Source organism: Streptomyces wedmorensis (genome assembly GCF_000716445.1).
In the GTDB taxonomy this organism is placed as follows: Bacteria; Actinomycetota; Actinomycetes; order Streptomycetales; family Streptomycetaceae; genus Streptomyces; species Streptomyces wedmorensis.
Map to the genome: position 1 here is coordinate 1 of NZ_JNWK01000040.1, position 55,751 is coordinate 55,751.

The 55,751-nt window shown below is 72.7% G+C and carries 56 protein-coding genes (1 of these 56 running past the window's edge); 26 read left to right on the top strand and 30 right to left on the bottom strand.

Translation table 11 applies throughout. The annotated features are described in order from the left end of the window. Positions 1–243 (top strand): DUF559 domain-containing protein (locus OO54_RS27490; protein ID WP_157856526.1); only part of this gene is annotated, 243 nt, incomplete at its 5' end. Between the two features lie 123 nt (positions 244–366). Here the strand turns inward: OO54_RS27490 and OO54_RS27495 are convergent. The 12 genes from OO54_RS27495 to OO54_RS27550 all read right to left on the bottom strand — a co-directional run bounded on the left by OO54_RS27495 (position 367) and on the right by OO54_RS27550 (position 9,929). Beyond that, on the bottom strand, positions 367–984 hold the full coding sequence (locus tag OO54_RS27495) for an OmpA family protein (protein ID WP_033207566.1): 618 nt from the start codon (positions 982–984) through the stop codon (positions 367–369). 9 nt (positions 985–993) lie between these two features. Beyond that, on the bottom strand, positions 994–1,563 hold the full coding sequence (locus OO54_RS27500) for a hypothetical protein (RefSeq protein WP_033207569.1): 570 nt from the start codon (positions 1,561–1,563) through the stop codon (positions 994–996). Between the two features lie 15 nt (positions 1,564–1,578). Beyond that, the gene (locus OO54_RS27505) at positions 1,579–2,202 is read right to left on the bottom strand and encodes a pilus assembly protein TadG-related protein (RefSeq protein WP_051787240.1); all 624 of its coding nucleotides are present in this window, start codon (positions 2,200–2,202) and stop codon (positions 1,579–1,581) included. A gap of 47 nt (positions 2,203–2,249) precedes the next feature. Then, positions 2,250–2,462, bottom strand: coding sequence for a Flp family type IVb pilin (locus OO54_RS27510; RefSeq protein ID WP_200146590.1), 213 nt, complete (start codon positions 2,460–2,462; stop codon positions 2,250–2,252). 221 nt (positions 2,463–2,683) lie between these two features. Continuing rightward, positions 2,684–3,571 (bottom strand): DUF5936 domain-containing protein, encoded by an 888-nt coding sequence (locus tag OO54_RS27515; RefSeq protein WP_033207572.1) that lies wholly within the window; start codon positions 3,569–3,571, stop codon positions 2,684–2,686. 11 nt (positions 3,572–3,582) lie between these two features. Beyond that, complete coding sequence (locus tag OO54_RS27520; RefSeq protein WP_033207575.1) at positions 3,583–4,524, bottom strand: type II secretion system F family protein; 942 nt, start codon at positions 4,522–4,524, stop codon at positions 3,583–3,585. Between the two features lie 76 nt (positions 4,525–4,600). Further along, complete coding sequence (locus tag OO54_RS27525; RefSeq protein WP_033207578.1) at positions 4,601–5,947, bottom strand: TadA family conjugal transfer-associated ATPase; 1,347 nt, start codon at positions 5,945–5,947, stop codon at positions 4,601–4,603. Then, positions 5,944–6,339 (bottom strand): TadE/TadG family type IV pilus assembly protein, encoded by a 396-nt coding sequence (locus OO54_RS27530; protein ID WP_033207581.1) that lies wholly within the window; start codon positions 6,337–6,339, stop codon positions 5,944–5,946. The genes OO54_RS27525 and OO54_RS27530 overlap by 4 nt, the downstream gene beginning before the upstream one ends. Next, positions 6,336–6,716, bottom strand: coding sequence for a TadE/TadG family type IV pilus assembly protein (locus OO54_RS27535; protein ID WP_017239841.1), 381 nt, complete (start codon positions 6,714–6,716; stop codon positions 6,336–6,338). Before OO54_RS27535 ends, OO54_RS27530 begins: the two co-directional genes overlap by 4 nt. A 4-nt stretch (positions 6,717–6,720) precedes the next feature. Then, a complete protein-coding gene (locus OO54_RS27540) occupies positions 6,721–7,986 on the bottom strand; it encodes a CpaE/TadZ family protein (protein ID WP_033207584.1) in 1,266 nt (421 codons plus the stop codon). Positions 7,987–7,993: 7 nt separating this feature from the next. Continuing rightward, on the bottom strand, positions 7,994–8,704 hold the full coding sequence (gene cpaB, locus OO54_RS27545; protein ID WP_017239839.1) for a Flp pilus assembly protein CpaB: 711 nt from the start codon (positions 8,702–8,704) through the stop codon (positions 7,994–7,996). 76 nt (positions 8,705–8,780) lie between these two features. Beyond that, positions 8,781–9,929: a hypothetical protein gene (locus OO54_RS27550; protein ID WP_033207587.1), complete on the bottom strand. Its 1,149-nt coding sequence runs from the start codon at positions 9,927–9,929 to the stop codon at positions 8,781–8,783. A 433-nt stretch (positions 9,930–10,362) separates the two neighbouring features. Here OO54_RS27550 and OO54_RS27555 point away from each other — a divergent pair, with 433 nt between their 5' ends. After that, positions 10,363–12,084, top strand: coding sequence for a chitinase (locus OO54_RS27555; RefSeq protein WP_200146591.1), 1,722 nt, complete (start codon positions 10,363–10,365; stop codon positions 12,082–12,084). A gap of 84 nt (positions 12,085–12,168) precedes the next feature. Here the strand turns inward: OO54_RS27555 and OO54_RS27560 are convergent, their stop codons facing one another. Then, positions 12,169–13,725: a serine/threonine-protein kinase gene (locus OO54_RS27560; RefSeq protein ID WP_425348023.1), complete on the bottom strand. Its 1,557-nt coding sequence runs from the start codon at positions 13,723–13,725 to the stop codon at positions 12,169–12,171. Positions 13,726–13,816: 91 nt separating this feature from the next. Here OO54_RS27560 and OO54_RS27565 point away from each other — a divergent pair, with 91 nt between their 5' ends. Both OO54_RS27565 and OO54_RS27570 read left to right on the top strand, forming a co-directional pair. Then, positions 13,817–15,172: a M14 family metallopeptidase gene (locus tag OO54_RS27565; RefSeq protein WP_033207592.1), complete on the top strand. Its 1,356-nt coding sequence runs from the start codon at positions 13,817–13,819 to the stop codon at positions 15,170–15,172. Between the two features lie 136 nt (positions 15,173–15,308). Next, complete coding sequence (locus tag OO54_RS27570; RefSeq protein WP_033207595.1) at positions 15,309–16,184, top strand: membrane protein; 876 nt, start codon at positions 15,309–15,311, stop codon at positions 16,182–16,184. A 60-nt stretch (positions 16,185–16,244) separates the two neighbouring features. On the opposite strand, the gene OO54_RS27575 is transcribed toward OO54_RS27570, so the two are convergent. The 3 genes from OO54_RS27575 to OO54_RS27585 are packed head-to-tail and all read right to left on the bottom strand — an operon-like array spanning position 16,245 to position 18,501. Then, positions 16,245–16,655 carry a RidA family protein gene (locus OO54_RS27575; protein ID WP_033207598.1) on the bottom strand — a complete coding sequence of 137 codons (411 nt, stop codon included), beginning with the start codon at positions 16,653–16,655 and terminating at the stop codon, positions 16,245–16,247. Further along, positions 16,652–17,425 carry an IclR family transcriptional regulator gene (locus OO54_RS27580; protein WP_017239833.1) on the bottom strand — a complete coding sequence of 258 codons (774 nt, stop codon included), beginning with the start codon at positions 17,423–17,425 and terminating at the stop codon, positions 16,652–16,654. Before OO54_RS27580 ends, OO54_RS27575 begins: the two co-directional genes overlap by 4 nt. Next, a complete protein-coding gene (locus tag OO54_RS27585) occupies positions 17,422–18,501 on the bottom strand; it encodes a sugar kinase (protein WP_033207601.1) in 1,080 nt (359 codons plus the stop codon). Before OO54_RS27585 ends, OO54_RS27580 begins: the two co-directional genes overlap by 4 nt. A 121-nt stretch (positions 18,502–18,622) precedes the next feature. Here OO54_RS27585 and OO54_RS27590 point away from each other — a divergent pair, with 121 nt between their 5' ends. Together OO54_RS27590 and OO54_RS27595 are read left to right on the top strand one after the other, a co-directional pair. Then, on the top strand, positions 18,623–20,029 hold the full coding sequence (locus OO54_RS27590; RefSeq protein WP_234439250.1) for an alanine racemase: 1,407 nt from the start codon (positions 18,623–18,625) through the stop codon (positions 20,027–20,029). Between the two features lie 17 nt (positions 20,030–20,046). After that, positions 20,047–21,645, top strand: coding sequence for an N-acyl-D-amino-acid deacylase family protein (locus tag OO54_RS27595; protein WP_033207604.1), 1,599 nt, complete (start codon positions 20,047–20,049; stop codon positions 21,643–21,645). 115 nt (positions 21,646–21,760) lie between these two features. On the opposite strand, the gene OO54_RS27600 is transcribed toward OO54_RS27595, so the two are convergent. The 4 genes from OO54_RS27600 to OO54_RS27615 are packed head-to-tail and all read right to left on the bottom strand — an operon-like array spanning position 21,761 to position 26,806. Then, positions 21,761–22,186 carry a glutaredoxin domain-containing protein gene (locus OO54_RS27600; protein WP_033207607.1) on the bottom strand — a complete coding sequence of 142 codons (426 nt, stop codon included), beginning with the start codon at positions 22,184–22,186 and terminating at the stop codon, positions 21,761–21,763. An 11-nt stretch (positions 22,187–22,197) separates the two neighbouring features. Continuing rightward, positions 22,198–23,730, bottom strand: coding sequence for a polyprenol phosphomannose-dependent alpha 1,6 mannosyltransferase MptB (gene mptB, locus OO54_RS27605; protein ID WP_051787230.1), 1,533 nt, complete (start codon positions 23,728–23,730; stop codon positions 22,198–22,200). Positions 23,731–23,741: 11 nt separating this feature from the next. Next, positions 23,742–26,342: a bifunctional polysaccharide deacetylase/glycosyltransferase family 2 protein gene (locus tag OO54_RS27610; protein ID WP_324611697.1), complete on the bottom strand. Its 2,601-nt coding sequence runs from the start codon at positions 26,340–26,342 to the stop codon at positions 23,742–23,744. Continuing rightward, entirely contained in the window at positions 26,339–26,806 is a 468-nt protein-coding gene (locus OO54_RS27615) for a hypothetical protein (RefSeq protein WP_033207610.1), read from the bottom strand. Before OO54_RS27615 ends, OO54_RS27610 begins: the two co-directional genes overlap by 4 nt. Positions 26,807–26,950: 144 nt before the next feature. Between OO54_RS27615 and OO54_RS27620 the strand changes: the two genes are divergently transcribed. The 7 genes from OO54_RS27620 to OO54_RS27650 all read left to right on the top strand — a co-directional run bounded on the left by OO54_RS27620 (position 26,951) and on the right by OO54_RS27650 (position 34,397). Then, positions 26,951–28,162, top strand: a complete 1,212-nt coding sequence (locus OO54_RS27620; protein WP_033207613.1) for a pyridoxal phosphate-dependent aminotransferase — start codon at positions 26,951–26,953, stop codon at positions 28,160–28,162. A 78-nt stretch (positions 28,163–28,240) separates the two neighbouring features. Next, on the top strand, positions 28,241–28,633 hold the full coding sequence (locus OO54_RS27625; RefSeq protein WP_033207616.1) for an SCO4983 family protein: 393 nt from the start codon (positions 28,241–28,243) through the stop codon (positions 28,631–28,633). Between the two features lie 157 nt (positions 28,634–28,790). Further along, positions 28,791–29,924 (top strand): hypothetical protein, encoded by a 1,134-nt coding sequence (locus tag OO54_RS27630; RefSeq protein WP_200146732.1) that lies wholly within the window; start codon positions 28,791–28,793, stop codon positions 29,922–29,924. Continuing rightward, positions 29,921–31,132 (top strand): toxic anion resistance protein, encoded by a 1,212-nt coding sequence (locus tag OO54_RS27635; RefSeq protein ID WP_033207619.1) that lies wholly within the window; start codon positions 29,921–29,923, stop codon positions 31,130–31,132. Before OO54_RS27630 ends, OO54_RS27635 begins: the two co-directional genes overlap by 4 nt. Further along, on the top strand, positions 31,129–32,844 hold the full coding sequence (locus OO54_RS27640; RefSeq protein ID WP_106970112.1) for a substrate-binding and vWA domain-containing protein: 1,716 nt from the start codon (positions 31,129–31,131) through the stop codon (positions 32,842–32,844). The genes OO54_RS27635 and OO54_RS27640 overlap by 4 nt, the downstream gene beginning before the upstream one ends. Further along, positions 32,831–33,421, top strand: a complete 591-nt coding sequence (locus tag OO54_RS27645; protein WP_200146731.1) for a hypothetical protein — start codon at positions 32,831–32,833, stop codon at positions 33,419–33,421. Before OO54_RS27640 ends, OO54_RS27645 begins: the two co-directional genes overlap by 14 nt. 34 nt (positions 33,422–33,455) lie before the next feature. Then, positions 33,456–34,397, top strand: coding sequence for a poly-gamma-glutamate hydrolase family protein (locus OO54_RS27650; RefSeq protein ID WP_033207622.1), 942 nt, complete (start codon positions 33,456–33,458; stop codon positions 34,395–34,397). Between the two features lie 133 nt (positions 34,398–34,530). On the opposite strand, the gene OO54_RS27655 is transcribed toward OO54_RS27650, so the two are convergent. Beyond that, positions 34,531–36,354 (bottom strand): phosphoenolpyruvate carboxykinase (GTP), encoded by a 1,824-nt coding sequence (locus OO54_RS27655; RefSeq protein ID WP_033207625.1) that lies wholly within the window; start codon positions 36,352–36,354, stop codon positions 34,531–34,533. A 197-nt stretch (positions 36,355–36,551) separates the two neighbouring features. Here OO54_RS27655 and trhA point away from each other — a divergent pair, with 197 nt between their 5' ends. Together trhA and OO54_RS27665 are read left to right on the top strand one after the other, a co-directional pair. Further along, positions 36,552–37,238 (top strand): PAQR family membrane homeostasis protein TrhA, encoded by a 687-nt coding sequence (gene trhA / locus OO54_RS27660; protein WP_033207627.1) that lies wholly within the window; start codon positions 36,552–36,554, stop codon positions 37,236–37,238. 32 nt (positions 37,239–37,270) lie between these two features. Then, positions 37,271–37,897 (top strand): acyl-CoA-like ligand-binding transcription factor, encoded by a 627-nt coding sequence (locus OO54_RS27665; RefSeq protein WP_033207629.1) that lies wholly within the window; start codon positions 37,271–37,273, stop codon positions 37,895–37,897. Here the strand turns inward: OO54_RS27665 and OO54_RS27670 are convergent. From OO54_RS27670 to OO54_RS27680, 3 genes are read right to left on the bottom strand one after another with little or no spacing between them, the layout of a single operon-like run. After that, positions 37,860–38,885, bottom strand: a complete 1,026-nt coding sequence (locus OO54_RS27670; protein WP_033207631.1) for a glycoside hydrolase family 26 protein — start codon at positions 38,883–38,885, stop codon at positions 37,860–37,862. The two genes, OO54_RS27665 and OO54_RS27670, sit on opposite strands and share 38 nt — an antisense overlap. A gap of 1 nt (position 38,886) precedes the next feature. After that, positions 38,887–39,537 carry a vitamin K epoxide reductase family protein gene (locus OO54_RS27675; protein ID WP_033207633.1) on the bottom strand — a complete coding sequence of 217 codons (651 nt, stop codon included), beginning with the start codon at positions 39,535–39,537 and terminating at the stop codon, positions 38,887–38,889. 19 nt (positions 39,538–39,556) lie between these two features. Next, on the bottom strand, positions 39,557–40,060 hold the full coding sequence (locus OO54_RS27680; protein ID WP_234439504.1) for a DUF5949 family protein: 504 nt from the start codon (positions 40,058–40,060) through the stop codon (positions 39,557–39,559). Positions 40,061–40,210: 150 nt separating this feature from the next. Here OO54_RS27680 and OO54_RS27685 point away from each other — a divergent pair, with 150 nt between their 5' ends. Together OO54_RS27685 and OO54_RS27690 are read left to right on the top strand one after the other, a co-directional pair. Continuing rightward, complete coding sequence (locus OO54_RS27685; protein WP_033207637.1) at positions 40,211–40,612, top strand: tyrosinase family oxidase copper chaperone; 402 nt, start codon at positions 40,211–40,213, stop codon at positions 40,610–40,612. Then, the gene (locus tag OO54_RS27690; RefSeq protein ID WP_033207640.1) at positions 40,596–41,462 is read left to right on the top strand and encodes a tyrosinase family protein; all 867 of its coding nucleotides are present in this window, start codon (positions 40,596–40,598) and stop codon (positions 41,460–41,462) included. Before OO54_RS27685 ends, OO54_RS27690 begins: the two co-directional genes overlap by 17 nt. A 62-nt stretch (positions 41,463–41,524) precedes the next feature. Here OO54_RS27690 and OO54_RS27695 read toward each other — a convergent pair whose 3' ends face one another. The 6 genes from OO54_RS27695 to OO54_RS27720 all read right to left on the bottom strand — a co-directional run bounded on the left by OO54_RS27695 (position 41,525) and on the right by OO54_RS27720 (position 45,460). Further along, complete coding sequence (locus OO54_RS27695; RefSeq protein WP_033207643.1) at positions 41,525–41,797, bottom strand: chaplin; 273 nt, start codon at positions 41,795–41,797, stop codon at positions 41,525–41,527. Between the two features lie 280 nt (positions 41,798–42,077). Further along, positions 42,078–42,590 carry a hypothetical protein gene (locus tag OO54_RS27700; protein WP_033207645.1) on the bottom strand — a complete coding sequence of 171 codons (513 nt, stop codon included), beginning with the start codon at positions 42,588–42,590 and terminating at the stop codon, positions 42,078–42,080. A gap of 167 nt (positions 42,591–42,757) precedes the next feature. Further along, positions 42,758–43,333 carry a hypothetical protein gene (locus OO54_RS42555; protein WP_051787232.1) on the bottom strand — a complete coding sequence of 192 codons (576 nt, stop codon included), beginning with the start codon at positions 43,331–43,333 and terminating at the stop codon, positions 42,758–42,760. 232 nt (positions 43,334–43,565) lie between these two features. Continuing rightward, positions 43,566–43,847, bottom strand: a complete 282-nt coding sequence (locus OO54_RS27710) for a hypothetical protein (protein ID WP_033207647.1) — start codon at positions 43,845–43,847, stop codon at positions 43,566–43,568. A gap of 225 nt (positions 43,848–44,072) precedes the next feature. Further along, positions 44,073–44,945, bottom strand: coding sequence for a hypothetical protein (locus OO54_RS27715; protein WP_063738337.1), 873 nt, complete (start codon positions 44,943–44,945; stop codon positions 44,073–44,075). A gap of 275 nt (positions 44,946–45,220) precedes the next feature. Then, positions 45,221–45,460 (bottom strand): chaplin, encoded by a 240-nt coding sequence (locus OO54_RS27720; protein WP_200146730.1) that lies wholly within the window; start codon positions 45,458–45,460, stop codon positions 45,221–45,223. 406 nt (positions 45,461–45,866) lie between these two features. Here OO54_RS27720 and OO54_RS27725 point away from each other — a divergent pair, with 406 nt between their 5' ends. The 9 genes from OO54_RS27725 to OO54_RS27765 form a co-directional block, all read left to right on the top strand. After that, positions 45,867–46,904, top strand: coding sequence for a DUF3344 domain-containing protein (locus tag OO54_RS27725; RefSeq protein WP_418953274.1), 1,038 nt, complete (start codon positions 45,867–45,869; stop codon positions 46,902–46,904). A 1-nt stretch (position 46,905) separates the two neighbouring features. Then, the gene (locus OO54_RS27730) at positions 46,906–48,042 is read left to right on the top strand and encodes a glycosyltransferase family 4 protein (RefSeq protein ID WP_033207654.1); all 1,137 of its coding nucleotides are present in this window, start codon (positions 46,906–46,908) and stop codon (positions 48,040–48,042) included. Next, entirely contained in the window at positions 48,039–49,490 is a 1,452-nt protein-coding gene (locus OO54_RS27735) for an exopolysaccharide biosynthesis polyprenyl glycosylphosphotransferase (protein ID WP_033207656.1), read from the top strand. The genes OO54_RS27730 and OO54_RS27735 overlap by 4 nt, the downstream gene beginning before the upstream one ends. 2 nt (positions 49,491–49,492) lie before the next feature. Next, positions 49,493–50,821, top strand: a complete 1,329-nt coding sequence (locus tag OO54_RS27740; RefSeq protein WP_051787233.1) for an O-antigen ligase family protein — start codon at positions 49,493–49,495, stop codon at positions 50,819–50,821. A 151-nt stretch (positions 50,822–50,972) separates the two neighbouring features. Then, positions 50,973–52,757: a murein biosynthesis integral membrane protein MurJ gene (murJ, locus tag OO54_RS27745; RefSeq protein ID WP_051787234.1), complete on the top strand. Its 1,785-nt coding sequence runs from the start codon at positions 50,973–50,975 to the stop codon at positions 52,755–52,757. Beyond that, positions 52,654–53,457 carry a polysaccharide deacetylase family protein gene (locus tag OO54_RS27750; RefSeq protein WP_033207805.1) on the top strand — a complete coding sequence of 268 codons (804 nt, stop codon included), beginning with the start codon at positions 52,654–52,656 and terminating at the stop codon, positions 53,455–53,457. Before murJ ends, OO54_RS27750 begins: the two co-directional genes overlap by 104 nt. Continuing rightward, positions 53,454–54,587, top strand: a complete 1,134-nt coding sequence (locus tag OO54_RS27755; protein ID WP_033207659.1) for a glycosyltransferase — start codon at positions 53,454–53,456, stop codon at positions 54,585–54,587. Before OO54_RS27750 ends, OO54_RS27755 begins: the two co-directional genes overlap by 4 nt. A gap of 14 nt (positions 54,588–54,601) precedes the next feature. Then, on the top strand, positions 54,602–55,279 hold the full coding sequence (locus OO54_RS27760; RefSeq protein WP_033207662.1) for a YveK family protein: 678 nt from the start codon (positions 54,602–54,604) through the stop codon (positions 55,277–55,279). Continuing rightward, a protein-coding gene (locus OO54_RS27765; RefSeq protein ID WP_033207665.1) for a GNAT family N-acetyltransferase crosses the window boundary here: on the top strand, positions 55,276–55,751 show its 5' end (the start). It continues 664 nt past the right edge of the window; the window shows 476 of its 1,140 coding nt (coding positions 1–476); it begins with the start codon at positions 55,276–55,278; its stop codon lies beyond the right edge, outside the window. The genes OO54_RS27760 and OO54_RS27765 overlap by 4 nt, the downstream gene beginning before the upstream one ends.

The window sequence follows — 55,751 nt, forward strand, 5'->3', positions numbered from 1 at the left end:
CTCCTCACCCCCGCCGGCCTCCCCCTCCACCCCGACTTCCTCTTCCGCGCCGCCGGCCTCGCCGTCGAAATCGAGGGCTACGCCTTCCACGGCACCCGCCGCTCCCACGAACGCGACATCACCCGCTTCAACGCCCTCCAGACCTGCCCCACCATCCGCCGCGTCCTCCGCTTCACCGCCACCGAGGTCTTCACCCGCCCGGACCACATGACCGCCACGATCCTGGCGGCGCTGGCCCTTTGACGGGGGGCGGGGCGGGCCCGAGGGTGGGGGTGGGCTGTGCGGGGGCGGGCAGCCCGGGCGGTCGGGCGGGGCCCGGCCTTCGGATCGGCGACCCGTCACCGCTGGGCCCGCGACCCGCCGCCCTTACGGGGCCGTGCCCGTGGTCCTCGGGAACGAGACCTCGACACGGCGGTTCTTCTTCCGCCCCTCCTCCGTGCCGTTGTCCGCGATCGGATAGTCCTCGCTGTACCCCCGGATGTCGAACGTCGTCCCCGGATCAAGCGCCCGCGCCAACACCTGCTGCACCGCGACCGCCCGCTCCTTCGAGAGCTTCAACCCGTGCTCGTACGTCCCCAGGTTGTCCGTGAACCCGAACACCCGGACCCGCCCCGACCCCATCTTGTTGATCTCGGCGGCGATCGCCCCGATCCGCGCCGTCGCCGACGCCGACAACTTCGCGCTGTTCTTCGGGAACAGCACCTCCGCCTGCAGCGCGAACGTCACGTCCACGTTCGTGTCCTGCCGCCGCTGCTCCCCGCCCTCCTCCTCCACGATCTGCTTGATGTCCAACACCTTCGCCGGCGCGAGCGTCGCCCCATCCGGCAGCATCAACCCCGGCGCGTTCGCATCGATCACCGGCGGCGCCTCCGCGACACCCGCCGATCCCGGCGGATCATCCGCCCGCGCCGCCGGTACCGCGATCGTCCACACCACCACGGACCCCATGGCCCACGCCACCAGTCGTCGTTTCGTCGTCGTCATGGCGTCGCCTCAGGAGAGTTTGAGGGTGGCGGGTTCGAAGGTGGGCAGCTGGAAACTCACCTCGGTGGTGTTGGCGGGGGGTGCGGGGAATTGCAGGAACACGGGGATTGAGCGGCCGGCGCCGAGATTGGAGAGGCCAGAGGTCGTTAGCGGCCGCCCGTCAGTATCTCGCAGTACGTAGTAGCGCTTCTTACCAACCGAGTCGACCAGCGTGGCCCCGCCTAGGGAATTGCCATGCTTCACCACCTCGGTCTCGTCACCGCTCAGGCGCGAGGGAACGATCGTCGCAGAGCTGGAGGTGTTCTTGAGCTCACCCTTGACAGTGAGGAACCCACCCGCATCCCGCTCGACCAAGTTGATGGCCAACTCAAGCCCCTTCTGCCCCTTGAGGGCAGCCAGCACTTCAGTCGGCGCCTGGGTGGTCTCCTCTTGCTCCGTCGAGGGCTTCTGCGTCGAAGCATTCGTGCCAGCCGGCTTGTCCGCCTTCGGCTTCTCCTCAGCTCCACAACCGACCGCAAGGATGGCAATCGACGCGACCGCGAGGGAGGCCAACCCTCCTCGTACGAACCGAACATTCATGAATGCGAGCTTCCTTTACTCGTCGTCTCCGGCCAGTCGGACAGTGAAGAGATCTGGGGCGCTGGGAAGCATCGGATCGTCGGGCTCCACAACCCAGACGTCACCACCACAAGTGAGCTCAAGGATCGTCTCGTCCTCAGGCGCTGGCTCCTCTCCCGCACCTGGGGCATCGGGATCCGGTTCGAGTTCCTCCAGTGCAGGGTCTTCCGGCATCACGAAGGTGCACTTGGGCTCAATCACCGCTCTCGACACAGCCGTTGCACGCCGCGACTCCGTCCCGGGAACTATGGACCGGCCGACGCTTGCCCGCGTTTGCACCGTGACCTCAAAGCCTTCTTGTCCCGAGGTAAGGCGCACACAAGCACCATCCAAGACGTCTGCACCGTTACTGGCGGCAAAGGAAACTGCCTTCTGGCACGCCGGGAAGTCGTCGAACTCTCTTCCCCGAAGGAATCTGCCCCACCGCTCAGGTTCCCGAATTACGTCGAGCCATCCTTGTCGGAGCTGATCACGAGCGTCCTGTGCGGCAGCAAGTGCCGCAGCATCAGCGGCAGTCTGGGCGTCGCTGCGATTCACTGCCGCTTGCCCGACCACAAAGTAGACGAACGCAAGGAACAGCAAGCCCGCTACTGCACTGATGTATGCGGGGAACGCCTGCCCCGCTTCACCCTGCCCACGTAGCGCGCCTACTCGCCGCCCGTGAGTTCCGTGATCTTCTGGGCGATCGCATCCTTGATCGACTGCCCGATGTCCGTGCCGGTGATCGCCACCACGATCGCCACCACCACGACGATGATCCCCAGATACTCCACCGCCGTCTGTCCGCGGTCGCCCCGCGGCAGACGGGTGGTCAGTCCTACCTTCGCCCTCGTCAGGGCTTTGAGCAGCGCGTCGTTCATCGTGGTCCCCTCCGCGTTGAGACGCATGGGTGTGGGTGGGTGGGTGGGGCGGGAGCAGGGGGCGGGCCTGATGGTGGGTGGGGCCTGTGGCGATCAGGTCCATTCGGTGCACCTCCCTCACACTCGGTTCGCACTGTGGCACATCGGGTTGCGGAGGCGTAGGGGTTTCGGCGGAATATGTCACTGGGCGGGACGGGGGTTCGGGGGCGGGGAGTTGGGGGTCACTTGCCGGTCACGGAGCCGAAGTCGGTGCCGGTGCCGAGGAAGAGGCCGGCGCCGAGGAGGATCATGGTGGCGGGGACCATGAGGGTGGTGATGACCATGGTGGCCTTGGGGACGGCTTTGGCGGCTTTGCGGCGGGCGTTCTGGGCGTCGGTGCGCCGCATGTCGTTGGCGATCTGGATGAGGGTGTCGACGATGGGGGCGCCGAGTTCCTCGCCTTGCTGGAGGGCGGTGACGAACTGGGCGACTTGCTCCGAGTCGTTGCGGCGGCGGAGTTCGTCGAAGGCTTGGCGGCGGCTGACGCCCATGTCCATCTGGCGGAGGGTGATGCGGAGTTCGTCGGCCCAGGGGCCTTCGTACTTCTCGGCGACGCGTTCGAGGGCTTGGCGGAAGCCGAGGCCGGCGGAGACGACGACGGCGAGGACGTCGAGGAAGTCGGGGAGGGTGCGTTCGATCTGGTCCTTGCGGATGCGGACGGCGGACCAGATGCCGACTTCGGTCCAGAAGGCGCCGAAGGCGAAGAGGAGGAGGGCGACGAGGTAGGAGCCCTTGCTGAGCATGAGGAGGCCGCCGAGGGCGCCGAGGAAGCCGTAGACGGCGCGGCGGGCGCCGTACCGGTCGATGGTGAGGCCGCCGGGGTTGCCGGCGAGGTCGATGCGGCGGCGGACGGTGTTGACGCGTTTGGGGCCCATGAGGCGGAGGACGGCGGGCGACCAGCGCATGCCGAGGCGGTCGACGGCGGAGTCGACGGCGCCGGTTCGGGTGGCGCCGACTTCGAGGGCGAGTGCGAGGTCGTCGGGGAGGCGGGCGTCGGCACGGTAGAGCCGGAGGCCGTAGGAGGCGCCGGCGACGGCGAGGCCGGCGAGGAGGGCGAGGAGGAGGTCCACGGCGGCCGTTCCTATACGTCGATCTTGGAGAAGCGGCGGATGACGGCGAAGCCGACGACGTACAGGGCGAAGGCGGCGATGACGGCGGCCTGTCCGGTGCCGGAGCCGGTCATGCGGTCGAGGGCGCCGGGCTGCATGTTGTCGATGAGGAGGAGGGAGCCGACGCCGATGACGGGCACGGCGTAGGCGGTCATGCTCACCTGGGAGAGCTGGGTGCGGACTTCGCGCCGGGTCTCCTTGCGTTCTTCCAGGGTCTCGGTGAGGTTGCGCAGGGAGGAGACGACGGTGCCGCCGGCCCGGTTGGCGAGGACGAGAGTGGTGACGAGGACGACGAGTTCGCGGGAGGGGAGGCGTTCGGCGAGTTCGCCGAGTGCGTCGTCGAGGGAGGTGCCGACGGCCAGCTGTTGGGCGACTTTCTCCAGTTCGTCGCCGGCCGGGGCTTCCAGTTCGTCGGCGGCCAGGCTGAGGGCCATGCGCAGGGCGAGGCCGGCCTGGGTGGCGTTGGCCAGGATGCGCGAGAGTTCGGGGAGTTGGTTGATGAACTTCTCGATGCGCTTCTGACGCTGCCAGTTGAGGAAGCCCATGGCGACCCAGATGCCGAGGAGTCCGCAGATGGGTCCGAAGAACGGGGAGAGCGCGGCCTGTCCGACGATCCAGAGGACGGCGACGGTGGCGGCGAGGGCGACCGTGAACTCGCCCGGGGTGACGTCGAGTCCGGTGGCCGCGATGCGCAGTTCCAGTTTCCGTCCGAGCGTGGTCCTCCGGACCCGCCGGTCGATGCCGCGGAAGCGGCGTCTGCGGCGGCCCGTCGCCTCGGGTTCGTTCGTCTCGTCGAGCCGGGCGACGAGGGCCGCGTGTCGGCGTGCCCCGCTCGCGTACAGCTGGACGCCGGTGATGCCCAGGGCGCAGGCGAGCAGCGTCACGCCCGCGGTCAGCCAGAAGGGGTCGGTCATCGCACTGCCTCCCCGGCGGACGAGTACGCGAGGTTCACTCGCCCCGCCTCCCCCGTGGGCAGGTGCGTGGCGGTCGTCATTCGGCCTCCCGGGTGGCCAGGTGGGCGTCGGTGGCGGCGACGCCGAACGCCTGAGGGATGGGCTGTCCGGCCATGTAGAGGCGTTCGGCGACGCGGCGGGGCAGCGGGTGATAGGTGAAGCGCCCGTACACGCGCCCGTCGGCGGCGAGCGGCTGGGCCTGGAAGCGGCAGATGGTGGCGAGGAGGAAGCGCTCGCGTCCGTGGGAGGCGAGGACGGAGATCTCGGTGATGCGGCGGGTGCCGTCGGGGTGGCGGGTGAGCTGGACGAGGACGTCGACCGCGCTGTTGATCTGGTCGCGGAGTGCTTCGAAGGGCACTTTGACCTCGGACATCGAGGCGAGGGTCTGGAGCCGCATGAGGGCGTCCTCGGCGGAGTTGGCGTGGACGGTGGCGAGGGAGCCGTCGTGGCCGGTGGACATGGCTTGGAGCATGTCGAGGGTCTCGCCGCCTCGGACCTCTCCGACGATGATCCGGTCGGGGCGCATCCGGAGGGAGTTGCGGACGAGGTCGCGGATGGAGACGGCGCCGCGGCCTTCGATGTTCGGGGGGCGGGCTTCGAGGCGGATGACGTGGGACTGCTGGAGCTGGAGTTCGGCCGAGTCCTCGATGGTGATGATGCGTTCGCCGTCGGGGACGAGTCCGGAGAGGGCGTTGAGGAGGGTGGTCTTCCCGGTGCCGGTCGCGCCGGAGACGATCAGGTTGAACTTGGCCTGGACGAGGCCGGAGAGCAGGAGCAGCATCTGCTCGTCGAGCGAGCCGAGGCCGATCATCTCGTGGAGCGTGTACGCGCGGGGGAAGCGGCGGATGGTCAGGGTCGCGCCGGTGAGGGAGAGCGGCGGGATGATGACGTTGACGCGCTCGCCGGAGGGGAGGCGGGCGTCGACCATCGGGTTCGACTCGTCGACGCGCCGGTTGACGGTCGACACGATCCGCTCGATGGTCTGCATCAGCTGGTCGTGGGAGGCGAAGCGGAGCGGGAGGAGTTCGACGCGTCCGCCGCGTTCGATGAAGATCTGGTCGGGGCCGTTGACCATGATCTCGGTGATGGAGGCGTCTTCGAGGAGCGGTTCGAGTACGCCGAGCCCGAGGGCCTCGTCGACGACCCGGCGGATGAGCTGGGCGCGTTCGGCGGTGGAGAGGACCGGGCCCTCGCGGCTGATGATGTGCCCGAGGACGCGTTCCAGGCGGGCGCGCCGCTCGGCGGCGGCGAGCGCGGACATCTCGGTGAGGTCGATCTCCTCCAGGAGCTTGGCCCGGAAGGCGGCGATCAGGTGGCCGTCCTCCCTGGCAGCCGCGCCGCCGCCCTTGTCCTCGGGGGCGTTGATCCGGGAGCGCAGGCTCATGGGAGGTCCTCCTGGGGCGTCTCGGGCATCGGCATGGTGGCGGTCTTCTGCACGCTTCCGAAGCCGTCCCAGAAGGGCACCACGGAGGGGATGTCGACCGTGACGGTGACGACGGCCTCGCCGCCGCCCGAGTCGTAGGAGACGGTGGAGCGTTCCGCGACCCAGCCGCTCACCGCGGCCTCGGCGGCCGCCCCGGGGCTGGTTCCGTCCTCGTCGTCGCTCGCGGCCCGGGCGGCCGCGCGGGCCGCGGTGCCCGCCTGCTGGGCGGCGTAGGCGGCGATGCCGAGCTGGAGGCCCGCGAGGCCGACGAGGAGCAGGATGGGGAGGAAGCCGAGGTATTCGATGGCGGCCTGGCCGCGGTCGCGGGCCCGTGTGGGGAGTCGTCGTGTCATGGGGAGGGGTCCTCCGCTATCGCTCCCGCCTTGCCCCGTACGGTGAAGAGTCCGCCGACGCCGGGGACGAGTACGGGGACCTTGATCTCCACCACGGCGGTGACCATGCCGTCGCCTTCGGAGCAGCTGGGCGTCGCGCCGCTCGCCCAGGCGCCGTCGAGGTGCCGCAGTGCGGCCTCGCCGCAGTCGTCGCCGACGGCGGCGGCCCGGGCCGCCTCGTCCGCCGCGTTCCCCGCCAGCGTGTACGTGTATCCGACCAGGACGACCTGCCACAGCAGGGCGAGGGTGAGCAGGATCAGCGGCACCATGCCGAGGAACTCCACGGCCACCTGGCCGCGGTCATCGCGTCTCCTGTCGTCGTCCCGGTGGGCCCGCATGGCTTCAGCGTCCTCCGGTGCGGCGGCGCAGGCCGAGAGAGCCGCGGTCGCCGGCGCGGGCGAGCTGCTTTCCGGGCTTGCCGGGGGTGTCGGCGGCCGGGGCGCCGACCAGGCCGAGTTCGCCGGCGAGGGCCCAGAGTGCCTGCTTGACGGTGGATTTGGCGTCGAGTTCGTGGAGGCGGCCGGCGTCGACGACGGCGGAGAGTTCCTTGAAGTTGGCGGGGACGGAGATGCCGGAGACGCGGGTGCCGGTGATCTTCTGGACGAGGGGTGGCTGGATCTCGGTGGAGCGGTGGTGGCGGTTGACGAGGGTGACGGTCTCCTCGGCCTTGCGGACCTGGAGGCGTTCCCACATGCGTACGGTCCGCTTGGCGGCGCGGACGGCGACGACGTCCGGGGTGGTGACGAGGAGCGCGGTGTCGGCCATTTCGATCGCGGCGGCGTTGGCGCTGTCGAGGCGGGAGCCGCAGTCGAGGACGACGACGTCGTGGCGGCCGCGGAGGGCGCTGACGACCTGGCGGGCGGCGCGGTCGGTGACTTCTTCGCCGCGTTCGCCCTCGGCGGGGGCGAGGAGGAGGGAGATGCCGGTCTCGTGGACGTAGACGGCGTCCTGGAGGACACGGGGGGAGATGTCGGCGATGGTGGCGAGGTCGGCGACGGAGCGGCGGAACTGGACGTCGAGATAGGAGGCGATGTCGCCGCTCTGGAGGTCCATGTCGACGAGGGCGACGGTGCGGCCGGAGGCGCGGGCGGCGAGGGCGAGCTGGACGGCGGTGACGGTGGTGCCGACGCCGCCCTTGGCGCCGCTGACGGTGACGACGGTGCCGCCGGGGCCTGTGGGGTGGTCGGCTCCGGCGCCGAGGTGACGGCGGACGCCGGTGGACCACTGGGCGGCGGCCTGGACGCGGCTGGCGAGTTCCTCGTAGCCGAGGGGGAGGGTGACGAGGCCGCGGGCGCCGGAGTCCATGGCGGCGGAGAAGAGGACGGGGCTGGCGTCGGCGCTGATGAGGACGGTGCCGACGGCGGGGAAGCGGAGGGCCACCTCGCGGACGAGTTCGAGGGCGGGGACGGGGCCGATCCGCTCGTGGACGAGGACGACCTCGGGGAGTTCGTCGACGGATACGGCGGCGAGGCGGGCGAGGGCGTCGACGAGCTGGGTGGAGTCGGTGACCGGCGGGGCGGGTTCGGCGTCGGGCAGCTGGCTGAGCAGGGTCATGACGGACCGGGCCGCGTCGGGGTCCCCGACGGCCGGCAGGATCCTGGTGGTCATACCGGCCTCACTTGTCCTTTTCGAGCGTGTAGGTGCGGTCGCGCTGGTCGGCGGGGGCGCCGCCGGTGGTGGGCGCGACGAGTGCGAGGCGTACGTGCTCGGCGAACGACTCGGCGTACGCGACGCGCTGGGTGTCGAGGGTGGAGAGGGCGAAGCTGATGGGGACGGCTTCGGCTCCGGTGCGGCCGGTGCTGCCGGACTGGTCGCGGATCGGGGTGAGCTTGCCGACGTCGAGGACGCGGGCGCCGGCGACGATCATGCGGGACTGGGCGGGGTCGCCCTTCTTCTCGCCGGCGAAGGTGGCGTAGATGTTGACGGTGGCGCCGGCGGTGATCTTGCCCGCCACGCCGGTGGCCGCGTCGATCATGATGGCGATCTCCTGCTGCCCCTCCTGGAGCGCCGGACGGTCGACGATCATGTCCTCCTGGAGGAGGGAGCCCTCCCGCAGCTCGGTGACGGCGATCTTGCCCTGGATCTGCCGCAGGTCGGTGACGGCGGTGTCCGGGAGCCAGCGCTTCGGCATCGAGATCTTCTCGAACTGGCTCGCGTTGAGGTTGGCGTAGGGCTTCACGTTCTTCGCAATGCGGTACGCGGTGACCTCGGGCCCCACCTTCGAGTTCACGTCGCTGATGACGGCGAGCACGCCGGCGAAGGCGCCGAGGGCGCACAGGACGGACAGCAGCAGCAGGATGACGCCGCGGCGCTGGCGGGAGTTCATGGCCGTACTACCTCTATCGGAGACGTGGGTCCGGACGGACGGGGCTGGCGGGTGAGGGTGTCCTGCGGCTCGTGGTTCACGGCAGGGCGCGGGTGGGGGGCGTGCCGGGGCCCAGGGCCCTGCCGGGGTGACCGCCCGGGCCGACCACATGGGTGCCGGGCGGCCGGCCTGCCGGACCGACCGCGTGGGTGCCCGGTGCCTGGCCGCCCGGTTCCAGCGCATGGGTGCCCGGCGGCTGACCGCCCGGTCCCACCACGTGGACGCCCTGCGGCTGACCGCCCGGTCCCACCGCGTGGGCGCCCTGCGACTGGCCACCCGGCCCCAGTACGTGGGCGGGCCGGCCGCCGGTGAGCGCCCCGGGGCCGCGGCTGCCGGGGGCGGCCGCGCGGGGGGCCTGGTCCGGTGGGGCGAGCGGTGCGGCGCAGAAGCCGCAGCGGTCGCCGATGAGGTCCATGCCGCACCAGTGGCAGGTCTCGCGCCGGACGGAGGAGACGAGTTGGTAGAGGACGGGGAGGTCGGGGAGGTAGGCGGCGAATTCGACGAGTTTGGGGGTTCCCCACCAGCCGGGTGAGCTGTCGGGCAGGGGGGTTTCGTGGACGGGGCCGCCGATCCGCCACTGGGGGACGAGGGTGGTGGTGGGCCAGTCGGTCTGGAGCTGGCCGCGGGCGAGGACGAGTTCGGTGGTGAACTCGGGTCCGGCGAGCGGGGTTTCCCCGCTGCCGAGGCGCACGATCTGGGGGGTGGGTCCGGCGAGGACGGCGAAGTGGGCGCCGGGCAGCCAGCCCTTGAGGTGGGAGCCGAGGCTGACGGGGACGCGGTCGAGCCGGGAGACGGAGCCGAGGACGGCGCCGGCGTAGATGTAGTGGGCGAGGAGCCGGGCGGCGGAGGCGAGGACGCCGGGGCTGAAGTCGCAGCCGGCCAGCTGGCGGAGCTGGCGGACGAGCACGGCCGCGCCGAGGGGCGGCAGGTCGGTCCTGACCAGGGCGATCCGGTCGCTTTCGAGCAGGCCGCGGACGGCGCGGAGCCGTTGTTCGACGGCGGCGGGCGCGGCGGTGGGGCAGACGACGACGACGTGCCCGTAGCGGGCGAGGAGTTGCTGCATGTCGGCGACGGAGGCGTCGAGCGGGCGCCCTCCGGGCGGGGGGAGGACGGCGGCGTTCGGGGTTCCTGGGTCGGTCGGGGGCAGCACCAGGTCGGCGCCGGTGACCGCGATCGCTGTCGGCACGTCTGGCTCCCCCGTCCCCTCCGGCCTCCGGAGTACCGGGGGCCGCGGATCACTTACCGCGTTCACGGCGTCACCGCAGGGTGCGACCGTCTCTGCAGCCTATCCACGTCCCCCGGGGTGGTGAACACACAATCCGCCAAGCTGCCCCCTTCAATTTGGGGGCGGGTCCGGGCGCCGTCGGCCCTTCCCACCCCGGCGTTTGTCGTCGCGCGGGTGTCCGGACGGGCGGTGCGGCGGCGGTGGCGCGGCGGGTGCCGTGAACACCGGGCTCTGCCAGAGGTCTTGACAACGCGATTGGTCTGGACCAGCTTGTTGCGTCAGCGGTGGCCACCGTCGAACCTCCCGCACAGCCTCGTACCCCCGTACGAGCCGCTGGCGATCCTCCGTACGACGACGTACGGCACCTCCACATCCCCAACTCCCCCACCGGAGGATGCACGTGGACCGCACCACCACCCGCCCGTACGGACGCCGCTGGCTCGGCGGAGCCCTCGCGCTCGCCGTCGGCTCCGGGCTCGTCCTCGTCGGCGGAGCCGGCACCGCGCAGGCGGCGGACGTCAACGTCGCCAAGAACGCCGGATTCGAGAACGGCCTGGTCAACTGGGCCTGTTCCGCCGGAAGCGGCGCCGCCGTCTCCTCCCCGGTCCGCACCGGCACCGGCGCCCTCAAGGCCACCCCGGCCGGCCTCGACAACGCCAAGTGCGTGCAGACCGTGGCCGTCAAGCCCAACTCGACCTACACGCTGAGCGCCTGGGTCCAGGGCGGCTACGCGTACCTCGGTGCGAACAACACCGGGACGGGCAGCGGCTCCGTCTCCACCTGGACGCCCGACAGCCCCTCCTGGAAGCAGCTCACCACCACCTTCACCACCGGCGCGAGCACCACGTCCGTGGAGATCTACACCCACGGCTGGTACGGCACCTCCCCCTACTTCGTGGACGACGTGAGCGTCTACGGCCCCGACGGCGGCGGCGGTCAGGACCCCGACCCGGTCGTCCCGGCCACGCCCGCCGGTCTCGCCGCCGGCACGGCCACCACCTCCTCCGTCGCCCTGAGCTGGGGCGCGGTCTCCGGCGCCACCAGCTACAAGGTCTACCGGGACGGGGCCAACCCGCAGACGGTCACCGGCACGTCGACCACCGTCACCGGACTCACCGCCGACACCGCGTACCAGTTCCAGGTCTCCGCGGCCAACGCGGCGGGCGAGTCCGCGAAGTCCACGGCCGTGACCGCGCGCACCCTCAAGCCCACGGACCCGGGCCCCGGCCCCGCCGTCCCGAAGCACGCCGTCACCGGCTACTGGCAGAACTTCGACAACGGCGCCGCCAAGCAGAAGCTGCGGGACGTCCAGGCGGCGTACGACATCATCGCCGTCTCGTTCGCCGACTCGACCGCCACGCCCGGCCAGATCACCTTCAACCTCGACCCGGCCGTCGGCTACGCCTCGGCCGCCGACTTCAAGGCCGACGTCGCGGCGAAGAAGGCCGCCGGCAAGTCCGTGATCATCTCCGTCGGCGGCGAGAAGGGCAACGTCACGATCAACAGCGACGCGAGCGCGACCGCCTTCGCCGACAGCGCGTACGCCCTGATGCAGGAGTACGGCTTCAACGGCGTCGACATCGACCTCGAGCACGGCATCAACTCCACGTACCTCTCCAAGGCGCTGCGCCAGCTCTCCGCCAAGGCGGGGTCGAGCCTGGTCATCACGATGGCCCCGCAGACCATCGACATGCAGTCCACCGGCACGGAGTACTTCAAGACCGCGCTCGCCGTGAAGGACATCCTCACGGTCGTCAACACCCAGTACTACAACAGCGGTTCGATGCTCGGCTGCGACGGCAAGGTCTACAGCCAGGGCTCGGTGGACTTCCTCACCGCGCTCGCCTGCATCCAGATCCAGGGCGGCCTCGCCCCGTCGCAGGTCGGCCTCGGCGTTCCCGCCTCCACCCGCGGCGCGGGCAGCGGCTACGTCGACCCGCAGATCGTGAAGAACGCGCTCGACTGCCTCACCAAGCTCACCGGCTGCGGCACCTTCAAGCCCGCCCAGGCCTGGCCGACGCTCCGCGGCGCCATGACCTGGTCGACCAACTGGGACGCGACGGCCGGCAACGCCTGGTCGAACGCGGTCGGCCCGCACGTCCACAACCTGCCGTAACGGCAGGGCACCGCACGCGCAGCGCCGCCGCTCCCCCGGCGGCGCTGTCGCCGTTTCCCGACCCGCCACTCCCCCGTACGCGGATCAGCGGGGCGGCAGGTAATGGGCCAGGACCGCGGCGAGCCGGGCGGCCCACTCGTCGACCCGGACGGCACGGCGCCCGTCGAGCTCGCAGGCGTACACGCCGCCGCCCAGGTGCGGGGCCAGGGACACGGCGACCCGCAGCCCCCGGCCGCGCCGGGTCGGCCAGTACTCCACCCCCACGATCTCCGCCCAGGTGAACGCCGCCTCCTCGCCGTACAACTGGAGGTGCACCCCACCGCCGTCCACCACGATCCCGGACGCCCGGTCCGCCGCCACGAAATCGGGCCCGGCCTGCGGCGGCCCGGCCGGCGGAGGCGGCACGGCGAACCCCTGCCCGTGCTGCACGCCCAACACCCCGGGATCCAGCGGCTGCGCGGGCCCGAAACCGGGGGGCGGTACGGGTCCGGGGGTCACGGGTCCGGGGGTCACGGGTCCGGGGGTCACAGCTCCGGACGGTGTCCCCGGCCCGGACGGCGCCAGGGACCCGGGCGGCGGTACGGACCCGGGCGGCGGTCCCCAACCCGGCGCCGGGGCCTGGGCCGGGGCCTGGGCCGGGGCCTGCACCGGCGGCGCCACCTGGACCGGGGGCTGAGCCTGAGCCTGGACCGGCGTCTGACCCTGCCCCGGCGTCTGACCCGACGTCTGACCCGGAACCTGGACCGGCACCGAGTCCTGCCCCGGCACCGGAACCGCCGCCGCCGCGGCCTGCGACGCCGCCTGCGACGCAAGGTCCGTCCCCATCCCCGTCCCCCGGCCGCCGTCTCCGAGCGCGTCCAGGATCTCGTCCGGGGTGGGACGTTCGTACGGGTTCTTGGCGAGGCAGCGGCCGACGAGGTCGCGGAGGGCCTCGGGGACGGTGGCGAGGTCGGGGGCCTCGTGCACGGACCGGTACATGAGGCCCATCGGGGTGCCCTCGCCGAAGGGGCGCCCGCCGGTCGCGGCGACGAGGACGGCGCCGAGCGCGAAGACGTCGGCGGCGCCCGTGACCTCCTCGCCGAGGGCCTGCTCGGGGGCGAGGTAACCGGGGGTGCCGAAGGCGTTGCCGGTGGCGGTGAGCCGGGTGGACTCCAGGGCGCGGGCGATGCCGAAGTCGAGGACGCGGGGTCCGTCGGGGGCCATCACGATGTTGCCGGGCTTGAGGTCGCGGTGGACGAGCCCGCAGGCGTGGATGGCCTCCAGGGCCTCGGCGAGCGCGGCGCCGAGCGAGCGCAGCCGGTCCTCCCCCATCGGGCCCTCGGCGGTGAGGAGTCCGGAGAGGGTGGGGCCGGGGATGTAGGCGGTGGCGAGCCAGGGCGCCTCGGCGTCGGGGTCGGCGTCGACGACCTGGGCGGTGTGGAAGCCGCCGACCTGCCGGGCGGCCGCGACCTCGGCGCGGAAGCGGGCGCGGAAGGAAGGGTCGGAGGCGAGTTCCGGCCGCGCGACTTTGACGGCGACGGCGCGCCCGCCGCGCGATCGCGCCAGATAGACGGTGCCCATGCCGCCTTCGCCTAGCTTGTGTTCGATGACGTATCTACCGATGAGGGTCCCCACGCGGGACAGTATGGCCGAACTCGACACCTTGACCGGTCCATGACATAGCCCCACCATGTGCCCCGGACACCCGCACGAGTTTGTCGCACTCCCCCACACTCCCCACCCAGGAGACAGCATGCGACGTCCCACCCGCGGCAGAAGGTCCGCCACCCTCGCGGCCCTCGTGGCGCTCGCCCTCGCGGCGCCCCTCTCCGCCCTCTCGACGCCCGCCGGGGCCGACCCGGCACCCACCGCCGCCCGCATCGCGTCGGGCGCCGAGGAGGTGATCCGGCAGTACGAGGTCGCCGGACCCGCCACCCCGGCCGCCCGCACCGCCCTCGCCGCCACCGGCGTGTCGATCGACGAGGTCGACGCCCGCTCGGTCGTCGTCAGCGCCAACACCGTGCAGCTGGCGAACCTCAAGGCGCTCGGGTACAAGCCGGTCGCCCTGCCCGGACCGCCGGACCGCGGCACCGCGGGCGCCAAGACGGCCGGCCCGCTCGACTTCCCCTCCGCCGACGCGAAGTACCACAACTACGCGGAGGCGAACGCGGAGATCGACCAGCGCCTCGCCGCCTACCCGTCCATCATGCGCAAGCAGGTGATCGGGAAGTCGTACCAGGGCAGGGACATCGTCGCCATCAAGATCAGCGACAACGTCGCCACCGACGAGAACGAGCCCGAGGTCCTCTTCACCCACCACCAGCACGCCCGTGAGCACCTCACCGTCGAGATGGCGCTCTACCTGCTCCGCGAACTCGGCGCGGGCTACGGCACGGACACCAGGATCACCAACGCCGTCAACGGCCGCGAGATCTGGATCGTCCCGGACCTCAACCCCGACGGCGGCGAGTACGACATCGCCTCCGGCTCCTACCGCAGCTGGCGCAAGAACCGCCAGCCCAACTCCGGCTCCTCCTACATCGGCACCGACACCAACCGGAACTGGAACTACAAGTGGGGCTGCTGCGGCGGCTCCTCCGGCTCCAAGAGCTCCGAGACCTACCGCGGCGCGGCTCCCGAGTCGGCCCCCGAGGTCAAGGTCGTCGCGGACTTCGTCCGCTCCCGCGTCGTCGGCGGCAAGCAGCAGATCACCGCGGCCATCGACTTCCACACCTACAGCGAACTGGTCCTCTGGCCCTTCGGCTGGACCAGCGCCGACACCACGACGGGCATGACCAAGGACGACCGCGACGCCTTCGCCACCGTCGGCGGCAAGATGGCCGCGAGCAACGGCTACACCCCCGAGCAGTCCAGCGACCTCTACATCACCGACGGCTCCATCGACGACTACCTCTGGGGCGCCCACCGCATCTTCGGCTACACCTTCGAGATGTACCCGACCTCCTCCTTCAACGGCGGCTTCTACCCGCCCGACGAGGTCATCGAGCGCGAGACCTCCCGCAACCGCGACGCCGTGCTCCAGCTCCTGGAGAACGCGGACTGCATGTACCGCTCGATCGGCAAGCAGGCCCAGTACTGCACGGCCTGAGCGAATGCACGAACCGGGGTCGGCGGGAGTCCCGCCGACCCCGGCGCCGTCACGTACGCCCCGTGCCCCAAGAGCGCGCAGCGGCAATCCTGTCGAACCCGAATCGGCGTCCGCCCGGGTGTTGTAGCTTCCGGCCATGGCCAAGAGCAAAGTGATGGAGAACCCGGAGTCGCGCTTCTCCGCGGTACTGGCGAGCGCGGCAAGCCTTCCGGGCGTGCGCATCAACAGGGAGGCGTACCTCCGGAAGGCGTTGGCGCGCTACTGCTCCGAGGAGGACATCCGCCGAGCGGTCGAGGAGAGCCCTGCGGCGGCGGGTATCCCGCTCGAGGTTCTGGACCGGGCGGCCGACGACTCCATCGGCTACGAGACCGCCAAGGCCAGTGCCCTCTCCGCGGCTGCCGGGATACCCGGTTTCATCGCCCTTCCGGCCACCGTGCCCGCCGACATGGCCCAGTACTTCGGTCACATGCTGCGTATCGCGCAGAAGCTCGCCTATCTCTACAGCTGGCCCGATCTCTTCTCGGGCGACGGCGACGGCGTCGACGACGCGACCAAGGGCGTCCTCACGCTCTTCTTCGGCGTGATGTTCGGCACCCAGTCGGCGAACGCCGCCGTGGGGCAGGTCGCATCGATGATGTCGAAGGAGATCGCGAAGAAGCTGCCCCAGAAGGCACTCACCCAGGGCGTCGTCTATCCGATCGTGAAGAAGGTCGCGGGCTACCTCGGCGTTCAGATGACGAAGCAGACCTTCGCGAAGACCGTCTCGAAGGCCATCCCCGTCGTCGGCGCCGTCGTTTCCGGCGGGCTCACCTTCGCGACCTACCGCCCCATGGCGAAGAGGCTGAAGAAGCACCTCGCCGGCTTGGAGCTGACGAACCCGACGCACCGGGCTACACGCGCGGACCACGCGGACCACGCGGACGGAGAAGTCGTGGACGCGGAATTCTTGGACGCGGAATTCGTGGACGTTCACGACTCCCCGACGGACCGCACCGAACCCGCTTCGACCTGACATGCGGGCCGTGCCCCGGAGGGCCGGCCCGCTCCGTCGTGCTCGGGCCCGGGGACCGGCTCAGCCGAGGACGGCGAGGGCGTCGATCTCGATCAGGAGGCCGGCGGGGAGGCCGACGTAGACGGTGGTGCGGGCGGCGGCGGGGGCCTTGAGGTCCTGGTCCTCGAAGTACTGGTTGTAGATCGCGTTCATCTCGGCGAAGTGGTCGACGTCGGTGAGGTAGACGCGCATCATCATGACGTCGTCCCAGGTCGCGCCGCCCTCCTCCAGGATCGCCTTGACGTTGGCGAAGGTCTGGAGGGTCTGCTCGCGGAGGGTGGGGCCGGCGACGGCCGGGCCCTGACCCTCGACGGCGGGGAGGAAGCCGACCTGGCCGGCGACCTGGAGGATGTTGCCCTTCCTGACGCCGTGGGAGAACCTGGCCGGCGGCGCGGTGTGGGTGGCGGGGGTGAGCGCGGTCTTCTCGGTCATGCGGTGGGTTCCTCTGTTTCCTTGGTCGGGGCGGTGCCGGAGTACTCGCGGCTGATGGCGTCCGCGGTGCGGCGCACCTGCGGGAGCAGGGAGAGGAGCTCCTCGGCCGTGACGACCACGTTGGGCGCCGAGACCGACATGGCGGCGACGACCCGGCCGTCGGCGCCGCGGATGGGGGCGCCGACGCAGTTGATGGACTCCTCGTGGCCGCCGAGGTCGGTGGCCCACCCCTGTTCGCGTACGGTCGCCAGCTCCTTGAGGAAGGCGGCGGCGTTCGGGGTCGAACGGGGGGTGTACGGGGGGTAGTCGAGCTTGGCGGCGACGGCGCGGCGCTCGGCCTCGGGCAGGTCGGCGAGGAGCAGCTTGGCGACGGCGGCGACGGTGATCGCGACGGGTCTGCCGATCCGCGAGTACATGCGGACCGGGTAGCGGCTCTCGACCTTGTCGATGTAGAGGACCTCGCCCTCCTCGTACACGGCGAGGTGCACGGTGTGGCCGATGCGCTCGTTGAGGGCGGCGAGGTAGGGGTGGGCGATCTCGCGGATGTCGAGGTTCTCGACGGCCTCCTGGGCGAGGGCGAAGAGGCGGGCGCCGAGGCGGTAGCGCTGGTCCTGCTGCCGGTGGACGAGGCCGTGCTCGTGGAGGGTGCGCAGCAGGCGCAGGGCCGTGGACTTGTGGACGCCGAGCCGCTCGGCGACCTGCCCGAGGTCGGCGGGGCCCTGGGCGAGCAGCGGCAGGATGCTGAGGGCCCGGTCGACGGTCTGGCTCATGGCGTGCGTACCTCCTGGTCGTCCCCCGTCCGGTCGGGGCCCTCCTCGTCGTGGCCCGTCCAGCCGGGGCCGAGGTGAAGTGTCCCCCAGGCGCCGGTGTCGAGCGCGGCCAGCCGGTCCGCGTGGGCGCGGCGGGGCGGGCGGGCCAGGTCGCCGGGGGCGGTGAGGGCGGCGGCGGCCATGAGGTGGCCGTGCCGGAGCCGGGTCCGCATGTCGAGGTCGCGGAGGGTGGCGGAGAGGAATCCGGCGGCGAAGGCGTCGCCGGCGCCGACGGCGGAGACGACGTCGACGCGGGGCGGCCGGACGAGGTGACTCACGCCGTCGGCGTCCTCGATGTCCGCGAAGGACTCGGGGCGGCGGTCGGTGACCTCGGCGCCGCCCTTGCCGAGTTTGAGGACCACGGTCTCGGGGCCGTCGATGAGTTCGGTGACGGCCCGGCTGTCCTTCAGGCCCCACAGTGCCTTCGCCTCGTCCGCCCCGACGAACACCAGGTCGGCGCGGCGGGCGAGTTCGAGGAGCACCTCGGGGGCGCTGCCGTCGCGCCAGAGGCCCGGTCGGTGGTTGACGTCGAAGGAGACGAGCGGGCGGCCGGGGCGGGGGGCGGTGAGGTCGCGGACGAGGTCGAGGCAGTCGGCGGAGAGGGCGGCGGTGATACCGGTGAGGTGGAGGACGCGGGCGCCGGCGACGGAGTCGTACGGGACGGTGGCGGGCGACATGGCGGAGGCGGCCGAGCCCGCGCGGTAGTAGACGACCTCGTGGGCGTCGGTTGCCCGGTCCTCGTCGGTGCGGAAGTAGACGCCGGTGGGGCGGTGCGGGTCGCGGGCGACGGCGGTGACGTCGACGCCGTAGGACCCGATGGTCTCGACGAGGTGGTCGCCGAAGCCGTCGCGGCCGACCCGGCCGATCCACCGGGTGCGGTGACCGGCGGCGGCGAGGGCGCAGGCGACGTTGGATTCGGCGCCGCCGATGGCGCGGGTGAACGAGGGGACGTCGGCGAGGCGGCCCGGCCGGGAGGGCAGAAAGGTGACCATGGACTCGCCGAGGCAGACGACCTCCGGGGGCGCGTGTCCACTCACTCTCGGGCTCCCCGGGTCTCCTACGGGTCCATTGACCCGGCCTTGGCCCGGATGTTAGACAGCAACGAGCAAGATGCGCAATGACTGTTGCAGAGTGCGCAACGCCCACGAGGAGGAGCTCATGTCCGACGCGGTGAACGAGTCGCCCGACGCGGTGAACGACTCGCGCGACGCGCTGTACGGGAACCGGACGTCCGACGCGGTGAACGACGCACGCGACGGTGCGAAGGACGCGCGCGGCCGGGCGGGCGCGAAGCCCGACCTGGCGAGCGAACGCGTCGACGACCGCTTCAAGGGCCTGCCCCCGGACGCCGAGGGCCTGACCGTGGGCGAGCTCGCCGCCCAGCGGCGCGACCTCTTCACCGGCGGCTTCACCACCCCGGTCCTCGCCCTCTCCGCGGAGTCGGTCGAGCACAACCTGCGCCTCCTCGAGGTGTACGCGGAGCGCCACGGCCTCGCCTTCGCACCGCACGGCAAGACGTCCATGGCCCCGCAGCTCTTCGACCGGCAGATGGAGCACGGCGCCTGGGGCATCACCGCCGCCGTGCCCCACCAGGCCCGGGTCTACCGCACCCACGGCGTCTCCCGGATCTTCCTCGCCAACGAGCTCGTGGACGCCGTCGCCCTGCGCTGGCTCGCGGCCGAACTCGACGCCGACCCGGACCTCCGCTTCGTCTGCTACGTCGACTCCGTGCGCGGCGTCGAGCTGATGGACGAGGCGCTGCGCGCGGCCGACGCCGGCCGCCCGGTGGACGTCGTCGTCGAGCTGGGCGCCGGCGAGGGGGCCCGTACCGGCGTCCGCACCGAGGCCGAGTGCGCCGCCGTCGCCGACGCGGTCGCCGCGACCGGCACGCTCCGGCTGGTCGGTGTCGCCGGGTACGAGGGCGAGGTGCCCGACGCCACGCCCGAGCGGGTCGACGCCTGGCTGCGCCGACTGACGTCGCTGGCGGTCGAGTTCGACAAGGCGGGCCGGTTCCGCGGGCCGCAGGGAGCCGTCGAGGAGATCATCGTGAGCGCGGGCGGCAGCGCCTGGTTCGACGCGGTCGCCGAGGTCTTCGCCGAGCTGCCCGAACTGTCGGTCCCCACGCTGAAGTTGCTGCGATCGGGGGCGTACGTCTCGCACGACGACGGCCAGTACCGCAACCTGACCCCGTTCAACCGGGTTCCCGAAGAGGGCGCGCTGCAGCCCGCGTTCAGGCTCTGGTCACAGGTCGTGTCCCGCCCCACCGCCGAACAGGCCTTCACCAACGCGGGCAAGCGCGACGCCGCCCACGACCTGCACCTCCCCGAGGCGCAGGTCGTCCGCGACGCCCGTACGGGCGCGATCCGCGCCGCCGAGGGCGTCACCGTCACCAAGCTCTCCGACCAGCACGCCTGGCTCCACACCGAACCCGGCGCGGACGTGGAGGTCGGCGACTGGGTGGGCATGGGCCTCTCGCACCCCTGCACCTCCTTCGACAAGTGGCAGCTGATCCCGCTCGTCGAGGCAGACGGCACGGTCGTCGACTTCATCCGCACCTACTTCTAGGAGCCGGGAGCCCACCCATGGAACTCGTCATCCGCGACGCGGAGGTCGTCGACGGCAGCGGCGGACCGTCCTACCGGGCCGACGTGGCGATCGACCGCGGCCGGATCGCCGCGATCGTCAAGGAGGGCGCGCAGGCCGGCTGCCAGCGCCCCACCGGCCGCCGCGTCCTGGACGCCGAGGGCCTGGCCCTGTCCCCCGGCTTCGTCGACATGCACGCCCACAGCGACCTCGCGCTGCTCCGGGACCCGGACCACAGCGCGAAGGCCGCGCAGGGCGTGACCCTCGAAGTCCTGGGCCAGGACGGCCTGTCGTACGCCCCGGTCGACGACCGCACGCTCGCGGAGGTACGCCGGGCCATCACCGGCTGGAACGGCGACGGGTCCGACGTCGACCTCGACTGGCGCACGGTCGGCGAGTACCTGGACCGCCTCGACGGCGCCCACGGGGGCCGGGGGATCGCGGTCAACGCCGCCTACCTCGTCCCCCAGGGCACGGTCCGGATGTACGCCATGGGATGGGAGGACCGCCCCGCGACGGAGCCCGAGCTGGACCGGATGCGCCGGCTCGTCGCGGAGGGCCTCGAACAGGGCGCGGTCGGCATGTCCTCCGGCCTCACCTACACCCCCGGCATGTACGCGCCGGACGCCGAACTCACCGAACTGTGCCGGGTCGTGGCCCGGTACGGCGGCTACTACTGCCCCCACCACCGCTCGTACGGCGCCGGTGCGCTGCGCGCGTACCAGGAGATGGTCGCCCTCACCCGCGAGGCCGGCTGCCCGCTCCACCTGGCCCACGCCACCATGAACTTCGGCGTCAACCGGGGTCGGGCCTCCGAGCTCCTCGCCCTCCTCGACGAGGCCCTCGACGCGGGCGCCGACATCAGCCTCGACACCTACCCGTACACCCCCGGCTGCACCACCCTCGTCGCCCTCCTCCCCGGCTGGGCGAGCGAAGGCGGCCCGGAGGCGATCCTCGCGCGGCTCCGCGACGACACGGCGGCCGAACGGATCCGGCGCCACCTGGAGGAGACCGGATCGGACGGCTGCCACGGCGTGCCGGTCGAATGGCACACCGTCGAGATCTCGGGCGTCGCCGACCCCGCCCTGACCGAACACGTCGGCCGCCGCGTCGACGACTGGCCCGCCGCCCGCCGCCTCCTGATCGACGACCGGCTCGGTACCACGATCCTCCAGCACGTCGGCCACGAGGAGAACGTCCGCGCGATCATGCGCCACCGGGTCCACACCGGCGGCTCCGACGGCATCCTCCAGGGCCTCAAGCCCCACCCCCGCGCCTACGGCACCTTCCCCCACTACCTCGGCCGGTACGTACGCGAGCTCGGCGTCCTCTCCCTCGAGGAGTGCGTCGCCCACCTCACCTCCCGCCCCGCCGCCCGCCTCCGCCTCCCCGACCGCGGCCTCGTCCGCGAGCACTACATCGCCGACCTCGTCCTCTTCGACCCCGCCACCGTCGCCGCCGGCTCCACCTACGCCTCCCCCCGCACCCTCCCCACCGGCATCCCCCACGTCCTCATCGACGGCCGCTTCGTCATCGACGACGGCCACCGCACCGACGTCCTGGCGGGCCGCACCATCCGAAGAACCCCCACCCCCTGACCCCCGCCGCGGTCCTGCACCCCACCCCGTCGCGGGCCATCGTTCCGCCGGGGCGGAACGGGTGGGCACAACGGACGGCGCCCCCTGCCGGGCCCAGGCTTCCGCGCCTCGGCCCCTACAGCCGCGCCCGCACCCAAGCGGGATCCGGATTCACATGGGCCCGCCCCGCCACGACCACGGTCGGCACGGTCTCGTCCCCGCCGGTGGCCTCCCGCACCGCCGCCGCCCCCTCCGCGTCCCGCCAGATGTTCACCCAGTGCGCCCGCCGCCCCCGGACCCCGAGCCGGAACCTCAACCGCAGGCAGTACGCACACCCAGGCCGCCAGTAGACGACCGGCGCACCGTCGAGCGCCGCCCGCCGCCCCGCCTCCGCCGCCCCGACCGACCTCGGAAAGACCAGGGGCGAAGTCACGAACGCGAGCGACACGAACAGCACGAGGAAGAGAACGGCTTCGCCAGGGCTGCCCGCGACGACCTCACCCGTCGCGATCAGCCCACCGCAGAGAAGCACCGACACCGGAAGCATCCAGACACGCGTCATGCTGCCGGAGGCTAGCGGGACCGGACGCGCTCCGGGTACGGGTCGCCCGCCGACGGGGCGCCGGCAGGCCACCGGTCCCGCCACGCCCACACGAGGCCCCCCGCCAGCACTCCGACCGCCAGCACGAACCCGTACCAGGGCGTGTGCCCGGACGGCGCCGTCTCGTACACGAGCGCCGCGGAGAGCACGGCGAGGAGCTGCCCGGCCCGGCTGTGCCAGGCGACCGCGGCGACGACGACGGTGCCCCACAGGAGGTACCAGGGCTGGACCATCGGCGAGAGCGCGACGAGGGCGACGAGGGAGAGGCCGAGTCCGAGGACGGGGTCGATCCGGCCGCGCCAGGCCCGCCAGGCGAGCGCCGCGATGATCGCGAGGGCGGCGAGCAGGCCCAGGTTCCGCACGGCGCCCTTGACCGGGTCGGCGTCGTCGGCGAGGAGCGTGCCGAGGGCGAGTCCGAGGTCGCTGGTGAGGGAGAGCGGGGTGTGGATGGCTCCGGCGACGCTCTGGGTCCCGAGCCAGCCGAACCCGGTCCCGGCCGCGAGGGTCGCCCCGGCGGCCACGGCGCCCGCGACGAGCCCGGGCAGCAGCAGCCCCTTCAGCACGCCGCGTACGCCTCCGTCCCGGCGCGCGATCATCACCCCGACGAACAGCAGGGCGAGGGCCGCCGGCGACTTGACCATCATCGCGAGGCCGATCAGGACGCAGCCGGCCACCCACCGCCCCCGTGCGGCGAGCAGCACCCCGCCCAGCATGAGGCCGATCATCAGGCCGTCGTTGTGCATGCCGCCGACGACGTGGACGAGCAGCAGCGGGTTGAGCGCGGCCAGCCACAGCGCCCCGCCCGCACCACCGGACACGCCGGAACCGCCGTCCCGACCGCCGGAACCGCCGTCGCGACCAGCGGAACCGCCGTCCCGACCGCCGGGTCCGTCGGCGCCCCCGGCGGGTCCGCGGACGGCCCGGAGTCCGCGTACGGCCCAGACGATCAGGGCGAGCGCGCCGAGGGCGACGAGCCGCATCCCGAGGACGGCGGGCACGATCGCCCCGCCGGTCAGCTTGACCACGGCTTCGGCAAGGAGGAGGAAGACGGGCCCGTACGGCGCGGGGGTGTCGGTCCAGTTCCCGCCGACGCTGGCCGCCGCGTCCGCGCCGAGGTCGCCCGGGGCGAGGACGGAGGGCCCGGCGCCGTAGACGTCGTGCCCTTCGAGGACCATCCCGCCCTGGGCGATGTAGCTGTACACGTCCGCGCTGTGCACCGGCGGGGCGAGGAGCAGCGGCGCGGTCCAGCAGGCGAGGGTGGCGAGCACCCCGTCCCGCGTGCCGCGGGCGAGCAGGACGCCGTACCGCCACCAGGCGGCGACGAGCAGGGTCAGGCCGAGGTACGCGAGGAGGGCGCCGGCGACGGTGAGCGCGGAGCCGCGCGCCTCCCACAGGGGACCGCCGCCGAGGACCGGAAGGGTGCCGGCCGCGTACCCGCCCACGGCGATCGCGAGCGACCCACCCGCACCCAGCCACCGGCATCCGGAGGCACTGAAGACCCACATGACGTGCCAACCTACCCGGCCGTGGAGCGTCCCACGGCGGCCGTGCGGTCGAGGGTCTCGGTCGCGGTGCCCGTGCGCTGCATCCGGTGCCAGCGGAGCCGGCTTCCGAGGAGCGCGGTGACCACGGACTGGACGACGACCAGGTACATCAGCTGGCGGTAGACGACGATCTGGAGGGGCAGGGTCCAGATCGGCTCGAAGCGCTCGCGGTCCAGGCGGAGCGCGTACACGGCCGTGCCGACCTGTACGGCCGTGAAGCCGAGCCATACGCCCAGGGCCTGGCCGGGGTCCTGGAAGAGCAGTCCGTAGACGGCGAAGACGTCGACCAGCGGGGCGAGCAGTGGCAGCACGGTCTGGAAGAGCAGGAGGTAGAGGAGGCCGCGGCGGCCGAGCTTGCCGGACTGGCCGCCCTCGACGACGGCCCTGCGGTGCTTCCACATCGCCTGGAGGGTGCCGTAGCACCAGCGGTAGCGCTGCTTCCACAGCTGCCGGACCGTGGCGGGGGCCTCGGTCCAGGCGATGGCGGACTCCTCGTAGACGACGCGCCAGCCGGCCCGGCACAGCGCCATCGTGAGGTCGGTGTCCTCGGCGAGGGTGTCCTCGCTGACCCCGCCGACGCCGGCCAGCGCGTCCCTGCGGAAGGCGCCGATGGCACCCGGGACGGTGGGCATGCACTCCAGGACGTCGTACATGCGCCGGTCGAGGTTGAAGCCGATCACGTACTCCAGGTGCTGCCACCGGCCGAGGACGCCCTGCCGGTTGCCGACCTTGGTGTTGCCGCTGACCGCGCCGACGCGGGGGTCGGCGAGCGGCTGGACCAGGCGACGGACGGCGTCCGGCTCGAAGACGGTGTCGCCGTCGATCATCACGATGATGTCGTGGTGGGCCCAGGCGAGGCCGGTGTTGAGTGCGGCGGCCTTGCCGGCGTTGGGCTGGCGCACCACCATCACCCGCGGGTCGTGGATGGACTCGGCGATCTCGAAGGTGCGGTCGGTGGAGCCGTCGTCGATGACGACGACCTGGATCGCCTCGTAGGTGGAGGCGAGCAGGGACCGAACGGTCGCCTCGATCCCGGCCTCCTCGTTGTAGGCGGGGACGAGGATCGACACCGGCTCGGTCACGGGGGGCAGCCGGGGTGCTCCGCGGCGGCGCTTGGACCGGGTGCGGCGGACGTGGACGCGGGCGACCGCGAGGAGCAGGACGAGCCGGACGGCGGTGATGACGCCGGCCACGACGAGCAGCCAGGTCATGGCGTCGGCGAAGGCGCGGGAGCCGTTCTGCGCCTGGACGAACGCAGCGCCCTTCCATTCGGCGAGCGTCGACACGTGGTACGTGGTGCCGGTGAGGCCGAGGGCCTGGCCGACGGAGGTGTGGCGGGTGCTGCCGGGGTGCGCGAGGAGCTTCTCGGTCTCGTCGACGGCCTGCGGGGAGCCGGTCAGCTGGAGGACGGACTTCCCGTCGGCGGCCACGAGGACGTAGCCGGCCTGCCCGAGCCGGCGGCCGGCCTCCCACTGGTCCTCGCAGAACGCGGTGAGCGCGGTGGTGTGGGGCAGCCGCAGCAGTCGGGTGCCGAGGCCGGTGCTCGCGCCGAGCGCGTTCTGGGTGAAGGAGAGCTCCAGGTCGGCGCGGGTGTCGGAGACCTGGGCGAGGTCGACGTCGGTGTAGGTGTGCGAGCCGAGTTCGTGCCCGTCGGCGACGATGCGGCGCACGAGGTCGGGGTGCGCCGCGGCCTCGGAGCCGGTCAGGAAGAACGTCGCCTTCGCGTGCCGGGCGGCCAGCACGTCGAGCAGGCGGGGCGTCCACTCCGGGCTCGGCCCGCCGTCGTAGGTCAGCGCCACCGTGCCGTCGGGCGGGGCCGCACTGCGCACGATCCCGTTCCGGTCCACCTGGACGACGGGGCCCTCGCCCCGGGTCTCGGGCGCCGTCGAGCAGTGCTCCCGCGGCGCGCCGGTCGCGGCTATCTCGTGCCGGCCGTAACCGGCGAAGACGAGCGCGGTGGCGGCGACCAGCAGGATCAGGCACAGCATCGCCCAGTGCGCCCGGGGATCCCGACGCAGCGCGTGCCGAGTCCGGGGCGCACCGGTCGGGGTGGACGGGGTGGGTGCGGCGGGGGCGGGCGCGACGGGGGCGGGCGCGACGGGGACGTCCTGCGGTGCCTGTCCGCCGGTCACCGGTCGCGGGGTGTACGGGGCGTACGGGGTGTCGTGCGGGGGGTACGGCTCCGGGGCCGCGAACGGGTCGCTCTGCTCGTACGCGTGCGGGTACGAGTACGGCTGCGGGTGGGCCGCGCCGGGCCGGGCCGGACCCTCGTGCTGGTAGTCGTCGCCGTACCCGGACCCGTATCCCTGCCCGCCGTCCTGAGGTCCCGGATGCGCCGGGTTCCCGTATCCGTGGCCGCCGTGTCCGGCCCCGTGGTGCAGGTGGTCGTCGTGCCCGTGGCCGCCGTGTCCGTAGCCGTCGGTTCGGTAGCCGTCGTGCCCGTGGCCGCCGTGTCCGTAGCCGTCGGTTCGGTAGCCGTCGTGCCCGTGGTCGCCGTGTCCGTAGCCGTCGGTTCGGTGGCCGTCGTGCCCGTGGTCGCCGTGTCCGTAGCCGTCGGGTCCGCCGCCGGTCACTTGGGTCGCTTCGTGGCCCCGGGCGCCTCGTCGGCCTTGCCGGGGCCGTCGCCGGTGTCGGAGCCGCCCGTGCCGCCGCCGGGGGCGGCCGTCGGGGCGGGGGGCGCCGTGGTCCCGGCGGTGCCGCCCGTGGGCGTCGGGGACGGGGTCGTGGCGGCCGAGGGCGTCGCCGTGGCGGAGGCGTCGGAGGTCCGGGGGGCGGCGCTCGGGGTGGCCGTGCGCTGCGGGGCGCCGTCGGAGTCGCCGGACTGGGTGGCGTCCGGCTGGATGAGGGCGGGGGCGTCCCGCTGCTCGTCGTCCGCCCAGGGCAGCGGTCCTCCCGCGGGTCCGGCGCCGAAGGATCCGGCGACGACGACGGCGAGGAAGCCGAGGCACGCGACGCCCACCCCGGCCGCCGCCCACCGCACCGTGCGGCCGCGTCGCCCCGAGGCGTCGACGAAGACGCTGTTGTCCTGGTGGCTCATGTGCGCGCATTGTAGGGAGCACGACACCACAGTGCGAGTCCACACACATTTCGGACAAGCTTCGGGTCTCGTGGCGACACGTCGGACGTCCGACGTGTCCCAAAACACGAGGCGTTCCGGCCGCCCCCGCCGTAGGCTCTCGTCATGCAGGTGATCCAGTCCACGAAGCTCGCCAACGTCTGTTACGAAATCCGGGGTCCGGTGCTCGAAGAGGCGATGCGGCTTGAGGCCGCGGGTCATCGCATCCTCAAGCTCAACACGGGCAACCCGGCCGCCTTCGGCTTCGAGTGTCCGCCCGCCATCCTCGAGGACGTGCTCCGCAACCTCTCCGAGGCGCACGGCTACGGCGACGCGAAGGGGCTGCTCTCGGCCCGCCGGGCGGTGATGAGCCACTACGAGACCAAGGGCATCCCGCTCTCCGTCGAGGACATCTACCTGGGCAACGGCGTCTCCGAGCTGATCCAGATGGCGATGCAGGCGCTGCTCGACGACGGCGACGAGGTCCTCGTCCCGGCCCCGGACTATCCGCTGTGGACGGCGTCGGTGTCGCTGGCGGGCGGTACGGCCGTGCACTACCGCTGCGACGAGCAGGCGGACTGGATGCCGGACCTGGCGGACATCGAGCGGAAGATCACCGACCGCACCAAGGCGATCGTGATCATCAACCCGAACAACCCCACGGGCGCCGTCTACGACGACGAGATGCTGCGCGGCCTGACGGAGATCGCCCGGCGGCACGACCTGGTCGTCTGCTCGGACGAGATCTACGACAAGATCCTCTACGACGGCACGACGCACACCCCGACCGCCGCGATCGCCCCCGACCTCCTCTGCCTCACGTTCAACGGGATGAGCAAGAACTACCGGGTGGCGGGCTTCCGCTCCGGCTGGCTCGCGGTCTGCGGCCCGAAGCACCACGCGTCCTCGTACATCGAGGGGCTCACGATCCTCGCCAACATGCGCCTCTGCGCGAACATGCCGGCGCAGCACGCGGTGGCCGCCGCGCTCCAGGGCCGGCAGTCGATCGAGGACCTGGTGCTGCCGGGCGGGCGGCTCCTGGAGCAGCGGGACACGGCGTACGAGCTGCTGACGCAGATCCCGGGCGTGACGTGCGTGAAGCCGAAGGGCGCGCTGTACCTCTTCCCGCGTCTGGACCCGAACGTCTACAAGATCAAGGACGACCGGCAGATGGTCCTGGACCTGCTCCGGGCCGAGAAGATCATGGTGGTGCACGGGACGGGCTTCAACTGGCACGAGCCCGACCACTTCCGGATCGTCACGCTGCCGGCGGCGGCCGACCTGGCGGACGCGGTGACGCGGATCGGGCGGTTCCTGGACGGTTACAGCCAGCCGTAGCGACCACAACCCGGACAGCACTCAACTTTAGACCGAATCTAAGCTAGGATGGCTCCAGAGCAATCAGGAGGCCATCCCATGTACGAACCGATCCGCACCAAGTCGGTCCACCGGATGGCCGACGATGACCGACACGCGTACCCGCACCGCTCCCGCGAGGAAGAGCTGGACATCCAGCTCGCCGGACACCTCGCCGCCCTGCTCGCCGTCACCGACGAGCTCGGCGACACGGAGGCAGGCGAGCTCATCGCCCGGCAGGTGGCGCGGCTACGCGGCGCACCGCCCGCGCGGCACGCGGGCCTGAGCGGCTCGTCCGCGCAGGACCTGCACCGCAGGGCACACGCCCTCGCGGGGCGCGCACTGGTCGTCGCCGCCTCCCGGGCCGACACGGCCGCCGCGATCCTCGCCGCCGGGCGCATGGACGCGCACACCGCGGCGCTGACCGGGGAGACCCTGGTCGGCGCCCCCTGACGGCCCCGGTCCGCGCGGCACGAACCGCGCGGACCGGGCGCCACCCAACCGACGGGCCACTCGCCGCCACCGGAACCCCCGGGATACGGCACCCCCCGCTCCGGTTCGGTACCGGGATCGGCACTTCACCTGCCGTACACCCGACTCCCCCTGGAATGTGGGTTTCCGCGAGCACGCTGCCCGCGTGAGACGCATCCTGGGAATCGTCCTGGCCGTCCTGCTCCTGGGCGGCGTGGCCGCCGTCCTCGTGGCGGGCGGCGACAAGGACAAGGGCACGGCAACGAAGACCGTGCGAGGAGTCATCGGGTCGGAGAAGGCGGAGTTCTTCGCCGACCCTCAGGTGGTGAAGGCCCTGGCCGACAAGGGCTTCACCGTGGGCATCGAGACCTCCGGGTCCTGGGACATGGAGGAACTGCCCCTCGACGGTTACGACTTCGCCTTCCCGTCCTCCAAGGGGCCGGCCGACGAGCTCCGCGCGAAGGCGCAGAAGGCGAAGGGCAAGGCGACGACGGCCCCGCTGCGGCCCTTCTACTCGCCGCTGGTCGTCGTCGCGCACAGCGCCGCCGCCCGGGTCCTCGCCGACAACGGCCTGGCGACCCTCGGCCCGCGCGGGACGAGCGGCTCCCTGAAGATGGACGCCTACCTGGCCGCGGCCCGCGCCGACCGGACCTGGCAGCAGCTCAAGGGCTCCTCCGGACACGCCGAGCTGAGCGGCACCCTCTTCATCACCTCCACCGACCCGGTCGCCTCCAACTCCGGCGCCCTCTACCTCGCCGCCGCGAGCTACGTCGCCGACGGCGGACGGGTCGCGGGCGACAAGGCCGCCGTCACCCGCACCGCGCCCCTGCTGCAGAAGCTGGTCCGGGTGCAGGGCGCCCAGCAGTCCGGATCGGACGCCCCCTTCCGGGACTTCATCAGCGGCGTCGGCAACCCGCTCGTCCTCGTGTACGAGTCCCAGGTCGCCGCCCAACTGCTCGCCGGCCACCCCATGGGCGACCTCGTCGTCCTGTACCCGGACACCACGGTGAACAGCGACCACACGCTCGTACCGCTCACCGAGAACGGCCGGGCGCTCGGTGAACTCCTCTCGACCGACCCCGAGTTGCGCAAGCTCGCGGTCCGCCACGGCTTCCGGCCGCAGGGCGCGGCGAGCGAGTTCACCACCGCCACGAACAGCCACACCGCCTACCTCAACCAGACATTGAGCGGAGTCCGCCAGGCGCCCGTGCCCACCAGCGCGGTGCTGCACGAGATGGCGCTGCGGGCCCGCGACCAGGGGGACACCGCATGACCACGCCCGACGATCCGAGAAGAACGATGGCCCTGACCCCGCCCGAGCAGGACGCCCCGCTCGTCCTCACTCCGCCCGAGCCCGTCCCGGTCGTCCGCGCCGAGCAGGCCTCCGGCCTCGTACCGCTCGACGACTCCGTCCGCGCGGAGATGTCCCGCCGGGCCGTCGAGTACGTCGGCTCGCTGTCCGGACTCGACCCGCGCTCCCCCGAGTTCGCGGGCCGCATCGGCGAGATCGCGGCGCTCGGCGCGGGCGAGATGCGCTCCGCCGCCCAGCAGTCGAACCGGATGCTCGACCGCACGGTCCGCTCGCTCGGCCAGGGCGGCGGGGACGCGCAGGCCCGGGTGGGCGGCTCGCTCGTCGAACTGCGGCGCACGGTCGAGGACCTGGACCCCCGGGACACCCCCGGCAAGGGCGCCCGCCGCCTCCTCGCCAAGCTGCCCGGCGGCAACAGGTTCCGCGACCACGTCGCCAAGTACGCCTCCTCGCAGGCCACCCTGAACCGGATCGTCGGCTCGCTGCGGAGCGGCCAGGACGAACTGCGGCGCGACAACGCCGCGTTGCAGACCGAGCGGGGCCGGCTGTGGGAGACCATGGGCAAGCTCCAGGAGTACGCGGTGCTCACCGAGGCCCTCGACGGGGCCGTCGAGGAGCGCATCGCGCTCACCCCGGACCCGGCCCAGGCGGACGCGCTCCGCGCCGACGTCCTGTTCCCCGTCCGGCAGAAGCACCAGGACCTGCTCACCCAACTCGCCGTCTGCGCCCAGGGGTACCTGGCGATGGACGTGGTCCGCCGCAACAACGACGAGCTGATCAAGGGCGTGGACCGGGCGGCGACGACGACCCTTTCGGCCCTGCGGATCGCGGTGATGCTCGCCTCCGCGCTGGAGAACCAGCGGAAGGTCACCGAGCAGGTGAACGTGCTGCGCTCGACGACCGAGGACCTGATCCGGGGCAACGCCGAGATGCTGGCGACCCAGGCCGGCGAGATCCAGCGGATCGCGGCCGACCCCGCGGTGGGCGCGGAGACGCTCCGCACCGCGTTCCAGCAGATCTACCGGACGCTCGACGCCATCGACACGTACAAGGTCCAGGCCACCGAGTCCATGGCGGCGACCGTCGAGTCCCTGACCGGCGAGCTCCAGGAGGCGAGCGCCCACTTGGCCCGCAGCCGCCGCACCGGCTCCCTCGAAGGCGGCCTCGGATGAACCGCGCCGCCACCCGGCCCGCCGACCCGCGCACCGCCCCTCGCACCACTCCCGGGGCGGCCCGTCGCGTCACCGCGCGGATGCGCCGCACCGCCGCCGGCACCGTCGCCCGCCTCGCGGGCGGCCGGGGCCGCTCCGGCGCCTCGCGCGCCGCCCGCGGCGCGACCGCCGCCCTCGCCCTCGCGCTCCTCGCCGGCGCCTGCTCAGGCGTCGACGGGACCGACCGCCCCGACGAGCACGGCATGGAGTTCGTCCCCGGCACCCTCCGGGTCCTCGCCTCGTCCGAACTGGCCGACATGGAGCCCGTCCTGGACACGGCCCGCCGGGAGACCGGCGTCACCGTCCGCCTCACCTACACGGGCACGCTCGACGCCGTCGAGCGGATCGCCTCCGGCGAGGCCGACAAGGGGTACGACGCGATCTGGCTGTCCTCCAACGACTACCTGCGGCTGCGCCCCGACACCGCGAAGAAGATCACCGGCGAGACGCCGATCATGACGTCCCCGGTGGCCCTCGGCGTGCGGCCCGCGACCGTCGCCCGGCTCGGCTGGGACCCGGCGAAGGTGACCTGGTCACAGCTGCACCGGGCGGTCGCCGACGGCAGGCTGACGTACGGCATGACCGACCCGAAGCGCTCCAACTCCGGTTTCTCCGCGCTCGTCTCGGTCTCCTCCGGCCTCTCCGGAGCGCAGTCCGCGCTCACCCAGGCGGACGTCCACCGGGCCACTCCGAAACTCAAGGAGTTCTTCACCGGCCAGAAGCTGACCTCGGGTTCCTCCGGCTGGCTGGCCACCGCCTACGGCCGCCGCTCCGACGTCGACGCGCTCGTCAACTACGAGTCGGTGCTCCTGTCCTCGTTCCCGTCCGAGCGGCTGACCGTGATCCGTCCGACCGACGGGGTCGTCACCGCGGACTACCCGTTCACGCTCCTCGCCTCGGCCCGCCCCGAGGCGAAGGACGCGGCACGGCGCCTCACGAACTACCTCCGCACCCCGGCCGCGCAGGACCGGATCACCAAGTCGACCCTGCGCCGCCCGGTGGTCGCCGGGGTCCGGCCGGCGGCGGCACTCGCCCAGGACCAGCGGCGCGAGCTGCCGTTCCCCGGCAGCCGGGCCGTCGCCGACGGCCTGCTCGACGCCTACGACAACACCCTCCGCAGGCCCTCCCGCACGGTGTACGTGCTCGACACCTCGGGCTCCATGAGCGGCGACCGGCTCGACCGCCTGAAGTCCGCGCTCGCCGAGCTGACCGGCGACTTCCGGGACCGGGAGGAGGTCACCCTGATGCCCTTCGGATCCGCCGTGAAGCAGAACGAGGTCCGTACGCACACGGTCGACCCGGACTCGCCGAAGGCCGCGCTCGACGCCATCAGGTCCGACGCCCGAGGCCTCACGGCCTCCGGCGGCACCGCGATCTACTCCAGCCTCCAGGAGGCCTACCGCTTCCTCGGCAGGGCCCCGGGCGACACGTTCACCTCCGTCGTCCTGATGACCGACGGCGAGAACACCGACGGCGACCCCGCCTCCGCCTTCGACGCCTTCTACCGCTCCCTCCCGGCCGAGCAGCGGCGCACCCCGGTCTTCCCGATCCTCTTCGGCGACTCCGACCGCGGCGAGCTCGACCACATCGCGAACCTGACCGGCGGACAGCTCTTCGACGCCACCAAGGGCTCGCTGGACGGCGCCTTCGAGGAGATCCGTGGCTACCAGTAACCGCCTCCTGCGGTACGCCGAGTCCCGCAAGAACCTCACGGGCTGCGCCTGCGGCCTCGCCGGCCTCGCCCTCGCCCTCACGGGCGCGGCGGGCCCGCTGTGGCCGGTCGTGGTCGCCGCCCTCTACGCCGCGGGCGCGCTGATCGCCCCGCCCGAGCGCCCCGACACCCCGCGGTTCCCGGGTCCGGGCGAGCAACTCGACGCCCTGCGGGCCGACTTCGCGGCCCTCCGCGCGTACCTCACCGAGGCGGAGTTGCCGGCGTCCGTCCGTGAGCGGGTGACCGCGCTCGACACCCTGGTAGAGGCCCTGCTCGAACCGGGCTGGGTGAGCGATCCGGAGCATCTGCACGTGCTCGCCCGCGCGGTGCGGCAGGACATCCCGGAGGCCGTCGACACCTTCGTGCGGACCCGGTGGTGGTCGCGGTTCACCCCGGGTGCCGAGCCGCCGGAGGCCCACCTCGAACGCCAGGTGGCGGCGCTCCACGAGGAGGCGGCGGCGATCGCCGCCGCCCTGCGCGAGGCGGAGGCGGTCCGCCAGGAGAGCCACACCCGCTATGTGGAGGAACGAGGTGGGTAGTGTCCGCAGTTGGGGTGCGAACTATGTTTCGATCATGACATTCTCGAAGCACGACGCGTCCCGCCGCACGGTCCTCACCGCCCTGGCTGCGGCCGCGACGGTGGGCGCCCCGCTCCTCGGCCAGCTCGCCGCCGCCTCCCCGGCTCTCGCCACGGGGGAGAACGACGTGTACGACGACAACATCGACCTGTACACGAGCACCGACAACCCCGTCACGGAGGGCGTCGACTACGGCCGCCGCTACCGGCGCCACGACCAGTCGGACGGCTATCTGTCCAAGTGGGGCAAGTACACGGCGAGAACGGCGGTCATGGCCATCCACGGCGGCCAGATCGAACGGGGCACCTCCGAGCTCTGCCTGGCGATCGCGGGATACGACCCCTCGGACGTGACGGACCCGCTCAAGCCGCCGCTGCTTCCCACGGTCCACGACTACTGGATGTTCGAGGGGATGCGCTCGGAGAACAACCGCCAGCTGCACGTCACCTCGGTGAACTGCAACGACCACGTCGCGAACGTGCTCGCCACGACTCACTTCAACGTGCTGAGCCTGCACGGCTGCCAGTACGACCAGCTGAAGATCCCCGCCACCATGATCTGGCCCCAGCAGGTCGACCCGAAGCTGGTCGTCGTGGGCGGCCTCAACGACGTCTTCCGGGCGGCGCTGGTGTACGAGCTGAACACCGCCGGGTTCCCGGCGATCGATGCCCTGTCGGACAAGTGGAAGTTCCTGATGCAGGACTACGCCGGGGCGATCGACACGAACATCTGCAACAGGACGCTCCTCGGCAAGGGCGCCCAGCTGGAGATCACCGAGGACATGCGGGTGTCCCTCTTCGGCACCGACGAGGCGAACTACAAGACGAGGAGCGGCCGCATCGCGAACTGGAACAACGCCCGCTTCCTCGGCTTCCGTGACGCCTGCCGCCGGGCGATCGCCACCGTCGAGTCCGGGAGCGACCAGCGGATCCTGTGACGTCCGGCCCCGGACATGCGCCGGCCCCCGGAGCCTGAGGGGGCTCCGGGGGCCGGTTGCGTCGTGGTGGGCCGTCGTGACCCCACTGGTCAGGGCGGTGTTTCGGGGCAACCCACCACGAGTTTCAGGGGGACTAGCCGAGGCGCTCCACGAGCGCGTTGTACTGGTCCCACAGCTCCTTCGGCGTGTGGTCGCCGAAGGTGTTCAGGTGGTCGGGGACGAGGGCGGCCTCTTCGCGCCACACGTCACGGTCGACCTTGAGGAGGAACTCGAGGTCCTCGGCCGGCAGGTCCAGGCCCTCGGTGTCCAGGGACTCCGGGGTCGGCAGGATGCCGATCGGGGTCTCGACGCCCTCGGCCCGGCCGTCGAGGCGCTCGACGATCCACTTCAGGACACGGCTGTTCTCGCCGAATCCGGGCCACACGAACTTGCCCGCGTCGTTCTTGCGGAACCAGTTCACGTAGTAGATCTTCGGCAGCTTCGCGGCGTCCGCGTCGGCGCCGACCTTGACCCAGTGGGCCATGTAGTCGCCCATGTTGTAGCCGCAGAACGGCAGCATGGCGAAGGGGTCGCGGCGCAGCTCGCCGACCTTGCCCTCGGCGGCGGCGGTCTTCTCGGAGGCGACGTTCGCGCCGAGGAAGACGCCGTGGTTCCAGTCGAAGGACTCGGTGACCAGCGGGACGGCGGAGGCGCGGCGGCCGCCGAAGAGGATCGCGGAGATCGGGACGCCGTTGGTGTCCTCCCACTCCGGGGCGATCGTCGGGCACTGCGCGGCCGGCACGGTGAAGCGGGCGTTGGGGTGGGCGGCCGGGGTCTCGGACTCCGGCGTCCAGTCGTTGCCCTTCCAGTCGACGAGGTGCTTGGGCTGCTCCTCGGTCATGCCCTCCCACCACACGTCGCCGTCGTCGGTGAGCGCGACGTTGGTGAAGACCGAGTTGCCCCAGAGGGTCTTCATGGCGTTGGCGTTGGTGTGCTCGCCGGTGCCGGGCGCGACGCCGAAGAAGCCGGCCTCGGGGTTGATCGCGTAGAGGCGGCCATCCTCGCCGAAGCGCATCCAGGCGATGTCGTCGCCGATGGTCTCGACGGTCCAGCCGGAGATCGTGGGCTCCAGCATGGCCAGGTTGGTCTTGCCGCAGGCGGACGGGAACGCGGCGGCGACGTACTTGGCCTCGCCCTGCGGCGGGGTCAGCTTGAGGATCAGCATGTGCTCGGCGAGCCAGCCCTCGTCGCGCGCCATGACGGAGGCGATGCGGAGCGCGTAGCACTTCTTGCCGAGCAGGGCGTTGCCGCCGTAGCCGGAGCCGTACGACCAGATCTCGCGGGTCTCGGGGAAGTGCGAGATGTACTTGGTGGAGTTGCAGGGCCACGGCACGTCCTCCTGGCCCTCCTCCAGGGGGGCGCCGAGGGTGTGGACGGCCTTCACGAAGAAGCCGTCGGTGCCGAGCTCGTCGAGGACGGCCTGGCCCATGCGGGTCATGGTGCGCATGGAGACGGCGACGTACGCGGAGTCGGTGATCTCGACGCCGATGGCGGAGAGCGGGGAGCCGACCGGGCCCATGCAGAAGGGCACGACGTACATGGTGCGACCGCGCATGGAGCCGCGGAAGATGCCCTCGGAGCCCGCGAAGAGCTCCTTCATCTCGGCCGGGGCCTTCCAGTGGTTGGTCGGGCCCGCGTCCTCCTCCTTCTCGGAGCAGATGAAGGTCCGGTCCTCGACGCGCGCGACGTCCGTCGGGTCGGAGGCGGCGTAGTACGAGTTCGGGCGCTTGACCGGGTCGAGCTTCGTGAAGGTCCCCTTGGCGACGAGCTCCTCGCAGAGGCGCTCGTACTCGGCCTCGGACCCGTCGCACCAGACGATGTTGTCGGGCTGGGTGATCTCGGCGATCTCGTTCACCCAGGAGACGAGCTCCTGGTGCTGGGTGGGGACGGTGGTGGGAGCCGCGTTGTCGCGCGCCACGATTGCTCCTTGTTGAGGGGTTTTTTAGATGTATGCCCCGTGGGGGCCGCGACCCGGATGCTTCGTAGCTGCTCATCCGGTGCCGACCGCACTCATTTGATCATCCGATGGATCCGCCCATATGTCCAGGGGGGTGCACACGTGAGCATCGCCACTCGCATTCGCGACCTACGGGGGCGTAGGTACGATTCCGTTCCATGACTGCAGCCACGCCGGAAGTGACCACGATCGAGCGACCGCAGTCGCTCCCGACGAAGCCCCGACTCAGAGGCTGGCTGCACGCGGGCATGTTCCCCGCCGTGATCGTCGCGGGCCTCGCCCTCGTCGCCCTGTCCGACTCGCCGCGCGCCCGCATCGCCTGCGGGGTCTACGTCCTCACCGCATGCCTGCTCTTCGGCGTCAGCGCGCTCTACCACCGCGGCGAATGGGGTCCGCGGGGGGAGGCCGTGCTCCGGCGCCTCGACCACGCCAACATCTTCCTGATCATCGCGGGCACCTACACCCCGCTCACCCTGCTGCTGCTCCCCGACTCCACGGCGAAGCCGCTCATGTGGGCGGTCTGGGTGGCCGCCGCGGCCGGCATCGCCTTCCGCGTCTTCTGGGTCGGCGCCCCCCGCTGGCTGTACACGCCCTGCTACATCGCGATGGGCTGGGCCGCGGTCTTCTTCCTGCCGGACTTCATGCGCGCGGGCGGCATCGCCGTCCTCGTCCTCGTCATCGTCGGCGGTCTGCTCTACAGCGCGGGCGGCGTCATCTACGGCATGAAGCGCCCGAACCCCTCCCCGCGCTGGTTCGGCTTCCACGAGGTCTTCCACTCGCTGACCCTCGCGGCCTTCATCGTGCACTACGTCGGCATCTCCCTGGTCGCCTACCAGCACTCCTGACCGGGCCACCCGGGCCCACCTGACCTGGGACAATGACAGCCATGGCGGCCGAACCCACCCCTCCCCCGAGCCTGCGCGAGCGCAAGAAGGCGAAGACCCGCGCCGCGATCCGGAAGGCCACCTACAGGATCGCCGCCGACGAGGGGTGGGACGCCGCCACCCTCGAACGGATCGCCGAGGCCGCCGAGGTCTCCCCGTCCACCGTCGTGCGCTACTTCCCGGTCCGCGAGGACATCGTCCTCACCGACGAGAACGACGCCCTCATGGAGGCCGCGCTCCGCGCCCGCCCCGCCGGTGAGGAACCCCTCGAATCGCTCCGCGCCGTCGTCCTCGAAGCCGTCCGCGCCGCCTTCGCCGAGGAGCCCGAGGCCGCTCGGCTGCGCGCCCGGCTGATGGTGGAGATCCCCTCCGTACGCGCCCGGCTCACCGAGACCACCGCCGCCACCGGCCGCCGCCTCGCCCGCGCGGTCGCCGAGCGGACCGGCCGGGCCGCCGACGACCTGGAGGTGCGGATCTTCACGGCGGCGGCGCTCGGCGCCCTCCGCGAGGCCGCCGTCTACTGGGCCGAGCGCGACCCCGCCGACGACCTGCCCGCACTCCTGAACCGCACCGTCGACACCCTCAGGAGCGGTCTGACGACGCCCCCAGGGCGCCCCTGACGATCCGCGCCGACTCCGGATTGTCCGCGCACCCCCACACTCCGTGCGGGCAGTAGTCGGTGACCGTCTGGTAGACCGGCCGGTGCGCCGCGAACCAGTCCAGCATCCCCCGGACGTACACCGGGTTGTCCCCGTTCCGGAAAAGCCCCCACTCCGGGTACGAGACCGGCTTCCCGTGCGCCGCCGCGAACCGCACGTGGTGCTCCAGCCCGTACTCCTCGGTCACCTGCTCCTCGAAGGAGACCCCGGCCGGCTGGTCGTAGGCGTCCATGCCGATGATGTCGACGACGTCGTCCCCGGGGTAGCAGCTCGGCCACGCCACGGCGTCGAGGCCGCGGCTCGGGGTGAAGTCGAACCGGAAGCGCTGCCCCGGCACCTCCCGCAGCACCCCCACCACCCGCCGCCAGTACGCCTTCCAGGCCGTCGGGTCAGGACCGCAGCGGTGGCTGTACGTGGTCCCGTTCATCTCCCAGCCCAGGACCAGGACCGCGTCCCCGAGGCCGTGCTCCACGAGCCGCTCCCCCAGCACCCGGAAGTGCCCGTCGAAGGCGCCCGCCGCGCCCTTGCGCAGCCCCGCCCGCACCTCGGCGTCCGGCAGCCCCTCCTCGTTGCGGTCGAGCAGCGGCACGTTCAGCACGAACAGGCGTCCGGGCCGCTCCGCCTTCCAGCGCGCCCACGGCCCGAACAGCGCGGGGTGCCCCTCGATGTTGGACCAGCGGTCGCCCGGCAGGTACGTGTGCCCCACGCTCAGCGCGTCGCCGCCGAGCCAGGCCTGCACCTGGGCGATCCGCCTCACCCCGGCCTCGTCCGAGCCGGTGAAGAACCCCGACGGCACGCCCGGCAGAGGCTCGGGTTCCGGTTCGTGCACGGACCGGCCGCCGGTGTGCCGCCCGCCGGGCGCGATCGGCTCTGGCGCGAGCAGGAGCACGAGAACGGCCGCGAGCAGCACGGTCAGTGCGGCCCGCGGCCAGGTGAGGTGGGGGGTCACGTCAGCTCGTCCAGAAGTCCCACCACCGGGTCAGGATCAGCATCCCGATGATCCCGATGTGCAGGACGGGCAGGGCGAAGGCGAACTCGTCGAAGAAGGTCCGCAGCCCGGCCGGGGCGGGCAGGACGCCGTTGCGGACGTTCTGCGCGGTGACGTACCAGAACATGACGATGGTGGCGACCCACGCCAGGCAGCACCACAGGCAGAGCGCGTTGATCTCGTACAGCGACTGGTACATCAGCCAGCCGCAGAAGCCCACGCCGAACAGCATCCCGGCGTTGAGGCCGAGCCACAGCCAGCCCCGGTAGCGGGCGCCCGCGAGCAGCCCGGCACCGACGGCGACGACGACGGCGTACGTGACGAGCCCGAGCATCGGGTTGGGGAAGCCGAAGACCCCCGCCTGCTCGCTCTTCATGACGCTGCCGCAGGAGACGACCGGGTTCAGGCTGCACCCGGGCTGGAAGCCGGGGTCCTCGAGGAGCTTGAACTTGTCGATCGTGATCACCCATCCGGAGAGCACGCCCGCCGCCCCGGTGATCATCAGCATCCAGGCGAAGGCCCGGCTCGCGCCGTGCGTCGCGCCCGCGGTCTCCCGCGGGGCCTCCTCCTGCCGCTGTCCCGGCACCCCGCCCCGTACGTTCACCGTCGCCATGGCGCGACCCCCTTCCCGCTCAGCCCTGCAGTCGGCGGACCGGCATCAGGACGTGGGCGCTGTCCGCGAGCATCTCCTCGTCGGAGACGAAGGAGCGCAGCCGCGCCTCGTCGACCGGCTGCCCCGGAACCGCCTCGGGCCAGGGACGCACCGAGCAGATGAGGTAGACCTGCCCGCGCTCGCGGGCGGCCTCCTGCCACTCGTCCGGCACCGGGCACTGCACCTTCAGGAAGGGCAGGTTGAGGACGGCCGAGCCGCCCTCGACGAGCAGCGTGGCGTGGATCCCGGCGTCCTTCTCCAGATCGAAGAGCCGGTCGCCGACGGAGAGGCCCATCGACTCCAGGGCCGCCCGCATCGCCTGCTGACCGGCCTCCGGCCCGTCCCGGCCGTCGCCGAGCGAGTACGCCATGAGGAACGGCGTACCGGCCGAGTCGGCGGAGGGCTCGCTGGACCACGGGATCACCGTGAGAGTTCCCAGCGGAGAGGCGCTGCGCGCCGAGGAAACGACGTTGGATGTGGTCATGAATCCGGATGCTAATGCTCCAACCACCCTTTCCCCGCGCCGTTTTCACTCGAACGGCCGACATTCACGCCGCTGGCATTTCCGCCGCAACGAACGCGGGTTTTCATCGTTGTGCCCTGAGGGCATTAGCCGACCACCAGGAGATCACTCATGATCGTCCCGCGCCGCGTCGCACTGCGGTCCCTCTTCGCTCTGGCCGTCACCGCTTTCACGGGCGGTGCCCTCGGCCGCATCGCGACCCGCACGCCGTCGGGCGCCCCGCGCGACCCGCACGCCTTCGACGAGATGTACGGGGGCCGCCACCTGCTCGGCTTCACCGGCCCGGACGGCGCCCCGGTCGCCCTCGTCGACGGCCGGCCACTGCACCTGATGCGCTGCGCCGACGGCGGTTACGTCACCCCGATCGACCACTACGAGTCCTGCCCGACGCCACTGGCGGCCACCCGCGCGGCCGTGGACGAGCTGGGCACGGCCCGGCTCTCCCGGTTCGCCGGCGCCCACGGCGTCCCCACCGACCCGACGGGAGGGAGCCCGCGTGGTGTACACGCGTAAGAACCAGCGCGACCTGACCGGCGCCGAGCGCCGGAAGTTCGTCGCCGCCGTACTGGAGCTCAAGCGCACGGGCGCGTACGACGAGTTCGTCCGGACCCACATCGACTACTACTCGGCGGACGGGGAGGGCCGGCTGCGGATCGCCCACATGACGCCGAGCTTCCTGCCCTGGCACCGCAAGTTCCTGCTGGAGTTCGAGCGGGCCCTGCGCCGCGTCGACCCGACGGTCTCGGTGCCGTACTGGGACTGGACCCGGGACGACAGCCCGGCGTCCTCGATCTGGGGCGAGGACTTCATGGGCGGCAACGGCCGCCGCGCCGACCTCCAGGTGATGACCGGCCCCTTCGCCCACTCCGGCGGGCGGTGGAACATCACGTACGCCATGACCGACACCCGGTTCCTGACCAGGGACTTCGGCCGCCCCCGCGACCCGATCGCGCTCCCGACGCGGGCCCAGCTGGACGAGGTGATGCGGGAGCGGGTGTACGACGTGACGCCCTGGAACTCGACGAGCGCCTCCGGCTTCCGCAACCGCCTGGAGGGCTGGGCGCCGGGCCGCGGCAACGAGCGGTTCCGGATCCACAACCGGGTGCACCGCTGGGTCGGCGGGCTGATGCTCGGCGGCGGCTCCGTGAACGACCCGGTGTTCTGGCTGCACCACTCCTTCGTCGACCTGGTCTGGTCGCGCTGGCAGCAGCGCAACCCCGGCGCCGCCTACCTGCCGGCTGAGCCGCTTCCGCTGGGCGACGCGCAGTACCGCAAGGTCGCCGCCCGTCACCAGCCGATGGCGCCCTGGGGCGTGACCCCGGCGGAGATGTTCGACCACAGCCGCGTCTACCGCTACGCGTAGCGGCCGCACGCACGTGTCCCCCCGGCCCGCCGGGCCGGGGGGACACGAGTGGAGCGAGGGGGTCAGCCGCCGTAGCCGCCGTCGCTGTGGCCGCCGTCGGCGTTGATGCAGGTGTTGCCGAACGCCGGGTTCAGCAGGCCGATCACGTTGACGGTGTTGCCGCACAGGTTGACCGGGACGTGGACCGGGACCTGGACGACGTTGCCGGAGGCGACACCGGGCGAGTGGGCGGCGACGGCCTCGGCGCCCGAGTCGGCGACGGCCAGGCCGGCTCCGCTGAGGGCAACGGCACCCGTGCCGGCGAGAACTGCGGCAGCCTTCGCGATGCGAGACATCAAGAACTCCTTGGACGTGGAAAGCGACCGCAGGAATCACGGCCGTCATTCCCGTTCAACGCCCATATCCGTTCCAGGTCACGGCCATTGGGCCGAACGGGAGGATGGGAAATCGAAAGAATGGCCCGCGGGCCGAAATGCCGTCCGCCGCCGGATACGACGGGACGGCCTCGGTCCGCGGGCCGCGGCCATGCGACAAGCCTCTCCTTGCAACGAGCGAGGGCCCTTGGGGTGGCGGGGAAGAATCGTGTCTTCACCCGCCCGGGGGGCGGCGTCGGCGTCAGTGCCCGTCCGACGCCAGACCCAGCTGGGGGTCGAGGGCTCCGCTGAGCACCGGGGCGAGGAGACCGACCTGGGGCTTCGTCAGGTCCGGGAGACCGTTGAGACCGTTGCCGCGCGGGGCCTCCAGCGGGTTGCCGACGACGGCGCCGGGGGTGGCGGCCTTCATCTCCGAGTGCGGGCTGCTGAGCAGCGCCCGGCCGGGCTCGCTGCCCCTGAGGAGCTCGGGCAGCGGCGCGTCGACGACGGTGTTCGGCAGGGTGCCGGTGAGCGGCACGCTGGGCAGCGTGAGGTCCGGCAGCGCACCGAGGCCCTTCTGGAAACCGGTGGGCGCCCCCGGCATCGGTACGGGAACGCCGGTCGCCACGGTCGGCGCGTCCATCGGCAGGACCGGCTCCAGGCCCTGGAGCGGGACGATCACCGGTGCCTCGACGGCGGCGGCGGGAGAGGCCAGGGCGGCGGAGGCGAGTGCGGTCATGAGGAGTCCCATGCCCGCGTGAGAACGCAGAGTCATGTGAGGTGAACGAGCCCCTTGGCCGGAACGTGGCGGGACTAACCCATGTGCAGCAACGCGCGGGCCCTCACCGGTGAAGGCGAGGACCCGCGTTGACGCGTACCGGCCCCTCGGGTCGATGGCGTCGGGTGACCCGTCGGGTCAGTGACGTCGGGTGACCCGTCGGGTCAGTGACGTCGGGTGACCCGTCCGCCGCGGAGGTAGACGACGCTGCCGCCGATGATCAGCGCCGCGCTGATCGCGGCCGCGCCCATGAGCGCGGCGTCGCTGCCGGTGTCGGGGAGCTCGGGAGGTCCGGTGGGCGGCGTCGTCGGCTTCGTCGGCGGAGCGGTGGGCGGCTGCGTCGTCGGCGGGTGCGTCGTCGGCGGGTGCGTCGGCGGCTGCGTCGTCGGCGGGTGCGTCGTCGGCGGCTGCGTCGTCGGCGGATGGGTCGGCGGCTGCGTCGTCGGCGGGTGCGTCGGCGGCTGCGTCGTCGGCGGGTGGGTGGGCTCGTCGCCGTAGCCGTCGGGGTCCTCCGCGTGGGCACAGAGGTCACCGACGGCCTCCGCGACGAAGCCGCCGAGTTCCATGCTCTCGCCGCAGACCTCAGGCGGCAGGGGGGCTTGGGCATGACCGGCGGCGGGGCCCGACCCGTCGCCCGTGCCGGCGTGGGAGCCCGCGGCAAGGGCGAATCCGCCGCTCAGCGACAGGATGCCGGTCGCTGCCGCCGCGGTGAGTACTTTCCTGCTGATGATGGACCGCATACCGCTCTTCCTCTGGAGAAAGGGAGAGACCGGCGAGGATCCCCCCTCGCTCCGACCGGCCTGCTCCACGCCGACGTTCGCGTGGGATGGCCAGACGGTATGGGTCGGCGCAGGGTGCACCGCGGGGGCCACACGGCAGCTGATCAGAAAATCATTCGATCAGCCGACCGTGGGGCAAGGCGGCCCGGAAGCCGCCACAAGTGCCCTGACGGAAAGTGGGACTGATGTGACGTCAGCCGCCCAGCGGGAGGCCGCCGGGGACCGGGAGGCCGCCGAGCAGCGGGGCGCCCTTGGTGGTCTCGTTCAGCTGGTTGGCCGCGTCGGTGACGCTCTTGACCGGGGAGCCCTCGGTGGTGCTGCTCAGCACGTCCGTCTTCAGCCCATTGGCGGCGATCGCTTCGAGTCCACCGTTCAGGCTGGTGGGGGTCAGCGCCTCCGTGGCCATGGCGGGCGCGGCGGCCCCCAGAGCCATCAGCGAACCGGCGACTACCGCGGCGACCTTGGTGGGCTTCATGGGATGAATCCTTCCTCTGTACTTTCAAGTCACTTGCTGCGCAAGGTTCTTGGCCGAATCCTGCACATCGTTCTGCTTCTGTAACGAGGAGTGCGCTCCCCGGAAACTCCGGGAGGAAGGATTTCTCGACACTGCACCCGATCGATGCGGACCGGTGCTATTTGCCGATCGCACACGCCTGTGCCGGTCCGGCGGACGCCGGACCGGCACAGGACGCGGGGATGACTACCGGACCGGCAGCGGGGGCTTGACCGGCAGGTCGGGCACCGCCACCGGGGGCTTCACCGGCGGGTCGACCGGCAGCTGTGGCGGGTCGACGGGCAGCTCCGGCGGGTCCACCGGCAGCTCCGGCACCCCGCCCGGGAGCGCCGGCAGGGCGGGCAGTCCGGCCAGGTCCGGCGCGGGCAGTCCGCTGCCGAGCACGGTGGCGACGGCCAGGTTGACCAGCGACGTCAGGGTCGCGGTGACCTGCGGGACGACACCGGCGGCGTCACCGGAGGTGACGGCGGCGAGCAGTCCCGCGACCGCCTTCTCGACCGTGGCGAGGGCGTCGTCCACCACGTCCGTCGGGGCGGCCTTCGCCGTCGCGGCCTTCGCGCCGGCGGCGACGGGCAGCGTCACGGGCGGCTTCACCGGCAGGCCCACCGGAGTCTCCACCGCGGGCGGTGTCACCGGAAGTTCGGGTGCGGGCGGCGTGGCGGGGAGCTCGGGCGGAGCGGCCGGGAGCTCCGGCGGGGTGACGGGGACGTCGGGGGCGGGCGTGTCCGGCAGCGGGGCCGGGGCGGCGCCCTTGGCCTGCTCGACGGCGGCCGCGATCTTGGTCTTGAGCGCCTCGGCGTCGGCCGCGGGGAGCTGGCCGGAATCGGCCTTGAGCGCGGCGGCGACGAGTTCGGTCACGGGGGTCGTCACGGACCCGAGTTCTCCGAGCGCCTCGGCCTGGGTCAGCAGGGCGGCGGCTTCGGGGAGGGGTGCGCGGGCGGCCCGGTCGGCCGCGGTGGACGGATGGTGCTCGCCGGCGGCGGCGGGTCCCGCCGCGCCGAGGGTGAGGACGGCGGATATCGCCAGGGCGGTGAGGCGGGGTGTAGCGAGGGGACGCATATGTGTTCCTTTTCCTTATGCGTCGGACAACTGCTCTCTCACGGTGCCTGCGGGTATAGCGCTCCGCAACCGCAGAACTACCGAGCGCCACGCCTCCGTTCGAGTGAATCCACTCCCGCGGCCTGTCCCCTGAGGGGCGTACGCCGTTGCACCGAACGGCGCACGAGGGTGCGGCCGAACGAGTACCGAACCAGTGCCGGCAAGGAAAAGCCGGTGCGCCCACCCCCGTCGGGGTGGGCGCACCGGCTTCGGAAGGACCGATCAGGCGTGCGAGATCACCGGTTGATGCAGGCGTTGCCGAAGGCCGGGTTCAGCGCGCCGACGACGCTGATGGTGTTGCCGCACAGGTTGATCGGGATGTTGATCGGGACCTGGATGGCGTTGCCGGAGGCGACACCCGGGGACTTCACGGCCGCGGCCTCGGCGCCGGCGTCGGCTGCTGCAGCACCGGCGGCACCGGCGACGGTGGCGGCGGCACCCACGGTCAGGACAACGGCCTTGGCGATACGGGACATGGGGAGGTGCTCCTCGATCGAATTCATCCAACTCGGACTGCGCGGACTGTTCGGCCCGGCTCCCTCAACAACGCCCCGGGATTTCATCGGTTGCTCTCCCGAACGGGTGACGTTCAACCGATCTTTGGGCCATAAGAGGGCCATTCGAGGGACTGGGCGTGGAATGGCGCAACACGCTCAACGAGGAACCGGCCTCATGGATACGGGAGTTAGCGTTTCCGGGCATCTAATGCTTACTATCGCCCCGCATCGGGGTTATAACGTTCCCGAACGTTGCTTCCGGGCCCGCCGCGCGTTCACCCATTTCGTGCGGACGACACCTTCCTCCCGCCCGGCCATCTCGGGTCTTCCCTCTCTTCTCTCATCAAAGCGGAGAACCTGTATGCGGAATTCTGCGATTCCCGCCGTGCGTCGCAGCGCGCTGTGCGCCCTGTCGTGTGCGGCGCTGACCGCCGCGCTGCCGGTCGCCTCCGCCACCGCTCCCCAGCCACCCCGGGAGGCGGCCCGCGTCCCCTTCGCCGCGCGGTACGAGGCGGTGCAGCACGGCGGGGTCGTGCGCGCCGCGAACTCCTCGGCGAGGGGCGCGAAGGGCACCGAGTCGGTGAACGACGGCGCGACGATCGCGTACGTCGACGTGGACAGCGACCCCAACACGTACAACTCCAGCCGCGCCGAGCTCCGGGTGCCCGCGGGCGCGCGGGTCAGCTGGGCCCGTCTCTACTGGGGCGGCAACCTCCGGGTGGGCGAGCAGAAGCCGCCCGAGGACAACGGCCGCGTGCTGATCGCCGAGCCGGGCGGCTCGTACAAGGCCCTCCTCGCCGACTCCCTGATCGGGCACCGCGCGGCGGACGGTGCCGACGCCTTCCAGGCGTCCGCCGACGTCACCGAGCTGGTCCGCTCGGCGCAGCCGGGCCAGTGGACGGTCGCCCAGGTCAACGTGGCCAAGGGGCTTTCCGCGGTGGGCGGCTGGGGTGGCTGGACGCTCGTCGCCGCGTACGAGAAGGCATCGGAACCGCTGCGCCGGATCGGTGTCTGGGACGGTTTCGAAACGGTCGGTCCGCGCAGCGGAGGGCTCCGCGTCCCGGTCGATGGAAACCGTTTCCCCAAGGGGACCGGAGGGCAGCTCGGAGTCATCGCCTATGACGGCGACCGAGGCACTTCGGGGGATTACCTGGCGGTGGATACGAGCCGCGCGAAGAGCACCCGGCTCTCCGATTCCGCCAATTCCGCGGAAGACGTCATGAACTCCAGCATCACCGAATTCGGCGCCGGTCGTACGGTCCGCTTCCCCGATGGTACGAACACCCTGGGGTACGACTCCGACGTCTTCGATCTGCAGGGTGCACTGCGCGAGGGGGGCGACCGTGTCGAGGTCCGGTTCGGCAGCGAGAAGGACACCGTCTGGCTCGGTGCGCTCTTCCTCCAGGCGGACGTCCGGCGCTGACGTGCTGTCACCACTTGATACGGACCCCGCGTCCGTCACCGTCCTGCACGCGGTCCAGCCGGGTGACGGCGGGGTCGCCCGGGTCGTCGTCGACCTGGTCCGCGCCCAGCGCGCCGCCGGTCTGCGGGTCGCGGTCGCCTGTCCGCCCGGCACCGCCCTCTCCGCCGCCGTCCGCGCCGAGGGCGCCGAGGCCCACGACTGGCGGGCCGGCCGGGACCCCGGTCCCGAACTGGTCCGCGAGACAAGGGAACTGGCCCGGCTGATCCGCGCGGTCCGGCCCGGGATCGTCCACGCGCACAGTGCCAAGGCCGGGCTGTGCTCCCGACTCGCGCTGCGGGGAAGGGTTCCGACGGTGTATCAGCCGCACGCCTGGTCGTTCGAGGCGGTCGAGGGGACCACGGCCGCGCTCGCCCGCCGCTGGGAGCGGTTCGGCGCCCGCTGGGCGGACCGGATCGTCTGCGTGAGCGAGGCCGAGCGGCGTACCGGCGAGGCCGCCGGGGTCGTGGCGGACTGGTCGGTCGTCCACAACGGGGTGGACGTGGCCAGGTTCGCGACCGACGGCCCGCCCGGCAACCCGTCCCCCACCGTCGTCTGCGTGGGCCGGCTCTGCCGCCAGAAGGGGCAGGACGTGCTGCTCGCCGCCTGGCCCGCCGTCCTCGCGGAGACGCCCACGGCCCGGCTCGTGCTGGTCGGCGACGGCCCGGACGCCGAACGGCTGCGCGCCGCCGCCGGTCCCTCGGTGCGGTTCACCGGGGCCGTCGACGACACCGCCCCCTGGTACCGGGCGGCGGACGTGGTCGTCCTGCCGTCCCGCTGGGAGGGGATGGCGCTCGCCCCCCTGGAGGCGATGGCGAGCGGCCGGCCGGTCGTCGTCAGCGACGTGGACGGCGCCCGGGAGAGCCTCCCGCCCGCCCACGCACCCGAGTGCCTGGTCCCTCCCGATGACCCGGCCTCGCTCGCCGCCGCTCTCGGCCGCCTCCTCGGCCGGCCGGAGCTGCGGCACCGCCTGGGCCGCGAGGCCCACGAGCACGTACTCAGCAGATTCGACGTCCGGCGCACCGGCGCGGCCATCGCGGACGTCTACCGCGAACTGGCCGGAGTGCGGGGGGCCGAGCACAGAGAGCCGATTGCGCAGTGACCACGGAAAGCACCAGCGTTCCCTCCTCGCCGGGCCCCTGGCCCACGGCGGGCCAGGCCTTCGGCCTCGCCTCCCTCGCGCCGCGCCGCGGCACCACCGACCGGCTCGCGCTGCCGCGCCACCGCCGGGTCCGGCCGCGTTCCGGCGTGGCGCCGCTCGTGGCCGTCGACGGTCTGGCCTTCCTGGCCGCGGCCTCCCTCCTCGGCGCGGCGCACCACGACGTCCGGCTGCTGCTGCCGGTCGCGGTGCTCGTCCTGGTCCTCGACGGCCGCGCGGGGCTCTACCGGCCGCCCGCGTACGCCCGGGCCCTGGACGAACTGCCCGCGCTCGCCTCCCGGGCCGGGGTCGTCTGGTGTCTGGCGGCCGCCGGTTCCGCCGCGTACTCCCCGGCGCTCGCGATCGGGCCGTTGCGGCTCTGCGCCGCGTACGGCACGCACGTCGCCGTCGTGTGCCTGGTCCGCGCCGTGGTGCTGGCTCGGCGGCGCCGGATCGCGCGCGCCCATCCGCGGTCGGCGCTCGTCATCGGGGGGACGGGGGCCGCGCGCCGGTTCGCCGCGTCGGTCGCCCAGCACCCCGAGTACGGGGTGCGGCCGGTCGGGATCGTCGGCGTACCGGAGCAGGGCGGCGCTCCCCGGACGGCCGGTGAGGCCGGGCTTCCGGTGCTCACCACGACCGAGGAGATCCATCGGGCCGTCATCCAGAACACCGTGCGCGACGCGGTGTTCCTGGACGACGACCCCGGTCTGATGACGCTGTTCCAGCACTACGGCTGCACCACCTGGCGGGTCGGCGGCCGGCACCAGGACGGGCCGATGGCCGAGCACCTGTGGGGGCACGCCTGGCACAAGGTCGCCGGTCCGGCCGAGCGGCGCGGACTGACCGCCAAGCGGGCCCTCGACATCGCGCTGGCCGCCCCGGCGCTCGCGCTCGCCCTGCCGGTGCTGCTGCTGTGCGCGCTCGCCGTACGCCTCTCGGACGGTCCCGGCGTGCTCTTCCGGCAGGAGCGGGTGGGCCAGCACGGCCGCCACTTCACCCTCCTGAAGTTCCGTACGCTGCGGCCGTCCGACGACAACGAGTCGGCGACCCGCTGGAACGTGGCGGGCGACCGGCGGATGAGCGCGGCCGGCGGATTCCTGCGCAAGAGCTCGCTCGACGAGCTGCCTCAGCTGTGGAACGTGCTGCGCGGCGACATGAGCCTGGTCGGGCCCCGGCCCGAACGTCCCTACTTCGTCGCCCAGTTCAGCAAGATCCACGCCGGGTACGCGGCGCGCCACCGGATGCCGGTCGGACTGACCGGTCTGGCGCAGGTGCACGGTCTGCGCGGCGACACCTCGATCGAGGACCGCTGCCGCTTCGACAACCACTACATCGACCACTGGTCGCTCTGGCAGGACGTCTGCATCCTGCTGCGCACCGCGGCCGGGCTCGTCCGGCCCACGGGGAGCTGAGGATGGCGACGGCCGTGACGACGGCGCCGGCGGCCCCCGTGGCGGAGGAGACCGCGGACGTACGGGAGTGGGTCCAGCGGGCCGGCGCGCTGTCCCCGGTGCTCGCCGTGATCGCGCTGCTGCTCGTCCCGGGCGGCGGCGGGGCGCAGGGCGGCACCGGCGGCACGGGGACGGTCGCGGACGCCGCCTCCGGGCTCCTCGTCGTGATCTGCCTCGTCCGGGTGCTGCGCGGCGGCGCCCGGCCGTTGACCCGGACCGCGGCCGTGGTCCTCGGCCTGCCGGTGCTCGGGATCTGCCTGGCGGCGATCACCTCGAACGATCCGGCGGCGAGCCTGCCGGGCGTGGCCCGCTACGTGCAGATCTTCGTGCTCGTGCCGGCGGCCGTGCTCCTGACGATCCGCGACCGGCGGGACTTCGCCGTGGTCGCCTGGGGCCTGGTCTCCTTCGCGCTGCTCCAGGGCGCGGTGGGGGTCGTGCAGTACCTGACGCGGACGGGTGCCTCGTACCAGGGCGAGGACATCAGGGCCGTCGGCACGTTCGGGGCGACCGACGTGATGGGCATGGCGACGGTCGTGGCGTACGGGATGGTGGTCGCCGCGGGGATCGCGCTCGGCAGCGCGCCGGGCCGGACGCGGACGGCGGCGCTGGTCTGCGCGTGCCTGCTCTTCGTGCCGCTGGTCCTGTCGTTCAGCCGCGGCGCGTGGATCGCGACCGTGCTCGCCTGCGGGATCCAGCTGCTGCTGTCGGGGCCGCGGCGGGCGGCCCGGGTGGCGCTCGCCGCGGGCGCGCTCGGCGTGGTCCTCGTCGGCGGTCTGGGGATCGGCTCGGCGATGGTGAAGGAGCGGGTCACCAGCATCACGCAGGTGGCGGCCGCGCCCGACCAGTCGGTGACCGACCGGTACACGATGTGGGCGGCGGCCGGGCGGATGTGGCGGTCGGAGCCGGTCACGGGCGTCGGGCTGAAGGGCTTCCCCGCGTACCGCGACTCGAACGCCTCCCTCGCGCTCTCCTCCGGCAGCGACACGGCCGGCGCGGGCGCCGCCTTCGCGCGCCAGCCGCTGCTCTCCCCGCACAACATGTACCTCCTGGTGCTGAGCGAGCAGGGCCTGGTGGGGCTCCTCGCGCTGGCCGGCAGCTGGGTGGCGCTGCTGGTGGGGGCGCTGCGCCGGTGGCGCCTCGGCGCGGACTGCGCGCTGGTCGCGGCCGGTCTGCTCGCCTGGCAGCTCATCGACTTCTTCTACGCGGACATCGGCGGCCCCTCGACCGTCCTGATGTCGGTCGTGCTGGGTCTGGCGGCCTGGTGGGCGCTGGCGGAGGTGAGGCGTGCGTGACCCGTGGGCGGGTGAACCGGAACCCACGGACACGCCGTGGCACGACGGACCGCGCCCCGCGCCCCGGCCTCCCTGCGGCGCACCGCTCACCGACCCCTGGCCCACCGCGCCTCCGGGGCCCACGGACTCCCCGTGGGCCCCGGGGGCCGCGTTGCTGCCGGGGCCGGCGGGCGCGGTGACCGAGGCCGTACGCGGTCTCCCCCAGGCCGCGCCGGCCCGCCCCACCGGGCGGCGGGCGCATGCCCGGGGACGTGCGCCGCGCTCGAAGGGCGACCGGACGCAGGGGCGGGGGTTCCTGGCGAAGGCCGCGGCCGTGACCGCCGCGCTCACCGCGCTGGGGGCGCTCCTGGGGCTCGTACGGGACCAGATCCTGGCGGGGTACTTCGGGGCGGGCACGGAGACCGACGCGTTCCTGGTGGCGTGGACGGTGCCCGAGTTCGCGTCGACGCTGCTGATCGAGGACGCGATGGCACTGATCCTGGTGCCGGCCTTCTCCCGTGCGCTGGCGAGGCGTTCGGGGAGCCTGTTCGGCGACCCGGTGCGGGCCCTCGTGCGCGGCACGCTCCCCCGGCTCGCCCTGACCGTGGGGGGCGCGGCCGCGCTCCTCGTCGCCGCCGCGCCCCTGCTCGTGTCCGCGCTCGCGCCGGGGCTGCCCGATCCGGGGCTCGCGGTCGACTGCACACGGCTCACCGGGACGTGCGTGCTGTCGTTCGCGCTCGTGGGGTACTGCTCGGCGGCGCTCCGCGCGCACGGCTGCTTCGTGCCGCCGGCCACCATCTACGTGGCGTACAACATCGGCATCATCGGCACGATCCTGCTGTTCCGCGAGCCGTGGGGGGTGCGTTCGGCCGCCGCCGGGGTCGCGGTGGGCGGCGTCCTGATGGTCCTCGTGCAGGCACCGTCGCTGCTGCGCGAACTGCGGACCCGGCCGGTGCCGACGCGGGAGCCCCAGACGCTCGCGCCCGGTGACGCGGGCGAGGGCCGGATCGTGCTCCTCGGGCTGATCGCGCCGGTCGTCGCGTTCTCGCTGTGCCGCCAGTCGCAGACCCTGATCGAGCGTTTCCTCGCGTCCCCGCTGCCCGCCGGCGCCATCTCGCACCTGAACTACGCGCAGAAGGTCGCCCAGATGCCGATGATCCTCTCGCTGATGCTGTGCACGGTCAGCTTCCCGGTGGTCGCCCGCGCGCTGGCGGCGGGCGATACCGAGGCGGCCCGCCGCCGGGTCGAGCGGGATCTGCTGCTCGCGGCCGTCGTGGTGCTCGTCGGCGCCTCGACCGTGATCGCCGCCGCCCCCAGGATCGTCGAACTCCTCTTCGAGCGGGGCGAGTTCAGCGCCGCCGACACCACCGCCACCGCCGCCGTCATGCGGGTCTACGCCCTGGGGCTGCTCGGCCAGACGATGGTCGGCGCCCTCGTCCGCTGCTACTTCTCCGCCGCCCGCCCCCTCTGGTACCCGGCCGCCGCCATGGCCGCGGGCCTCGCCACCACCGCCGCCGCGGGCGTCCCCGGCGCCCACTACTGGGGCGCGGTCGGCATCGCCGCCGCGAACGCCCTCGGGATCACCGTCACCGCCGTCCTGCTGCTCCGCGGCGCCCACCGGCAGGCCGTCCCGGTCCGGGTAGACCGGCTCGGCGAGGGCCTCCTCCGGCTCGCCGCCGCGGGCGCGTGGGCCACCGGCGTCGGCTGGCTCTGCCAGCTCGCGATCGGCCCCGCCGCCCTCGCCGTCGCCGTCGCCTGCCTGGCCGTCTGCGGCGTCTTCCTGCTCTTCATCGCCTGCGCCGTCAAAGCGCCCGAGATTCCACCCCTGCCCCGCTCCGCCCGGAGGACCCCCCATGCCCGCCGCCACCGCGCTGCGCCGTCTGCTGCCGAAGCCGCCCCTGTGGGTGAAACCGCCCCTGTGGGTGGCGATGTACCACTCGATCACGGACGCCGGTGACGACCCGTACCGGCTGACCGTCTCCCCCGTGCGCTTCGCCCGGCAGCTGCACTGGCTGGGCGACCGCGGACTGCGCGGGGTGTCGGTGCGGGAGCTGCTCGACGCCACCGCCGCGGGGCGCGCCAAGGGCCTCGTCGGCCTCACCTTCGACGACGGCTACGCGGACTTCCTCGACTCGGCGCTTCCGCTGCTGCGCCGGCACGGCTTCACGGCGACGGTCTACGTCCTGCCGGGGCGGCTCGGCGGCGAGAACGCCTGGGACACCGACGGGCCGCGCAAGCGCCTCCTGACCGAGGACGAGATCCTGCGGATCGCCGGGGCCGGCATGGAGATCGGTTCGCACGGCCTGACGCACGTGTCGCTCACCGAGGCCGACGACACGGTGCTCGCCGCCGAGACCCGGCGCAGCCGCGAGCTCCTGGAGGAGATGACCGGCACTCCGGTGGACGGCTTCTGCTACCCGTACGGGCAGGTCGACCCGCGCGCGATCCACGCCGTACGGAAGGCCGGATACCGCTACGCCTGTGCGATCGACCCGGGTCCGCACACCAGCTCGTACGCCCTGCCCCGCGTCCACATCGGCGAGGACGACACCTCCTGGCGGCTCACCGCCAAACGCGCCCTGCACCCGCTGCGCCGCCGCCACCCCGCCGATCTGGTCGCCGGCCGGCAGGCCCTGACCGCGGTCGGTGCGTCGTGAAAGTCCTGCACGTCATCACCGGACTCGGCATCGGCGGCGCCGAACAGCAGCTGCGGCTGCTGCTCCGTCACCTCCCGGTCAGCAGCGGGGTGGTCACCCTCACCAACCCGGGCGCGGTCGCCGCGGGCATCGAGGCCGACGGCACCCCCGTCACCCACCTGGGCATGGCCGGGAACCGCGACCTCGGCGCGCTGCCCCGGCTCGCCCGCATCGTCCGCCAGGGCCGCTACGACCTCGTGCACACGCACCTCTACCGGGCGTGCGTGTACGGCAGGACGGCGGCCCGGCTGGCCGGGGTCCGCCGGGTGATCGCCACCGAGCACTCGCTCGGCGAGACCCAGATCGAGGGGCGGCCGCTGTCCGCCGGCACCCGGGCCCTGTACCTCGCGTCCGAGCGGCTCGGCACCTCCACGGTCGCCGTCTCGCCCAGCGTGGCCCGCCGGCTCGCCGACTGGGGGGTGCCCCCGGCCCGCATCCGGGTCGTGCCCAACGGCATCGAGACGGACCGCTTCGCCTTCGACGCGGCCGCCCGCCGCCGCGCCCGGGGCGCCCTCGGCATCCCCGACGACGCCTACGTGGTGGGCGGGGTGGGGCGGCTCGCGCCCGGGAAGCGGTTCGACCGGCTGGTCCGGGCGGTGGCGTCGGTGCCGGAGGCCCGGCTGCTCCTCGTCGGCGAGGGCGGACACCGCGAGGAGCTGCTGCGGGTGGCCCGGGAGTGCGGGGCGGCCGGCCGGGTGCTGCTCGCCGGGGCCTGCGAGGACCCGCCGACGGCCGCATCGGCCGGCCCGTCCCTGCCGGAACTGCTCGCCGCGATGGACGTCTTCGTGTCCACCTCCCCCGACGAGGCCTTCGGCCTCGCCGTCGTCGAGGCGCTCGCCGCCGGCCTGCCCGTGCTGTACGTGGCCTGCCCGGCGATCGACGACCTGCCGCCGGACGCGGCACCGGGCGCCCGCCGGATCGGCGAGTCCGTGCCCGAGCTGGTCTCCGCGCTGCGCGGGATCCGCGACGCCCGGCTCGTCCGGCTGCCCGCACCGGCGGCCGCCCGCCACTACGACATCGCGCACAGCGCACGGCAGTTGATGTCCCTCTACGACCAGTCCTTCCACGGCACCCCGTCCCCCGCGAAGTGAGAGAGCCCACGCCCATGAAGACCACCCCACCCCGCGCCCTACTCCCCGCCGGCCTGCGCGCCCCCGGCCGCTGGGCCGTGCTGCCCGCCGCCGTCCTCGCCGGGGCCGCCCTCGGCGGCGGTTACGGGGCCCTGAAGACCCCGCAGTACGCGGCGACCAGTTACGTCATCGTCGTACCGGCCGAGAAGTCGGACCCGGCGGCGGCGCTCGGCTTCGCCCAGGCGTACGGGCGGGTCGCCACCGACATCGCGGTGACCGGCGACGCACAGGTGTGGGCGGGGGTCACCGCCGACACCCTGCGCAAGAGCGTGCAGGCGGCGACGTCCCCCGACGCCCCGATGATCTCGATCACGGCCCGCGCCGAACGGCCCTCGAAGGCCGTGTCCATGGCCGACGGCGTGGCCCGCGCGCTCGTCCTGAACAGCACGCACGTCGCGGGCAGCACCGGTGTGAAGGTCGTCCAGTTCTCCCGCGCCACCAAGCCCCTCGCCCCGGTCTCGCCCTCCGCGCCGCTCTCCGCCCTCGTCGGCGGCTGTGCCGGCGGACTCCTCGGCGGCCTGGTCCTGCTGGTCCGCCCGAAGCGCGGTACGGCCCGCGGCGAGGCCCGGCACTCCCGGCAGGCCGCGGCCCCCGCCTCCTCCGCCGCGGTGCCCGCCCCGGCGGTCGCCACGCACCAGCCGGAGGCGGTGTGACCCCGAGAACCCTGCGGATCGAGATCTGCCGTGACGAGGAGGGCTTCGGGCGCCTCGCGGCCGAGTGGACGGCGCTGTACGGACGCTGCTCCGCCGCGACCCCCTTCCAGTCCCACTCCTGGCTGCACTCCTGGTGGCTCTCGTACGGCCGGCCCGGTGCGCTGCGGGTGGTGCTCGTACGACGACAGGACGGCGAACTCGTCGCCGCCGCGCCCCTGATGCGCGCCCGCGGACCGCTGCCCGTGCTCACCCAGCTCGGGGGCACCATCACCGACTTCACGGACGTGCTCCTCGACGACGACTGCCCCGAGGCCGTGCCCGCCCTGGCCCGGGGGCTGTCCCGGGCCGCCCGCGGCGCGGTCGTCGACCTCCGGGAGGTACGGCCCGGGGCGGCCAGCGAGCGCGTCTTCGCCCACTGGCGCGGCCCGCGGCGGCGGCTGCCCGACTCGCTGTGCCTGGAGCTGCCCGCCGT

What these genes read in the sequence shown, in the direction of transcription:
- OO54_RS27750 (WP_033207805.1), top strand. Translation starts at nt 52,654, where the DNA reads ATGCCCGCCGCCACCGCGCTGCGCCGTCTGCTGCCGAAGCCGCCCCTG.
- trhA (WP_033207627.1), top strand. Translation starts at nt 36,552, where the DNA reads ATGACTGCAGCCACGCCGGAAGTGACCACGATCGAGCGACCGCAGTCG.
- OO54_RS27615 (WP_033207610.1), bottom strand. Translation starts at nt 26,806, where the DNA reads ATGAGCCACCAGGACAACAGCGTCTTCGTCGACGCCTCGGGGCGACGC.
- OO54_RS27575 (WP_033207598.1), bottom strand. Translation starts at nt 16,655, where the DNA reads ATGACCGAGAAGACCGCGCTCACCCCCGCCACCCACACCGCGCCGCCG.
- OO54_RS27620 (WP_033207613.1), top strand. Translation starts at nt 26,951, where the DNA reads ATGCAGGTGATCCAGTCCACGAAGCTCGCCAACGTCTGTTACGAAATC.
- OO54_RS27665 (WP_033207629.1), top strand. Translation starts at nt 37,271, where the DNA reads ATGACAGCCATGGCGGCCGAACCCACCCCTCCCCCGAGCCTGCGCGAG.
- mptB (WP_051787230.1), bottom strand. Translation starts at nt 23,730, where the DNA reads ATGTGGGTCTTCAGTGCCTCCGGATGCCGGTGGCTGGGTGCGGGTGGG.
- OO54_RS27520 (WP_033207575.1), bottom strand. Translation starts at nt 4,524, where the DNA reads ATGACCGACCCCTTCTGGCTGACCGCGGGCGTGACGCTGCTCGCCTGC.
- cpaB (WP_017239839.1), bottom strand. Translation starts at nt 8,704, where the DNA reads ATGAACTCCCGCCAGCGCCGCGGCGTCATCCTGCTGCTGCTGTCCGTC.
- OO54_RS27555 (WP_200146591.1), top strand. Translation starts at nt 10,363, where the DNA reads ATGCACGTGGACCGCACCACCACCCGCCCGTACGGACGCCGCTGGCTC.
- OO54_RS27695 (WP_033207643.1), bottom strand. Translation starts at nt 41,797, where the DNA reads ATGTCTCGCATCGCGAAGGCTGCCGCAGTTCTCGCCGGCACGGGTGCC.
- OO54_RS27650 (WP_033207622.1), top strand. Translation starts at nt 33,456, where the DNA reads ATGACATTCTCGAAGCACGACGCGTCCCGCCGCACGGTCCTCACCGCC.
- OO54_RS27495 (WP_033207566.1), bottom strand. Translation starts at nt 984, where the DNA reads ATGACGACGACGAAACGACGACTGGTGGCGTGGGCCATGGGGTCCGTG.
- OO54_RS27680 (WP_234439504.1), bottom strand. Translation starts at nt 40,060, where the DNA reads ATGACCACATCCAACGTCGTTTCCTCGGCGCGCAGCGCCTCTCCGCTG.
- OO54_RS27540 (WP_033207584.1), bottom strand. Translation starts at nt 7,986, where the DNA reads ATGACCACCAGGATCCTGCCGGCCGTCGGGGACCCCGACGCGGCCCGG.
- OO54_RS27510 (WP_200146590.1), bottom strand. Translation starts at nt 2,462, where the DNA reads ATGAACGACGCGCTGCTCAAAGCCCTGACGAGGGCGAAGGTAGGACTG.
- OO54_RS27625 (WP_033207616.1), top strand. Translation starts at nt 28,241, where the DNA reads ATGTACGAACCGATCCGCACCAAGTCGGTCCACCGGATGGCCGACGAT.
- OO54_RS27600 (WP_033207607.1), bottom strand. Translation starts at nt 22,186, where the DNA reads ATGACGCGTGTCTGGATGCTTCCGGTGTCGGTGCTTCTCTGCGGTGGG.
- OO54_RS27715 (WP_063738337.1), bottom strand. Translation starts at nt 44,945, where the DNA reads ATGCGTCCCCTCGCTACACCCCGCCTCACCGCCCTGGCGATATCCGCC.
- OO54_RS27710 (WP_033207647.1), bottom strand. Translation starts at nt 43,847, where the DNA reads ATGAAGCCCACCAAGGTCGCCGCGGTAGTCGCCGGTTCGCTGATGGCT.
- OO54_RS42555 (WP_051787232.1), bottom strand. Translation starts at nt 43,333, where the DNA reads ATGCGGTCCATCATCAGCAGGAAAGTACTCACCGCGGCGGCAGCGACC.
- OO54_RS27525 (WP_033207578.1), bottom strand. Translation starts at nt 5,947, where the DNA reads ATGAGCCTGCGCTCCCGGATCAACGCCCCCGAGGACAAGGGCGGCGGC.
- OO54_RS27535 (WP_017239841.1), bottom strand. Translation starts at nt 6,716, where the DNA reads ATGCGGGCCCACCGGGACGACGACAGGAGACGCGATGACCGCGGCCAG.
- OO54_RS27565 (WP_033207592.1), top strand. Translation starts at nt 13,817, where the DNA reads ATGCGACGTCCCACCCGCGGCAGAAGGTCCGCCACCCTCGCGGCCCTC.
- OO54_RS27675 (WP_033207633.1), bottom strand. Translation starts at nt 39,537, where the DNA reads ATGGCGACGGTGAACGTACGGGGCGGGGTGCCGGGACAGCGGCAGGAG.
- OO54_RS27570 (WP_033207595.1), top strand. Translation starts at nt 15,309, where the DNA reads ATGGCCAAGAGCAAAGTGATGGAGAACCCGGAGTCGCGCTTCTCCGCG.
- OO54_RS27595 (WP_033207604.1), top strand. Translation starts at nt 20,047, where the DNA reads ATGGAACTCGTCATCCGCGACGCGGAGGTCGTCGACGGCAGCGGCGGA.
- OO54_RS27590 (WP_234439250.1), top strand. Translation starts at nt 18,623, where the DNA reads ATGTCCGACGCGGTGAACGAGTCGCCCGACGCGGTGAACGACTCGCGC.
- OO54_RS27640 (WP_106970112.1), top strand. Translation starts at nt 31,129, where the DNA reads ATGAACCGCGCCGCCACCCGGCCCGCCGACCCGCGCACCGCCCCTCGC.
- OO54_RS27635 (WP_033207619.1), top strand. Translation starts at nt 29,921, where the DNA reads ATGACCACGCCCGACGATCCGAGAAGAACGATGGCCCTGACCCCGCCC.
- OO54_RS27740 (WP_051787233.1), top strand. Translation starts at nt 49,493, where the DNA reads ATGGCGACGGCCGTGACGACGGCGCCGGCGGCCCCCGTGGCGGAGGAG.
- OO54_RS27700 (WP_033207645.1), bottom strand. Translation starts at nt 42,590, where the DNA reads ATGACTCTGCGTTCTCACGCGGGCATGGGACTCCTCATGACCGCACTC.
- OO54_RS27530 (WP_033207581.1), bottom strand. Translation starts at nt 6,339, where the DNA reads ATGACACGACGACTCCCCACACGGGCCCGCGACCGCGGCCAGGCCGCC.
- OO54_RS27580 (WP_017239833.1), bottom strand. Translation starts at nt 17,425, where the DNA reads ATGAGCCAGACCGTCGACCGGGCCCTCAGCATCCTGCCGCTGCTCGCC.
- OO54_RS27720 (WP_200146730.1), bottom strand. Translation starts at nt 45,460, where the DNA reads ATGTCCCGTATCGCCAAGGCCGTTGTCCTGACCGTGGGTGCCGCCGCC.
- OO54_RS27500 (WP_033207569.1), bottom strand. Translation starts at nt 1,563, where the DNA reads ATGAATGTTCGGTTCGTACGAGGAGGGTTGGCCTCCCTCGCGGTCGCG.
- OO54_RS27760 (WP_033207662.1), top strand. Translation starts at nt 54,602, where the DNA reads ATGAAGACCACCCCACCCCGCGCCCTACTCCCCGCCGGCCTGCGCGCC.
- OO54_RS27685 (WP_033207637.1), top strand. Translation starts at nt 40,211, where the DNA reads ATGATCGTCCCGCGCCGCGTCGCACTGCGGTCCCTCTTCGCTCTGGCC.